General features: G+C 70.8%; 53 protein-coding genes and 3 pseudogenes (1 of these 56 running past the window's edge). 24 read left to right on the top strand and 32 right to left on the bottom strand.

The genetic code is table 11. The annotated features are described in order from the left end of the window. Together ACRDTB_RS09445 and ACRDTB_RS09440 are read right to left on the bottom strand one after the other, a co-directional pair. A protein-coding gene (locus ACRDTB_RS09445; protein WP_431429641.1) for an ABC-2 family transporter protein crosses the window boundary here: on the bottom strand, positions 1–102 show its 5' portion. 87 nt of this gene lie to the left of the window's left edge; the window shows 102 of its 189 coding nt (coding positions 1–102); the start codon lies at positions 100–102; the stop codon falls past the left edge of the window. A gap of 176 nt (positions 103–278) precedes the next feature. Next, on the bottom strand, positions 279–542 hold the full coding sequence (locus ACRDTB_RS09440) for a hypothetical protein (protein WP_431429640.1): 264 nt from the start codon (positions 540–542) through the stop codon (positions 279–281). A 215-nt stretch (positions 543–757) separates the two neighbouring features. On the opposite strand from ACRDTB_RS09440, the gene ACRDTB_RS09435 reads away from it, so the two are divergent. After that, the gene (locus ACRDTB_RS09435) at positions 758–1,108 is read left to right on the top strand and encodes a hypothetical protein (RefSeq protein ID WP_431429639.1); all 351 of its coding nucleotides are present in this window, start codon (positions 758–760) and stop codon (positions 1,106–1,108) included. Further along, entirely contained in the window at positions 1,108–1,992 is an 885-nt protein-coding gene (locus ACRDTB_RS09430) for a carbohydrate kinase family protein (RefSeq protein ID WP_431429638.1), read from the top strand. The genes ACRDTB_RS09435 and ACRDTB_RS09430 overlap by 1 nt, the downstream gene beginning before the upstream one ends. 31 nt (positions 1,993–2,023) lie before the next feature. Here the strand turns inward: ACRDTB_RS09430 and ACRDTB_RS09425 are convergent, their stop codons facing one another. Then, positions 2,024–2,335, bottom strand: coding sequence for a DUF3099 domain-containing protein (locus ACRDTB_RS09425; protein ID WP_431429637.1), 312 nt, complete (start codon positions 2,333–2,335; stop codon positions 2,024–2,026). 101 nt (positions 2,336–2,436) lie between these two features. On the opposite strand from ACRDTB_RS09425, the gene ACRDTB_RS09420 reads away from it, so the two are divergent. From ACRDTB_RS09420 to ACRDTB_RS09405, 4 genes are all read left to right on the top strand, one after another. Then, positions 2,437–3,156, top strand: a complete 720-nt coding sequence (locus ACRDTB_RS09420; protein WP_431429636.1) for a class I SAM-dependent methyltransferase — start codon at positions 2,437–2,439, stop codon at positions 3,154–3,156. A 24-nt stretch (positions 3,157–3,180) separates the two neighbouring features. Continuing rightward, positions 3,181–3,606 (top strand): D-aminoacyl-tRNA deacylase, encoded by a 426-nt coding sequence (gene dtd, locus ACRDTB_RS09415; RefSeq protein WP_431429635.1) that lies wholly within the window; start codon positions 3,181–3,183, stop codon positions 3,604–3,606. Positions 3,607–3,855: 249 nt separating this feature from the next. Further along, a complete protein-coding gene (locus ACRDTB_RS09410) occupies positions 3,856–4,821 on the top strand; it encodes a sigma-70 family RNA polymerase sigma factor (protein ID WP_431429634.1) in 966 nt (321 codons plus the stop codon). A gap of 311 nt (positions 4,822–5,132) precedes the next feature. Continuing rightward, positions 5,133–6,788 (top strand): fumarate hydratase, encoded by a 1,656-nt coding sequence (locus tag ACRDTB_RS09405; RefSeq protein WP_431429633.1) that lies wholly within the window; start codon positions 5,133–5,135, stop codon positions 6,786–6,788. 18 nt (positions 6,789–6,806) lie between these two features. On the opposite strand, the gene ACRDTB_RS09400 is transcribed toward ACRDTB_RS09405, so the two are convergent. The 5 genes from ACRDTB_RS09400 to ACRDTB_RS09380 form a co-directional block, all read right to left on the bottom strand. Continuing rightward, on the bottom strand, positions 6,807–7,376 hold the full coding sequence (locus ACRDTB_RS09400; protein WP_431429632.1) for a hypothetical protein: 570 nt from the start codon (positions 7,374–7,376) through the stop codon (positions 6,807–6,809). A 103-nt stretch (positions 7,377–7,479) separates the two neighbouring features. Next, complete coding sequence (locus tag ACRDTB_RS09395) at positions 7,480–7,968, bottom strand: hypothetical protein (protein WP_431429631.1); 489 nt, start codon at positions 7,966–7,968, stop codon at positions 7,480–7,482. Positions 7,969–8,021: 53 nt separating this feature from the next. Beyond that, the gene (locus ACRDTB_RS09390; RefSeq protein ID WP_431429630.1) at positions 8,022–10,691 is read right to left on the bottom strand and encodes a GNAT family N-acetyltransferase; all 2,670 of its coding nucleotides are present in this window, start codon (positions 10,689–10,691) and stop codon (positions 8,022–8,024) included. 2 nt (positions 10,692–10,693) lie between these two features. Then, positions 10,694–11,869: an acetoin utilization protein AcuC gene (locus tag ACRDTB_RS09385; protein WP_431429629.1), complete on the bottom strand. Its 1,176-nt coding sequence runs from the start codon at positions 11,867–11,869 to the stop codon at positions 10,694–10,696. A gap of 47 nt (positions 11,870–11,916) precedes the next feature. Then, complete coding sequence (locus tag ACRDTB_RS09380) at positions 11,917–12,771, bottom strand: sulfurtransferase (protein WP_431429666.1); 855 nt, start codon at positions 12,769–12,771, stop codon at positions 11,917–11,919. A gap of 254 nt (positions 12,772–13,025) precedes the next feature. Between ACRDTB_RS09380 and ACRDTB_RS09375 the strand changes: the two genes are divergently transcribed. From ACRDTB_RS09375 to galE, 3 genes are all read left to right on the top strand, one after another. After that, positions 13,026–13,721, top strand: coding sequence for a metal-dependent transcriptional regulator (locus ACRDTB_RS09375; protein ID WP_431429628.1), 696 nt, complete (start codon positions 13,026–13,028; stop codon positions 13,719–13,721). 88 nt (positions 13,722–13,809) lie between these two features. Next, on the top strand, positions 13,810–14,946 hold the full coding sequence (galK, locus tag ACRDTB_RS09370) for a galactokinase (protein WP_431429665.1): 1,137 nt from the start codon (positions 13,810–13,812) through the stop codon (positions 14,944–14,946). Between the two features lie 53 nt (positions 14,947–14,999). After that, a complete protein-coding gene (gene galE, locus ACRDTB_RS09365) occupies positions 15,000–15,962 on the top strand; it encodes a UDP-glucose 4-epimerase GalE (protein WP_431429627.1) in 963 nt (320 codons plus the stop codon). Between the two features lie 24 nt (positions 15,963–15,986). Here galE and ACRDTB_RS09360 read toward each other — a convergent pair whose 3' ends face one another. Together ACRDTB_RS09360 and ACRDTB_RS09355 are read right to left on the bottom strand one after the other, a co-directional pair. After that, positions 15,987–17,030, bottom strand: coding sequence for a DUF4192 domain-containing protein (locus ACRDTB_RS09360; protein ID WP_431429626.1), 1,044 nt, complete (start codon positions 17,028–17,030; stop codon positions 15,987–15,989). A 191-nt stretch (positions 17,031–17,221) separates the two neighbouring features. After that, the gene (locus ACRDTB_RS09355) at positions 17,222–18,070 is read right to left on the bottom strand and encodes a M23 family metallopeptidase (protein WP_431429625.1); all 849 of its coding nucleotides are present in this window, start codon (positions 18,068–18,070) and stop codon (positions 17,222–17,224) included. 191 nt (positions 18,071–18,261) lie between these two features. Between ACRDTB_RS09355 and add the strand changes: the two genes are divergently transcribed. Then, on the top strand, positions 18,262–19,287 hold the full coding sequence (gene add / locus ACRDTB_RS09350) for an adenosine deaminase (protein ID WP_431429624.1): 1,026 nt from the start codon (positions 18,262–18,264) through the stop codon (positions 19,285–19,287). Here add and ACRDTB_RS09345 read toward each other — a convergent pair. Then, the gene (locus tag ACRDTB_RS09345; protein ID WP_431429664.1) at positions 19,263–19,769 is read right to left on the bottom strand and encodes a TrmH family RNA methyltransferase; all 507 of its coding nucleotides are present in this window, start codon (positions 19,767–19,769) and stop codon (positions 19,263–19,265) included. The two genes, add and ACRDTB_RS09345, sit on opposite strands and share 25 nt — an antisense overlap. Before the next feature lie 318 nt (positions 19,770–20,087). Between ACRDTB_RS09345 and ACRDTB_RS09340 the strand changes: the two genes are divergently transcribed. Then, a complete protein-coding gene (locus tag ACRDTB_RS09340) occupies positions 20,088–22,112 on the top strand; it encodes a prolyl oligopeptidase family serine peptidase (protein WP_431429623.1) in 2,025 nt (674 codons plus the stop codon). On the opposite strand, the gene abc-f is transcribed toward ACRDTB_RS09340, so the two are convergent. From abc-f to ACRDTB_RS09315, 5 genes are all read right to left on the bottom strand, one after another. Continuing rightward, positions 22,109–23,710, bottom strand: coding sequence for a ribosomal protection-like ABC-F family protein (gene abc-f, locus ACRDTB_RS09335; protein ID WP_431429622.1), 1,602 nt, complete (start codon positions 23,708–23,710; stop codon positions 22,109–22,111). The two genes, ACRDTB_RS09340 and abc-f, sit on opposite strands and share 4 nt — an antisense overlap. A gap of 158 nt (positions 23,711–23,868) precedes the next feature. Beyond that, the gene (locus ACRDTB_RS09330; RefSeq protein WP_431429621.1) at positions 23,869–24,426 is read right to left on the bottom strand and encodes a TetR/AcrR family transcriptional regulator; all 558 of its coding nucleotides are present in this window, start codon (positions 24,424–24,426) and stop codon (positions 23,869–23,871) included. 305 nt (positions 24,427–24,731) lie between these two features. After that, positions 24,732–27,548, bottom strand: a complete 2,817-nt coding sequence (locus tag ACRDTB_RS09325; RefSeq protein WP_431429620.1) for a vitamin B12-dependent ribonucleotide reductase — start codon at positions 27,546–27,548, stop codon at positions 24,732–24,734. A 95-nt stretch (positions 27,549–27,643) separates the two neighbouring features. Next, on the bottom strand, positions 27,644–28,096 hold the full coding sequence (nrdR, locus tag ACRDTB_RS09320; RefSeq protein ID WP_431429619.1) for a transcriptional regulator NrdR: 453 nt from the start codon (positions 28,094–28,096) through the stop codon (positions 27,644–27,646). 385 nt (positions 28,097–28,481) lie between these two features. Next, positions 28,482–28,949, bottom strand: a complete 468-nt coding sequence (locus ACRDTB_RS09315; protein WP_431429618.1) for a LysM peptidoglycan-binding domain-containing protein — start codon at positions 28,947–28,949, stop codon at positions 28,482–28,484. A 336-nt stretch (positions 28,950–29,285) separates the two neighbouring features. On the opposite strand from ACRDTB_RS09315, the gene lexA reads away from it, so the two are divergent. Beyond that, the gene (gene lexA / locus ACRDTB_RS09310) at positions 29,286–29,951 is read left to right on the top strand and encodes a transcriptional repressor LexA (RefSeq protein WP_431429663.1); all 666 of its coding nucleotides are present in this window, start codon (positions 29,286–29,288) and stop codon (positions 29,949–29,951) included. After that, entirely contained in the window at positions 29,948–31,264 is a 1,317-nt protein-coding gene (locus tag ACRDTB_RS09305) for an amidase (protein WP_431429617.1), read from the top strand. The genes lexA and ACRDTB_RS09305 overlap by 4 nt, the downstream gene beginning before the upstream one ends. Here the strand turns inward: ACRDTB_RS09305 and ACRDTB_RS09300 are convergent. The 5 genes from ACRDTB_RS09300 to ACRDTB_RS09280 form a co-directional block, all read right to left on the bottom strand. After that, positions 31,261–32,346 carry a hypothetical protein gene (locus tag ACRDTB_RS09300; protein ID WP_431429616.1) on the bottom strand — a complete coding sequence of 362 codons (1,086 nt, stop codon included), beginning with the start codon at positions 32,344–32,346 and terminating at the stop codon, positions 31,261–31,263. The two genes, ACRDTB_RS09305 and ACRDTB_RS09300, sit on opposite strands and share 4 nt — an antisense overlap. Positions 32,347–32,410: 64 nt before the next feature. Next, positions 32,411–33,823 carry a GTPase HflX gene (gene hflX / locus ACRDTB_RS09295; RefSeq protein ID WP_431429662.1) on the bottom strand — a complete coding sequence of 471 codons (1,413 nt, stop codon included), beginning with the start codon at positions 33,821–33,823 and terminating at the stop codon, positions 32,411–32,413. Positions 33,824–33,949: 126 nt separating this feature from the next. Continuing rightward, entirely contained in the window at positions 33,950–34,780 is an 831-nt protein-coding gene (dapF, locus tag ACRDTB_RS09290) for a diaminopimelate epimerase (protein WP_431429615.1), read from the bottom strand. A 126-nt stretch (positions 34,781–34,906) separates the two neighbouring features. Further along, positions 34,907–35,794 (bottom strand): tRNA (adenosine(37)-N6)-dimethylallyltransferase MiaA, encoded by an 888-nt coding sequence (gene miaA / locus ACRDTB_RS09285; protein WP_431429614.1) that lies wholly within the window; start codon positions 35,792–35,794, stop codon positions 34,907–34,909. A 20-nt stretch (positions 35,795–35,814) separates the two neighbouring features. After that, positions 35,815–36,576, bottom strand: coding sequence for a hypothetical protein (locus tag ACRDTB_RS09280; protein ID WP_431429613.1), 762 nt, complete (start codon positions 36,574–36,576; stop codon positions 35,815–35,817). A 626-nt stretch (positions 36,577–37,202) separates the two neighbouring features. Here ACRDTB_RS09280 and ACRDTB_RS09275 point away from each other — a divergent pair. Beyond that, positions 37,203–38,489, top strand: a complete 1,287-nt coding sequence (locus ACRDTB_RS09275) for a DUF349 domain-containing protein (protein ID WP_431429661.1) — start codon at positions 37,203–37,205, stop codon at positions 38,487–38,489. A gap of 221 nt (positions 38,490–38,710) precedes the next feature. Here ACRDTB_RS09275 and ACRDTB_RS09270 read toward each other — a convergent pair whose 3' ends face one another. Further along, positions 38,711–39,238 (bottom strand): Rv2732c family membrane protein, encoded by a 528-nt coding sequence (locus ACRDTB_RS09270; protein ID WP_431429612.1) that lies wholly within the window; start codon positions 39,236–39,238, stop codon positions 38,711–38,713. Continuing rightward, positions 39,235–40,719, bottom strand: coding sequence for a tRNA (N6-isopentenyl adenosine(37)-C2)-methylthiotransferase MiaB (gene miaB / locus ACRDTB_RS09265; protein WP_431429611.1), 1,485 nt, complete (start codon positions 40,717–40,719; stop codon positions 39,235–39,237). The genes ACRDTB_RS09270 and miaB overlap by 4 nt, the downstream gene beginning before the upstream one ends. 178 nt (positions 40,720–40,897) lie before the next feature. Between miaB and ACRDTB_RS09260 the strand changes: the two genes are divergently transcribed. The 4 genes from ACRDTB_RS09260 (at position 40,898) to ACRDTB_RS09245 (ending at position 44,206) form a co-directional block, all read left to right on the top strand. Continuing rightward, complete coding sequence (locus ACRDTB_RS09260) at positions 40,898–41,626, top strand: amino acid ABC transporter ATP-binding protein (protein WP_431429660.1); 729 nt, start codon at positions 40,898–40,900, stop codon at positions 41,624–41,626. Positions 41,627–41,691: 65 nt separating this feature from the next. After that, the gene (locus ACRDTB_RS09255) at positions 41,692–42,534 is read left to right on the top strand and encodes a glutamate ABC transporter substrate-binding protein (RefSeq protein WP_431429610.1); all 843 of its coding nucleotides are present in this window, start codon (positions 41,692–41,694) and stop codon (positions 42,532–42,534) included. 89 nt (positions 42,535–42,623) lie between these two features. Further along, positions 42,624–43,295, top strand: a complete 672-nt coding sequence (locus ACRDTB_RS09250) for an amino acid ABC transporter permease (protein WP_431429609.1) — start codon at positions 42,624–42,626, stop codon at positions 43,293–43,295. Next, a complete protein-coding gene (locus ACRDTB_RS09245; RefSeq protein WP_431429608.1) occupies positions 43,292–44,206 on the top strand; it encodes an amino acid ABC transporter permease in 915 nt (304 codons plus the stop codon). Before ACRDTB_RS09250 ends, ACRDTB_RS09245 begins: the two co-directional genes overlap by 4 nt. 69 nt (positions 44,207–44,275) lie before the next feature. Here ACRDTB_RS09245 and ACRDTB_RS09240 read toward each other — a convergent pair whose 3' ends face one another. From ACRDTB_RS09240 to ACRDTB_RS09230, 3 genes are read right to left on the bottom strand one after another with little or no spacing between them, the layout of a single operon-like run. Further along, positions 44,276–45,037 carry a succinate dehydrogenase/fumarate reductase iron-sulfur subunit gene (locus ACRDTB_RS09240; RefSeq protein ID WP_431429607.1) on the bottom strand — a complete coding sequence of 254 codons (762 nt, stop codon included), beginning with the start codon at positions 45,035–45,037 and terminating at the stop codon, positions 44,276–44,278. After that, positions 45,034–46,947: a fumarate reductase/succinate dehydrogenase flavoprotein subunit gene (locus ACRDTB_RS09235; RefSeq protein WP_431429606.1), complete on the bottom strand. Its 1,914-nt coding sequence runs from the start codon at positions 46,945–46,947 to the stop codon at positions 45,034–45,036. The genes ACRDTB_RS09240 and ACRDTB_RS09235 overlap by 4 nt, the downstream gene beginning before the upstream one ends. A 9-nt stretch (positions 46,948–46,956) precedes the next feature. Then, positions 46,957–47,757 (bottom strand): hypothetical protein, encoded by an 801-nt coding sequence (locus ACRDTB_RS09230; RefSeq protein ID WP_431429605.1) that lies wholly within the window; start codon positions 47,755–47,757, stop codon positions 46,957–46,959. 499 nt (positions 47,758–48,256) lie between these two features. Here ACRDTB_RS09230 and ACRDTB_RS09225 point away from each other — a divergent pair. The 4 genes and pseudogenes from ACRDTB_RS09225 to ACRDTB_RS09210 all read left to right on the top strand — a co-directional run. Further along, a pseudogene (locus ACRDTB_RS09225) lies at positions 48,257–48,715 on the top strand (hypothetical protein); the annotation flags it as partial. Positions 48,716–49,032: 317 nt separating this feature from the next. After that, positions 49,033–49,668, top strand: coding sequence for an IS110 family transposase (locus tag ACRDTB_RS09220; protein WP_431429604.1), 636 nt, complete (start codon positions 49,033–49,035; stop codon positions 49,666–49,668). Between the two features lie 41 nt (positions 49,669–49,709). Next, positions 49,710–49,904: pseudogene (locus ACRDTB_RS09215) on the top strand (transposase); the annotation flags it as partial. A gap of 64 nt (positions 49,905–49,968) precedes the next feature. Beyond that, positions 49,969–50,130, top strand: coding sequence for a hypothetical protein (locus ACRDTB_RS09210; RefSeq protein ID WP_431429603.1), 162 nt, complete (start codon positions 49,969–49,971; stop codon positions 50,128–50,130). A 288-nt stretch (positions 50,131–50,418) separates the two neighbouring features. Here the strand turns inward: ACRDTB_RS09210 and ACRDTB_RS09205 are convergent, their stop codons facing one another. The 3 genes from ACRDTB_RS09205 to ACRDTB_RS09195 form a co-directional block, all read right to left on the bottom strand. Continuing rightward, positions 50,419–50,994: a regulatory protein RecX gene (locus tag ACRDTB_RS09205; protein WP_431429602.1), complete on the bottom strand. Its 576-nt coding sequence runs from the start codon at positions 50,992–50,994 to the stop codon at positions 50,419–50,421. A gap of 422 nt (positions 50,995–51,416) precedes the next feature. After that, positions 51,417–52,463: a recombinase RecA gene (gene recA / locus ACRDTB_RS09200; RefSeq protein WP_431429601.1), complete on the bottom strand. Its 1,047-nt coding sequence runs from the start codon at positions 52,461–52,463 to the stop codon at positions 51,417–51,419. 160 nt (positions 52,464–52,623) lie between these two features. Then, positions 52,624–52,818 carry a DUF3046 domain-containing protein gene (locus ACRDTB_RS09195; protein ID WP_431429600.1) on the bottom strand — a complete coding sequence of 65 codons (195 nt, stop codon included), beginning with the start codon at positions 52,816–52,818 and terminating at the stop codon, positions 52,624–52,626. Positions 52,819–52,853: 35 nt separating this feature from the next. Between ACRDTB_RS09195 and ACRDTB_RS09190 the strand changes: the two genes are divergently transcribed. Next, a complete protein-coding gene (locus ACRDTB_RS09190; RefSeq protein WP_431429599.1) occupies positions 52,854–52,976 on the top strand; it encodes a hypothetical protein in 123 nt (40 codons plus the stop codon). Here the strand turns inward: ACRDTB_RS09190 and ACRDTB_RS09185 are convergent. From ACRDTB_RS09185 to ACRDTB_RS09175, 3 genes are all read right to left on the bottom strand, one after another. Then, the gene (locus ACRDTB_RS09185) at positions 52,973–53,356 is read right to left on the bottom strand and encodes a VOC family protein (protein ID WP_431429598.1); all 384 of its coding nucleotides are present in this window, start codon (positions 53,354–53,356) and stop codon (positions 52,973–52,975) included. The two genes, ACRDTB_RS09190 and ACRDTB_RS09185, sit on opposite strands and share 4 nt — an antisense overlap. Next, positions 53,356–55,164 (bottom strand): Hsp70 family protein, encoded by a 1,809-nt coding sequence (locus ACRDTB_RS09180; protein ID WP_431429597.1) that lies wholly within the window; start codon positions 55,162–55,164, stop codon positions 53,356–53,358. The genes ACRDTB_RS09185 and ACRDTB_RS09180 overlap by 1 nt, the downstream gene beginning before the upstream one ends. Positions 55,165–55,407: 243 nt before the next feature. Further along, complete coding sequence (locus ACRDTB_RS09175; RefSeq protein ID WP_431429596.1) at positions 55,408–55,974, bottom strand: hypothetical protein; 567 nt, start codon at positions 55,972–55,974, stop codon at positions 55,408–55,410. Here ACRDTB_RS09175 and ACRDTB_RS09170 point away from each other — a divergent pair. After that, positions 55,949–56,234, top strand: a pseudogene (locus tag ACRDTB_RS09170) (hypothetical protein); the annotation flags it as partial. The gene ACRDTB_RS09175 and the pseudogene ACRDTB_RS09170 sit on opposite strands and share 26 nt — an antisense overlap.

Here is a 56,234-nt window from a genome sequence, read left to right as displayed (position 1 = left end):
CACCGCGTCGAACAACCCGGTGCGGACGTAGAACGGCAGCCGCTCCACGTTCCCCACGACGAGGTCGGCCAGCGGGAAGGCGAACGTCGAGATGCCCACCATCAACAGCACCTCGCGCCCCGAACCCGCCCAGGCTGCCGTTGACGGAGAACAGCACGAACACCGTGACCACGTCGATCAGCGTCAGCACGGTACTGCCGAACAGGTCCATCGCGAACGAGGCGCGGGACTGGGTCTGGCCGCGCACCTGGGCGGCCACGTGCCTTCTGTACGCACCGTCAGCCACCCTGGATCACCAGCCGTCGCAACGCACGTCGCTGCACCACCCGCCCCAGTGCGACCGTCGCCGCGAGCCTCGCGAGCTGGCCGGCGATCAGCAACCCCGCCTGCCCCGAGCCGCCGCGCTCCACGAGCACGTCCAGCGGCGCCTGCATGAGCGAGGGCATCGGCGTGCACAGCCACAACGCGGCGACGAGCCAGTCCGGCAGCGGGAACGACAGCCCGGAGCCCGCGCCGGAGGCGAACATCCAGACCTGCCGCATGCCCCGGACGTCCAGCAGCCAGAACGCGGGTGAGTCCGACGAGGTACCGACACGCCGAGCAGACCAGCACGGCCAGCAGCAGCGACACCGCGAACAGCGCGTAGGTGTACGCGTGGGCGGGCAGGTAGAAGTCGAACGCGAGCAACCCGACCACGACCGGCACCACGAAGCGGGTCAGCATCGCGAAGCCGGCCCGCCCCAGGGTCCGCGGCGACGTGGTTGACCATCAGGTCGAGCGGGCGCAGCAGGTCGGCCACGACGTCCCCGGTGCGCACTCGGTCGGCGAGGTCGACCGTGCCCCAGAAGTTGACGACCGCGAGAATGCCCTGCCCGGCGAACACGAACGTGACGAGCTGCGCGCGGTCGTAGCCGCCGACCCGGCCGGCGGCATCGGCGACGGAGCGCAGCACGTAGCAGCGCACGAAGCCGAACACCGTGTTCGTGAACGCGCCGGCCACGGTCGCCTGCCGGTAGGTGGCGAAGCGCCGGAAACCCGCACCCGTGAGCGCGACCAGGGTCCGCCCGCTGGCCAGCACGGTCGCCACGCCGTTAGCCTCCCACCCTGATGTCGAAGATCGTGGTGGTCGGTGACGTGGCCGTGGACGTGGTCGCCCAGCATGCCGGACCGATCGTGCACGGCGGTGACTCGCGGGCGCGGATCTCGCTCACGACCGGTGGGGCCGGGGCGAACACGGCCGCGTGGCTGGCGTTCTGCGGCGCTTCGGCCGTCCTGGTGGCGCGGGTGGGCGACGACTTGGCAGGGCGTCAGGCACTCGAGGAGCTAACCACCGCCGGGGTCGGCTGCGCATTCGCATTCGACACGGAGGCGAACACCGCGTGTGTGGTAGTGCTCGTCGACGGCGACGGGCAGCGCAGCATGCTGCCGGACCGCGGTGCGGGCAAGCGGCTCTCGCCCGATGACCTGGACCCCGCGTCGCTCGCCGACGCCACGCACCTGCACGTCTCCGGCTACGTGCTGCTGGACGCCTCCTCGCGGGACGCGGGCCTGTCGATGCTCGCCGCGGCCCGGGAGGCGGGGCTGACCACGTCGGTCGACCCGCAGTCGGCCGGGCTGATCACCGACCCGGCGGAGTTCGTCGCCGCACTGGCCGGGGTGGACCTGCTGCTGCCGAACGCCGACGAGCTGGCCGTGCTGACCGGCTCGCGCGACCCCGCGTCGGCCGTGGGGCTGCTGGACGTGTTCGGCGCGGTCGTGGTCACCACCGGGCCGTCGGGGGCGAGCTGGGTCGACCGGTCCGGAACGGTCTCGGTACCGGCCGCGCCGGGCTCGTGCGTGGACTCCACGGGCGCCGGCGACGCGTTCGACGCCGGCCTGCTCAGCGCCTGGCTCGGTGGCTGGGCGGCCGCGGACAGCCTGCGCGCCGGGGTCCGGCTCGGTGCGCTGGCGGTCGGGCGGGTGGGCGCGCAGCCGCCGGTCAGCGCACGATGACACAGCGCACGATCACTCAGCGCACGATCACTCAGCCGTCGATGACCCTGTGCTCGCCGCCTTCGATCGCCGTGGCCGACCGTTGGTAGCGGTTGACACTCTCCGCCTTGCGGGGTGGCCGGTCGTTGGCGATGAGCACCGCGATCCACGGCAGCGGGATCGACAGCAGAACGAAGCCCAGCGCCAGCCACCAGGTCTCGTGGAAGATGCCGGCGAGCACCAGGCACGGCAAGCGCATCAGCATCATGATCAGGTACTTGCGCTTACGCGCGGCGTACTCCTCGTCGTACGACGGCGCCGCCTCGGTGATGAGAACCGGGGTGTCGTCCTGATCGCCCTTCACGACACCACCTCCCGTAGCCCATGCTCCCACCTCGCCGCGCGGATTGCGCCATCCGGGTGGACCTATCTCGAAGGCCGCTGGAAAGCCGGTATGAAGGTCACATGACGTTGAGCGGGCTCGACACCCGACTGGACCTGTTCGGGCAGCGCCCGCTGGAACGTCTTCGGTACACGGTGACCGAGGCCAACCTCTTACGGCACGTCGGCCCGGGCCCGCAGCGGGTGCTCGACGTCGCGGGCGGCAACGGGGTCGAGGCGGTCCGGCTGGCCGCGCTGGGCCACGAGGTCACCGTGCTGGACCCGGCCGGCGCGATGCTGAGCACGGCGATGGAGACGGCCGAGTCGCTCGACCTCGCCGACCGGCTGCACGTGGTTCAGGCGGGCGCGCTCGACGCTCCCGAGGTCTTCGCCGGGCACGAGTTCGACGTCGTGCTGTGCCACAACCTGCTCCACTTCGTGGACGAGCGGCGCGAGGTGCTGGGCGCGGTGCTCGCGCCGCTGCGGGTCGGCGGGCTGCTCTCCCTACTCGGGCCCAACGCCGACTTCGACCCGCTGCACGCGGCCGTGCGTTCGCTCGACCCGGGCGAGGCGGTACGCGCGCTGTCCCAGGAGGCGACGGTCGGCGAGCTCGTGGCGATGCTCGCGGAGCTCGGCGTCGAGGAGGTCGTGCGGTACGGGGTGCGGTGCGTGAGCGACCTGCTGCCGGCCATGGACGACGACCCGGCCTTCCTGGCCGAGCTGGAGCGGCTCGAGGTCGCGATGGCGGACCGGATGCCGCAGCTGCTGACCGCGCGGTTCTTCCACCTGGTGGCACGCCGCTGAGCCGTTGCTGCCACCATGATCGCCGTGCGGGCGGTGGTGGCGCGGGTGACGCGGGCGAGAGTGACGGTGTCCGGCGAGGACGTCGGATCCTTCGACGAGCCGGGCCTGCTCGTGCTGCTGGGAGTATCCACATCGGACACCGTGGCGCAGGCCGAGACCATGGCCCGCAAGCTCCACGAGCTGCGCATCCTGCGTGACGAGGAGTCCTGCGCCACGACGGGCGCCCCGCTGCTCGTCGTCAGCCAGTTCACGCTGTACGGCGAGACGCGCAAGGGCCGCCGCCCGTCCTGGACCGCCGCCGCCCGACCGGAGGACGCCGAGCCGCTGGTGGACGCCGTCGTGGCCACCTTGCGCTCGCGCGGCGCCCGGGTCGAGACCGGCCGGTTCGGCGCGATGATGTCGGTCGAGAGCGTCAACGACGGACCGTTCACCGTCCTCGTGGAAATCTGAGCGCACGGGGTATCCCCGTCACGTTCCGGAAAGCCACGCCGTCCCTCTCAGCAAAACCTCAGGCTTGGTCGAGCAACCGGTGTGGCGCGAATGACGTCATCCAGTTGAGGAGTCGGGAACGAATCGAGCGTCGAGCGCGTTTTGCAGGGTGTCCAGCTATCGACGAGTGACCCTGGTCGAGGGCTCACCGGACGAGGTGCCGGTGTGTGACGGAGAGCACACCAGCCCGCGAACAGGGGGAGGGAGAGCATGACGGTCCCACAGCAGCGCGAGCCGGAGCCCGCCGAGATCGATCTGGATGCCCAGGGCCCCGCGGCCGACCTGGTCCGCGTCTACCTCAACGGCATCGGCCGCACCGCGCTGCTCACGGCGGCGCAGGAGGTCGAGCTGGCCAAGCGCATCGAGGCCGGGGTGTTCGCCCAGCACATGATCGAGACCGAGACCCGCGGCCCCGCCAAGCACAGCGAACTCGAGGCACTCGTACGGGACGGCCACCGGGCCAAGAACCACCTGCTCGAGGCCAACCTGCGGCTCGTGGTGTCGCTCGCCAAGCGGTACACCGGGCGCGGGATGCCGCTGCTCGACCTGATCCAGGAGGGCAACCTCGGCCTCATCCGGGCGGTCGAGAAGTTCGACTACACCAAGGGTTTCAAGTTCTCGACCTACGCCACGTGGTGGATCCGTCAGGCGATCACCCGCGGCATGGCGGACCAGGGCCGGACCATCCGGCTGCCGGTCCACCTCGTGGAGCAGGTGAACAAGCTCGCCCGCATCAAGCGCGACCTGCACCAGCAGCTCGGCCGCGAGGCCACCAACGAGGAGCTGGCGGCCGAGATCGGGCTCACCCCGGCGAAGGTCGCCGACCTGCTCGACCACGCACGCGACCCGGTCAGCCTCGACATGCCGGTCGGCTCCGAGGAGGACGCCCCGCTGGGCGACTTCATCGAGGACGGCGAGGCCACGGACGCCGAGAGTGCCGTCATCTCCGGCCTCCTGCACGACGACATGCGCCGCGTGCTGGCGACGCTCGACGAGCGGGAGCAGTCGGTGATCCGGCTGCGGTACGGCCTCGACGACGGACAGCCGCACACGCTCGACCAGATCGGCAAGCGCTTCAGCCTCTCCCGCGAACGAGTCCGCCAGATCGAACGTGAGGTCATGTCGAAGCTCCGCCAGGGCGAACGAGCCGAGCGGCTGCGCGCGTACGCCAGCTGACCAGCGCCGAAGCGATTCTCCAACTCGAGCAACCTTTTCCGGCACCGCAACGTCCTTGGTGCAGATGCATCATTGGCCATTGACAAGTGCCCGCTGGCGCGGCACGGTCGAGGCACGGGACTACGCGGTGCGGATGTTTCGTCACAATCCGTATCCGCTTCTACGGGAGGTCGGGACAGCCGGGGGCTGCCCCGGCCTTCCGGCTATCGGGCCTGTTCGCGTTGTCTCGTTGGGTCACACCAGCGCCCGTTTCGGCTGCGCCTCGCGGTAGGTTTCGGGAATCCCACCACGCGACAAGGGAGTTCCCTCCGGTGACCACCGCCTTCGAGTACACCGACGCCTTGCCGATCGGGTCGGACGACCACACCGAGTACCGGCTGGTCACTCCGGACGGCGCGACCCTGGTCGAGGCGGCGGGGCGGGCGTTTCTCCAGGTCGAGCCCGAGGCGTTGACGCTGCTCGCCAAGGAGGCCATCCGCGACATCCAGCACCTGCTGCGCCCCACCCACCTCGCGCAGCTGCGTGCCATCGTCGACGACCCCGAGGCCAGCGGCAACGACCGCTTCGTCGCCATGGACCTGTTGCGCAACGCCTGCATCTCCGCCGGCGGCGTGCTGCCCATGTGCCAGGACACCGGGACCGCTGTCGTCATCGGAAAGCGGACCGAGAACGTCCTCACCGGCGGACGCGACGAGGAAGCCCTGTCGAAAGGGATCTTCGAGGCATACCAGGAGCTGAACCTGCGCTACTCCCAGCTCGCCCCGCTCAACTTCTGGGAGGAGCGCAACACCGGCACGAACCTCCCCGCGCAGCTCGAGCTGTACCACAAGGACGGCAGCAAGCCCTCCTACGAGTTCCTCTTCCTCGCCAAGGGCGGCGGCAGCGCCAACAAGACCTTCCTCTACCAGGAGACCAAGGCACTGCTGAACCCCAAGCGCCTCGCGACCTTCCTCGACGAGAAGCTCCGCGGCCTCGGCACCGCCGCGTGCCCGCCGTACCACCTCGCGATCGTGGTCGGCGGCACCTCCGCCGAGTACAACCTCAAGATCGCCAAGCTCGCCTCCGCGCGCTACCTCGACACCCTCCCGCTCGAGGGCAGCGCGGCCGGCCACGCGTTCCGCGACGTCGACCTCGAGCGGCAGGTGCTCGACATGACCCGCCAGTTCGGCATCGGCGCGCAGTTCGGCGGAAAGTACTTCTGCCACGACGTCCGCGTCATCCGGCTCCCGCGGCACGGCGCCTCCTGCCCCGTCGGGCTCGCCGTGTCGTGCTCGGCCGACCGCCAGGCGAAGGCGAAGATCACCGCGGACGGCGTGTTCATCGAGCAGCTCGAGCGCGACCCCGCCCGCTACCTGCCCGACGTATCCGACGACGAGCTGACCGACGAGGTCGTGCGCATCGACCTCACCCGGCCCATGGACGACATCCGCGCCACGCTCACCGCGCTGCCCGTCAAGACCCGGCTCTCGCTCACCGGCCCGCTCGTCGTGGCCCGCGACATCGCGCACGCCAAGATCAAGGAGCGGCTCGACGCCGGTGAGCCGATGCCGCGGTACCTGCGTGATCACCCCGTGTACTACGCCGGTCCCGCCAAGACGCCCGACGGCTACGCGTCCGGCTCCTTCGGCCCGACGACGGCCGGCCGGATGGACTCCTATGTCGAGCGGTTCCAGGCCGCCGGCGGCTCGCTCGTCATGCTCGCCAAGGGCAACCGCTCGCGGCAGGTCACCGACGCCTGCCAGGCGCACGGCGGCTTCTACCTCGGCTCGATCGGCGGCCCGGCCGCGCGCCTCGCGCAGGACTGCATCAAGAAGGTCGACGTGCTCGAGTACGCCGAGCTCGGCATGGAGGCGGTGTGGAAGATCGAGGTCGAGAACTTCCCCGCGTTCATCGTGGTGGACGACAAGGGCAACGACTTCTTCGCCGGCACCTCGCAGCCCGTCCTGCAGATCGCGTTCAAGCGCTGACCTGGTGCGGTGGCCGCGTCAGCGGCCGCTCGCCAGGAGGATCTTCCGGTCGCCGAGCGGTTCGGCGAGCGCGACGGTCACCGGTCGCGGCGTCATCACGGCCGTGCACGCGCCACCGCCGGGCCGGCCGCCCGGCGGCTGCGGCAGCGGGCGCAGCATGATGCGGATGTCGCTGTCCGACTGGTCGACCACGACCGCCTCCGCGTCCGAGCAGCCGCTGCTCGCCGCGGCGAACATCTGCAGCGAGTAGCCGTCGTCGAACACCCAGACCTGGCCGCGGTGCTCGTAGTAGGCCGGCAGCGCGCTGGCGTCGACCTGGTCGGCGGGCACCTGCGTCACGCCCTCCGGCACGACCGGGCCGGACGGTGACACGGAGACCGGCGCGGACGGCGGCGGGCCCGGTGGCCTGGAGTCGGCCGGTGGCTTGGGTTCCGGCGGCGTGCTGACCGGCGGCTCGCCGGTCGTCTCGGTCGGCGTGGCGGTGGAGCTCGCGGACGTGTCACCGGCCGGTGCGGCGGAGTCCTGCCCACAGCCGGCGAGCCCGACCACGGCGGCCGCGGCCAGGGTGGCGAACAGCAGTGCCCTCATGGTGTGAGGACGTTAGCCCCGGGCTGGGCGGTTGCACACAGGGTGGTGCCCGGCCGCGCAGGGGCGTGCACGGCCGGGCACCCGGTGGGGAGAGGCGAGAGGTCTAGCCCTTCCGCTGCTCGCTCTCGAGGACGATCTTGCGATCGCCGAGCGGTTCCTTCAGCTCGGTGGTGAGCTTCGGGTAGCGCAGATCCATCGTGCAGGCCTTCGGCTCCGTCGGCGTGGTCTCGATCATCGTGATCGTGACCTGCTTGTCCGTCTCGGCGTTCTCGACACTCGCCTTGCCGCAGCCGCCTTCCTGGGCGACCACGCCGACGGTCACGCCGTCGTCCTCGGTCCACACCATGACCGGGTAGTTGCGTGGCAGCGCCTTCGAGTCGATCTGACCGGCGCTCACCTTCTCGCCACCGGACGGCGGTGTCCGGGCCGGCTGCCGGTCGGGCTGCGTCTCCGTCGGCGCCGGCGCCGACGTCTGAGTCGGGCGGGTGTCACCCGCGCTGTCCTGGCTCTCTTGCGTCGGGTTGGCGCAAGCGCTCGCGCTCGCGAGCAGGAGCAGAACGCCGGCGCCAACGACGGTTCCTAGGCGTTTCATGTGCAGAGGACGAGCCCCGGCGCGCACGACGTTGCACCCGGGTCGGCGAAATCCTACTTTCGTATGACCGGCTCGGTGAGCGACCGCAGCCTGCGTGGTCCGCTGTCCTGGAGGGATGGCGGCGGCCCGACTTTCACGCGCGCGCGCACGACCCGCACTCCGTCCGCCGAGGCCAGGATCGGGTCGAGCGCGAGCCGGCGGACCCGCGGCACGTCCTCGGCCAGCGCGGCGACCCGGATGACCAGGTCGGCGAGCGCGTCCAGGTCGACCGGCTCGCTCCCCCGGTACCCGGTGAGCAGCGGCGCGGCCTTGGGGGCGCGGACCAGCGCGGCGGCGTCCGTGTCGGTCAGCGGGAGCGCCCGGTAGGCCCGGTCCCCCAGCAGGTCACTGACCACTCCGGACAGTCCAAAAGAGACGATTGTGCCGAACGACGGATCGTCCTGGACACCGATCGCGCAACCGGTACCGTTGGGCGCCATGCGCTGGACGTAGACCTCCGGACCGTCGGACAGCTCGGTCATCCTCGCGTACGCCTCCCGTACCGAGTCCGGAGTGGACAGGTCGAGCCGGACACCGGCGAGGTCGGCGCGGCGCCAGAAGCGCTCCCCGGTCGCCTTCACCGCCACCGGGAAGCCGAGCTCCTCGGCCGCCGCGACCGCGTCGTCGGCGCTCACCGCCACGCGGTAGGGCACGACGCCGATCCCGTAGCAGGCGAGCAGCCGTACGGCGGCGTCGTGGGGCAGCTCCACGAGCCCGTCCACATCGGACTGCGCGATCCCACGCGCGGTGTCGACGTCCATACCCGGCGGGCGCACCAGCTCTCCCTGGGGCGCCGCACGCCAGGCGGCGTAGCGGGTGGCACGGGCGAGCGCGAGCACCGCGCGCTCCGGGCTCGGGTAGGACGGGATCGAGCCGCGGGCCGGCGCGCCGTCCGGGCCGGGCACCAGGAGCTCGGCCGGAATTCCTTCCGTGGCAAGGAAGGTCGACACGATCGGCTTGCGCTCCTCGAGGCCGGCGACGGTGTCGCGGATGGCCCGGGCGTAGGCGGTGCCCGGGACGGACAGCGGCGGCACGAACACGACGACGAGCGAGTCGACGCGCGGGTCGCGCAGGACGTCCCGGACCGCGTCGGCGAACACCTCCGGCCCGGCGGCGGTGCCGACGTCCACGGGTGCGCCGGCGAGCTCGAGGTCCAGGGCGAGCGCGGCGTCCGCGGCGAGCACGCCGATCGCCGAGGAGTTGCCGACGATCGCGACCCGGCCGCCCTTCGGCAGCGGCTGGTGGGCGAGCAGCAGCGCGGTGTCGAAGAGCTGGGCGATGGACTCGACGCGGATGACGCCGGCCTGCTCGAACAGCGCCGCCACGCTCGCCTCGTCGATCTCGACCGAGGTGGCGGCGAGCGCGGGCAGTACGGCGTGGCGCCCGGACTTCACCGCGACGACGGGCTTGACGCGGCCGACGCGCCGGGCGAGCCGGGCGAACTTGCGGGGGTTGCCAAAAGATTCGAGGTAGAGCAGGACGACGTCGGTGGCGGGATCGGTCTCCCAGTACTGCAGCAGGTCGTTGCCGGACACGTCGGCGCGGTTGCCGGCGGAGACGAACGTGGACAGGCCGAGCCCGCGGGTGGAGGCGTCGGCGAGGATCGCGGTGCCGAGCGCACCGGACTGGCAGAAGAAGCCGGTGCGGCCACGGCCGGGGATCCGGGGCGCGAGCGTGGCGTTGAGCCGGATCCGCGGATCCGTGTTGATCACGCCGAGCGCGTTGGGGCCGATGACGCGCATGCCGTGCGCGCGGGCCTCGCCGACCAGGCGGCGTTCCGCGCTCTCGCCGTGCGGCCCGGTCTCGCCGAACCCGGACGAGATCACGACGAGCGCCTTGACGCCCTTGGCGAGGCAGGCGTCCATCACCTCGTCGATGCTCGCGGCCGGCACCGCGACGACGGCGAGGTCGACCGGATCGGGGATGTCCAGCACGCTCGGGTAGGCACGGACGCCGCGGACCGACTCGCGCTCGGCGTTGACGGGGAAGACCGGCCCGGCGAAGTCCGCGCGCAGGAGGTTGCCGAGGACGGCGTAGCCGATCTTGTCCGGGTCGGCGGAGGCGCCGATGAGCGCGACCGAGCGCGGGTGCAGGAGGTTGTGCACGCTGCGGGCCTCGGCGGCCTGCTCGCGGGAGCGCGCGACGGCGACGGACTTCTCGGTGGGGTCGATGGCGAACTCGAGGTGGACGACGCCCTCCTCCATGGCCCGTGCCACCTGGTAGCCGGCGGCGCGGAAGACGCCGAGCATGGCGGAGTTCTCGGCGAGGACCTCGGCGACAAAGGTGCGGATGTCGCTCTCCCGCGCGGCGGCGGCCAGGTGCTCGAGCAGGATGGGCCCGAGCCCGCGGTGCTGGTGCGCGTCCTCGACCACGAACGCGACCTCGGCGGAGTCGGTGCCCAAGCTGTGCTCGTAGCGGGCGACCGCGACGATGTCGTCGCCGAGCTTCGCGATGAAGGCGACCCGGTCGTGGTGGTCGACCATGGTGAACCGCTCCAGGTCGCGCGGCGGGATTCGGGGGTAGGCGCCGAAGTAGCGCAGATAGCGCGTGCGCTGGGACAGCCGGCCGTGGAAGGCGACCAGCGCGTCGGCATCCGTCGGCACGATGGGTCTCACGTGGACGGTGCCGCCGTCCGACAGCACCACGTCCGCCTCCCAGTGCCTGGGATAGTCGAACGCGTCCATCGCTAGTCTCTCGGATCGTCCGGGTCGAGGCCGTGCAGGGGGAACACCGCGTGCCGGGTGTCGCGGATGGTGCTGTCGACCCGCTCGTCGACGGTGCCGTCCCAGGGGTCGAAGTCGGTGTTCTTCTTGTCGGTCATGGCTTCGGGAAGCTCGGCGCCGGGCGCGATCGTGTCCACGGCGGCCGTCCACTCGCGAGGCAGTGTCGTGGCGGGGTCGACATCGCGGTCGAGCATGGTGGCGATCAGGTGCGTCCACGACCGGGGCACGACGCGGAGGAGCTGGTAGCCGCCCCCGCCGCAGGCGAGCCAGCGGCCGCCGGCGTACTGCTCGGCGAGCTCGCGGACGGTGCGGTAGATCTGCCGGTGCCCGTCGACGGAGAGGGACAGGGCGGCGAGGGGGTCCTCGTCGTGGGTGTCGACGCCGCACTGGCTGACGAGCAGCTGAGGCCGGAAGGCTTGGAGGAGCGAGGGAACGATGGCGTGGAAGGCCCGGAGCCAGGCGCGGTCGTCGGTGTAGGGCGGCAGCGCGACGTTGACGGCGGTGCCCTGGGCGTCGTCGCCACCGGTCTCGTCGGCGAAACCGGTGCCGGGGAACAGCGTCAGCGGGTTCTGGTGCAGGGAGATCGTGAGGACGCGGGGGTCGTCGTAGAAGGCGGCCTGCACGCCGTCGCCGTGGTGGACGTCGGTGTCGAGGTAGGCGATGCGGTCGAACCCGTTGTCCAGCAACCAGGAGATGGCGACCGCGGCGTCGTTGTACACGCAGAACCCGGCGGCGCGGTCGCGCATCGCGTGGTGCAGCCCACCGGCGATGCTCACCGCACGCTTGGTCGCCCCCGACGCGATCTGCCTGGCCGCGAGCAGTGAGCTGCCGACGACCATGGCGGACGCCTCGTGCATCCGGTCGAAGATCGGGTTGTCCGACGTGCCGAGCCCGTGCCCGAGGTCCCATCCGACCATGGGCGCCTCCCGTACGGCCGCGATGTAGCCCGCGTCGTGGATGCGCTCGATCTCCGACTCGGGTGCCTCCTCGGGCACGAACAGCTCGATCCCGTCCAACACCCCGAGCGCCGTGGCCAGCCGAATGGTCAGGTCCAGGCGGATCGGGTGCAGCGGATGCTCACCGCCGAGGTCGTACCCGAGCAGAGCTGAATCCCAGACGATCGCGGCCGGCAGATCCATGAGGTCACCCTAGTCGCGCACCACCACACCAGCCCGCGAACCGCCCGTCAGCTTGGCTCGGAGCCGGTGGCGATCGGACGGTCCGGGTCGCCGCTCCATTCCGACCACGAGCCGACGTACAGCCGCGCGGGTGCCACCGCGCTCGTCACGCCCGCCACCTCCAGCGCGAGCACGACCGACGCGGCCGTCACCCCCGACCCGCAGTAGGCACCCACCGCTTGCCCCGCCACCACGCCGAGGTCCGCGAACCGCTCGGCCAGCCGCGCGGGCGACCGCCAGCGGCCGTCCTCGCCGACGTGGCCGGCGAACGGCGCGTTCACCGCGCCCGGGATGTGCCCGGCCCGCTGGTCGACCGGCTCCAGGTCGCCGCGGTAGCGCTCCGGCGCCCGCGCGTCGAGCAGCACGCCGGCCCGCGCGACGTCCACGGCCCCGACCGCATCGAGCACCGGCATGCCCCCTGGCCGCACGGTGAACCCGCCCGGCGCCGGCACGGACGCGACCGTGCTGACGGGCCGTCCTTCGGCTGCCCACGCCGCGAACCCACCGTCCAGCACGCAGACCTGCCCGTGCCCGGCCCACCGCAGCAACCACCACGCCCGCGCGGCGATCGACCCGTTGTCCGCGTCGCAGACGACCACCGGCCGGTCCTCGCGTACTCCGGCCGACCGCAGCGTGTGCTGCAGCGCCTCCGGGTCGGGCAGCGGGTGCCGGCCGGCCGCGCCCGGCAAACCGGCCAACTCGGCGTCCAGGTCGACGTAGACGGCGTCCGGCAGGTGACCGCGGTCGTACTCCTCGCGCCCGGACGGGCCACCCAGCCGCCACCGCACGTCCAGCACGACGGGTGGGTTCGGGCCGGCCGACGACGCGGCGAGCTCGGCGCACGACACCAGTGGAGAGGTCACCGCCCCATTCTTGCCGACGCCCCGCTCACCATCGCGCAGGCCGATCAGGTGCGGCGTGTTCACCCTCTGCGACCACCACAATGCTCCAGCCGGGCGAGCGACTAGCATGGATGTCGACGAGTCCGCGTGACGACGTGGTGTGGCTGCACTCGACGTAACACTGAGCGCCCACCTCCAGTCCGGCGATCCGCTGACCGTGGTGGTGACCCAGACCGGACCCGACGCGACCTTGTCCTGGCACGAAGGGGAATGGCGTGAACGAGCTCATCGACACCACCGAGATGTACCTCAAGACGATCTACGAGCTCGAGGAGGAGGGCGTCGTTCCCCTGCGCGCCAGGATCGCCGAACGGCTCGGGCAGAGTGGCCCCACGGTGAGCCAGACGGTCGGCCGAATGGAGCGCGACGGGCTGGTCATCGTCGCCGGCGACCGGCACCTGGAGCTCACCGACCACGGCCGCGCCCTCGCCGTCACCGTCATGCGCAAGCACCGCCTGGCCGAGCGCCTCCTGGTCGACGTGATCGGCCTGGAATGGGAGCACGTTCACAGCGAGGCCTGCCGGTGGGAGCACGTGATGAGCGAAGCCGTCGAGCGCAAGCTCGTCAAGCTGCTCGGTCACCCCACCACGTCGCCCTACGGCAACCCGATCCCCGGCCTGGACAAGCTCGGTGAGGGCGAGCCCGCCCCACCGGTCGAGGCCGACCTCGTGCGGGTCGACGACGTGGCCCGCCGCGGTGGCGGCAAGGTCGAGATCCGCCGCATCGCCGAGCATGTCCAGCTCGACCCGGACCTGATGGCCGAGCTCAAGGACGTCGGTGTCGTACCCGGCCAGACCGTGCACGTCGGCCCGTCCAAGGGCGACGGCAACACCATCGAGGTCAGCGGCGAGCGCAGCTCGGCCCAGGTGGCGCCGACCGTGCTGCACGCGGTGCTCGCCCGGGCCAAGTGACCGCCCGCGACGAGACGGTGCCGACGACGTGACCCACGTCGCCAGACGCGCCGGCGTCCCGACGCGCGCCGCGAACGAGTTCGCCCGCCTGTACGGCCACGTTCCGACCGGCGTCTGGTCCGCCCCGGGCCGGGTGAACCTGATCGGCGAGCACACCGACTACAACGACGGCTTCGTGCTGCCCTTCGCGCTGCCGTTCCGGATCGCGGTCGCCGCGCGGGCCCGCTCGGACGGGCTGCTCGCGGTCACCACCGTCGGCGACGACGGTCGCCCGCAGCGTGCCGAGCCGGTGCCGGTGGACGCGTTGGCGCCTGGCGGCGTGACCGGGTGGGCCGCGTACCCCTCCGGCGTGAGCTGGGTGTTGCGTCATGAGGGTTTCACCTCCGGGGCCGATCTGGTCCTCGCCGGCGACGTGCCGGCCGGTGCTGGGCTGTCCTCCTCTCATGCGTTGCAGTGCGCGACAGCGCTCGCGCTGTTGGGGCTGGCCGGCACCGAGCTGGACGAGCCGGGTGCGCCCAGCCGGGCCGAGGTGGCCGCCTGGGTGCAGCGGTCGGAGAACGAGTTCGTCGGCGTTCCGACCGGCCTGCTGGACCAGACCGCCTCGCTGTGCTGCGTCAAGGCGCACGTGCTGTTCCTCGACGTCCGCTCCGGCGAGATGGAGCAGGTCCCGTTCGACCCCGCGGCAGCGGGTCTGGACGTCCTGGTGATCGACACCAGGGCGCGGCACTCGCACGGCGGGTCCGGCTACCGCGAACGGCGCGCCGGCTGCGAGCGTGCCGCCGAGTCGCTGGGAGTCCCGGCTCTGCGCGACGTCGACCCGGGAGGTCTCGACGACGCGCTGTCCCGGCTGCCCGACGAGCTGGGCCCGCTGGTCCGCCACGTCGTCACCGAGAACGCGAGGGTGCGGCGAACCGTCGAGCTCCTGCGTGCAGGACGCATCGCCGAGACCGGCGAGCTCCTCAGTGCGTCGCACGAGAGCCTGCGCGACGACTACCGGGTGTCCTGCCTCGAGCTCGACCTCGCGGTGGACGCGGCGCGCGCCGCCGGAGCGCTCGGTGCCAGGATGACAGGCGGTGGCTTCGGTGGATCCGCGATCGCGCTGGTCCCGCGCAACGAGCGGAACGCCATCGGGGACAAGGTGCTCGCGACGTTCGCCGAACGTTCGCTGCCGGCACCGGGCCTGTTCACGGCGGTGCCCGCCCGGGGTGCCCGCCGCGACATCTGACCGACCAGAACGTGCGGGCGACGTCCCGCGAACCTGAGGAAGCGAGGACCGCGGTGAAGCTGCTCGTGACGGGCGGGGCCGGATATGTCGGGAGCGTGTGCGCGGCCCGGCTCCTGGAGTCCGGCCACGAGGTCGTGGTGGTCGACGACCTGAGCACCGGACACGCCGACGCCGTACCGGCCGGATGCCGGTTCGTCGAGGGCGACGTGGGCGACGCCGCCGGCTCGCTGCTCGCGGAGGGCTTCGACGGTGTCCTGCACTTCGCCGCCAGATCACTGGTCGGCGAGTCGATGGCGGAACCGGCGACGTACTGGTGGGGCAACGTGCTCACCTCAATGCGGTTGCTGGACGCGATCCGGGATGCCGGCACGCCTCGGCTCGTCTTCTCCTCCACCGCCGCGGTGTATGGCCAGCCGGAGCGGGTGCCGATCCCCGAGAGCGCGGCCACCCGGCCGACCAACACCTACGGCGCCACCAAACTGGCCATCGATCATGCGATCACCTCCTATGCCACCGCGTACGGCCTGTCCGCGGTGAGCCTGCGGTACTTCAACGTCGCGGGCGCGTACCACCCCTTCGGCGAGCGGCACGCCACCGAGACGCACCTGATCCCGTTGGTTCTGCGGGTCGCGCTCGGGCAGCGGGAGAGCATCCACGTCTTCGGCGAGGACTACCCGACCGACGACGGCACCTGCGTTCGCGACTACATCCACGTGAACGACCTCGCCGACGCGCACCTGCTGGCGCTCGAGAACGCGACGGCGGGCGAGCACCGGATCTACAACCTGGGCAACGGCATCGGGTTCTCGGTGCGTCAGGTCATCGAGGCCTGCCGGGCGGTGACCGGACACCCGATCCCCGCCGAGTCGAAGGACCGGCGTGCGGGTGACCCCGCGACATTGGTCGCGTCCAGCGAGTTGGCACAGGTGGAACTCGGGTGGAAGCCGCGACACGTCGACCTCGAGGGCATCGTGCGTGACGCGTGGGAGTTCGCCCGCGCTCGCGCCGGCACCTGACGAACCAACCGGTGGACCCGCGGCTCATCGGTCCTCCACGTCGACGTTGACCTGTTCCGCCCACGCCACGCTCTCCTCGAGCATGTCGCGCAGCCGGCCGGGCGGAGTGCCGCGGTCGATCGACTCCCGCAGGAGCAGGGCGAGCTGGTGGTCGGGGTTGGCACCGAGCGCCACCTCCAACGCCATGTTGGCGAGCACGCCCTCGCCGCGCAGGTAGGCGTGCATGGCCAGCAGGCTGGCCGGCTCGGCCCGCTCCGGAGCGGGAACGGCGCGGGTGAGCACGGTCCACAGGCGTTCCGCGGCCTCCGCCTGCTCGGTGAGCAGCAACGGCAGGCAGTTGTCGCGGACGAGCGGGTCGCCCAGCGCTTCCGCCAGCAGCACGACTCGCTCGTCGTCCAGCTCCGGCGAGCCCTCGCCGGCACTGTCGTCGACGGCTTCCCGCACCGCGGCCCACTTCTCGGCCGCCGCGACACCGGCGACGCCGCCCGCCCGCGTGGCGAGCAACTGCGCGCGGTGTGCCACCCTGTCCTCCCGGTCCGGCGCCAGGTGCTGAGCCATCTCCGCACGGCTGCCGTAGCGGACCACGCCCGCGAACGTGTGCAGTGCGGCGAGCGCGGAGCTGGCCGGGTCGCGCACCTGCCCGGTGCACTCCTCGTCCTCGTAGCACCACCAGGTCTCGCCGAACTCGACGGCCGGCACCCAGAGCGCGTGCACGATCGGGATGCCGACCGCGCCCAGCTCGCGCTCCACCAGCTCGATCAGCCGGCGATGCGGGAGATCCGGTGGACCGGCCGAGCCGCCGACGACCACCGGGATGGCGACATCCGGTTCATGGGCGACCGTCGCCAGGCACAGCTGACCGACCATGTCGGGTCCGTGCCGCGGTTCGGGCAGATCCATGCGCACGGTCGCGCCGAGTTGGAGACGGTCGGTGACGTGGAAGGTGATCAGTACGAGCGAGTCGACCGGTGGAAAGCCGATCATGCTCGGGATTCCGGCGACCAGCTCGCCGAGATCCTCGAGGTGCAGACCGATGGTCGGGGACGGAGAGGCGGGTGGCGATGTCATGCCTCCACATTGCGCGAGGCAGGGACGTCGCGACGGCGACCGGCCGATTCTGGGGACAACTTCCGAAGCTGTGTACAACTCGCCGTCCGCGGCCCCGTGAGAAGCGGAGATGTCGGAGGATGCGGCTATTCTGCCGCGCCCTCGCCCGCTGCTCGGGAGTGCCGGCCGGGCGCCGGCACTCCCGAATCAGCTCAGCCGCAGTGCTCGAACGGGCTGGTGTAGCTGTTGGAACCGACCGAACCGCCCCACTTGACACACTGTGAGGGGGCCGACTTGATCACCGGTCCGGCGTAGTAGCCGAACGATCCGGAGTCGGTCGTTCGCGTCCCTCCTTGCACTTCGAGGAACGCCGATGTGGCCGACCCGGTCCCGATCGACGTCGCCTTGATCGTCACGACGCAGTTGGAGCCGTTCCGGTACAGCAGGTACACCGTTCCGGCCGAGCCCAGCGAGGCGTGGTCGATCACTCGGAACCCGCTGCCGCATGCGGCCTGCGGCGTGTACGGGTTGTTGGCCTCACAGCTGTTGCGGCTGGTGTAGGTCCGGGTTCCCCAGTAGAAGATCTGCGAGCCGTTGAAGACGATCCTCGCCGCGCTGCCGCCCGAGCGCTCCTCGAAGTGCAGGTGCGGGCCGGTGGACCCGCCCGTGCTGCCGACGTTGCCGATGAGCTGGCCACGGGCGACCCGGTCGCCAACCGCTACCCGCTGCGCCGAGAGGTGCGCGTAGCGGGTCGTGTAGCCACTGCCGTGGTCGATCTCGATCCACCGGCCGTAGCTTGTGGAGCCCTCGTTCGCGACCCTGGACACCCGGCCGGCGGCCGACGCGGCGACCGGGTCGCCATTGTCGTTCGTACGGTTGAAGTCGACCGCGTTGGCTGGGCTGTGATTGGTCCTGGTCTGCCCGGACCATGCCTGCCCGCAGGGGAAGGGCATCTGGTACGCGGGTGCGGCGCTGGCCTCCTGTGCCGGACCGAGGACCAGCACGGCGGTCGAGGTGAGCACCGCGCCGGCTAACGCGACGAGGAAACGGGATCTGCGCATTGCTACCTCCACGAAGAGAGCAACGGGACGTAACCATCCGACCACGTCACGCACGTCTTGTGGAAGTCATACCGGTCAATTCGGCAGTAAACATATCACCAACCAAAATCAGTATGAGTGAGGAGTCCACGCATCTCAGTCACCCGAACGTGGCTTGCCTTCCCAAGGGCACACTCGGGCAATATGGTCATGTGTTCGAATTCATCTCCGCGCTCCCCAAGGTCGAACTGCACGTCCATCTGGTGGGCTCCGCGTCCGCCGACACGGTCCTGGCGCTGGCCCGGCGACATCCCGACCTGGACGTGCCCACCGACCGGTATGCCCTCGTCGCGTTCTACGAGTTCACCGACTTCGCTCACTTCATCGAGGTCTACGTCAAGGTCACCAGGCTGGTGAAGACCAGCGCGGACGTCACGGCGCTGGTCGACGGGCTCGCCGCGGACCTGGCGCGGAACGCGGTCCGGTATGCGGAGGTCACCGTCACTCCGGTGGCGCACCTGATGATGGGCATCGAACCGGACGAACTGGCGGAGGCGTTGACCGTCGGCCGGGGACTCGCCCGCGAGCGGCACGGTGTCGAGCTGGCGTGGGTGTTCGACATCGCGGGCTCGCTGGGCTACGACCACGGCATCGCGACGGCGGACTGGGTGCTGCGGCACCGTCCGGACGGGACCGTCGGCTTCGGGTTGGGCGGCAACGAGGTCGGCGTGCCGAGGGACCTGTACCGGGACCCGTTCGACATGGCTCGCGAGGGCGGTCTGCACCTGGTGCCGCACGCGGGTGAGACCACGGGTCCGGAGACGATCTGGTCCGCGCTGCGCGACCTGCACGCCGAGCGGATCGGGCATGGCACGAGCGCGGTCGCCGACCCGGAGCTGCTCGCACACCTCGCCGGCGAAGGCGTTCCGGTCGAGGTGTGCCCGAGCTCCAACATCCGGACCAGGTCCGTGCGCTCGCTCGCGGAGCACCCGTTACCCAGGCTGCTCGACGCCGGCGTCCCGGTCACGCTGGCGACCGACGATCCGGGCATGTTCCACACCGACCTCAACAGGGAGTACCTGCAGTGCCACGAACACTTCGGTCTTGGCCGGTCCGAGCTCGCGGACCTGGCCAGGGCCGGCGTGCGGGCGGCCTTCTGCCCCGCGGCGCAGAAGACCCGTCTGCTGGCCGACATCGACGCGGCCGAACACGGTCAGACGAGGCCGGCGAGCTTGTAGGCCACCAGCGAGCCGGCCACCGCGACATTGAGGCTGAGCCCGGTGCCGAGCATCGGGATCTCCACCGCGCGATCGAGCAACGCCGTCGCCTCGGCCGGGATGCCCTCGCTCTCATGGCCGAGCACCACGACCGTGCGCCGCCGGGCGGCGGGCAGATCGGCAAGCCGGATGGCCTCGTCGGCCAGCTCCACGCCGACGATGTCGCTGCCGGCGCGGCGCTGAGCGGCGAGCCAGCCAAGTGGCTCGTTCACCCAATGCACACACGACGGGCGGCGCAGCGTGTTGCCCTTGCCGAGCGCCTCGCGAATCCATGGACGGTGCGGTACGGCGAGACAGGCACCGACCGCGTCACAGGTGCGGAGCAGGGTGCCCAGATTGACGCCGTGCTTCGGCCACAACGGAGCGATGAGGAGGTGATCCCAACAGGAGTGCGCTCGGCTACGACGCCGGCCGCGTAGCTCGGCCCTGGTGCGCACCCACATCGGCGCGGCGCTCATCGGGCGCCCGGCATGGTCCCTTCGAACATGGTGAGAGGCGTTTCGCGGCACGCCCGAGCCATCGACGACATGACGTGGTCCGGATCTGATGATACCGGTGACCGCACAACGCCACGTCTGATTCCCGCCAACCCGCCCAGCTGGTGCGGACGAGGATCGGGACCTGTTGATCCGGCGAGTCGGCGATCGTGTCGGAGACCGCGGTGCTGCGGGCGACCGCGGTGACCGATATGGACACTCCGGTGTCCGTCGCGGCGGCGGCGTGGCAGAGGGCACTCACCCGAACCAGGCAGACTGGGAGTCATGAGTGATGACGACCCGTACCTCTGGCTCGAGGACGTCACGGGTGACACCGCGCTGGGATGGGTACGCGAACGCAACGCCGAGACCGACGACGAGCTGACCGGTACGCCGCGATTCGGCGGACTTCGCGACCAGATCCGTGAGGTGCTCGATGCCGACGACCGGATCCCGTATGTACGAAGGCGAGGTGAGTACCTCTACAACTTCTGGCAGGACGCCGTGAACCCGCGCGGACTGTGGCGGCGCACCACGCTCGAGTCCTACCGCCGGGCAGAGCCCGAGTGGGAGCTCATACTCGACGTCGACGCGCTCGCCGAGGCGGAGGGCGAGAGCTGGGTGTGGCAGGGCGCGTCCGTGCTACGCCCGGGCTACCGGCGTGCGCTCGTCGAGCTGTCCCGGGGCGGCGCGGACGCGGCCGTGGTCCGCGAGTTCGACCTGAAGTCCCTGACGTTCGTCGAGGACGGGTTCGTGTTGCCGGAGGCGAAGAGCCGGGTCGGCTGGATCGACGAGGACCGCATCTACGTCGGCACGGACTTCGGGGACGGGTCGCTGACCAACTCGGGCTACCCGCGGATCGCGAAGGAGTGGCGCCGTGGCACGCCGCTCGACGAGGCGACCGTGGTGTTCGAGGGCAAGCCGGACGACGTGTCGGCGGGCGCGTACCACGACCCGACGGAAGGCTTCGAGCGCGACTTCGTCTACCGCAACCTCGACTTCTACCGGACCGAGAAGCACCTGCGCACCCCCGGTGGCCTGGTACGCATCGAGGTGCCGGAGGACGCCGAGACCTCGTCGCACCGCGAGTGGCTGCTAATCGGCACCCGGTCCGAGTGGACGGTCGGCGACCGCACGTACCCGGCGGGTGCGCTGCTCGCCGCGCGGTTCGACGACTACCTCGCCGGTGGGCGGGACCTCGACGTGCTGTTCGAGCCGGACGAGCACACCTCGCTCGCCTACCACGCGTGGACGCGCAACCACCTGATCCTCGCCACGCTCGAAGACGTGAAGAGCCGATTCGCGGTGCTCACGCCGCGCCAGGACGGCTGGGCTCGCAACGCCCTCGACGGGGTGCCGGAGGTCGGGTCGGCCGACATCCTCGACACCGACCCGGATGTCAGCGACGAGTACTTCCTCAACGCGAGCGGCTACACCCAGCCGGCCACGCTGTACCGCGGCGAGCTCGGCGGCGAGGTCGAGGTGCTCAAGCGGGCGCCCGCGTTCTTCGACGCCGACGGCATGAACGTCGAGCAGCACTTCGCCACCTCCGACGACGGCACGAAGATCCCTTACTTCGTCGTCGGCCGGGGCGGCGGGCCGACGCTGCTCACCGGGTACGGCGGCTTCGAGGTGTCGCTCACGCCGGGCTACAGCGGCACGACCGGCCGCGGCTGGCTCGCGCGCGGCGGCACGTACGTGGTGGCGAACATCCGCGGCGGCGGCGAGTACGGCCCGGTCTGGCACCAGTCGGTCCAGCGCGCGAACCGCCTGCGCGTGTACGAGGACTTCGCCGCCGTGGCGAAGGACCTGGTCACCCGCCGGATCACGACACCGGACCGGCTCGGGATCCAGGGCGGCTCCAACGGCGGCCTGCTCACCGGCGTGATGCTGACCCGGTACCCGGAGCTGTTCGGCGCGGTCGTGATCCAGGTGCCGCTGCTGGACATGCGGCGCTACCACAAGCTGCTCGCCGGGGCGTCCTGGATGGCGGAGTACGGCGACCCGGACGACCCGGCGGACTGGACCTTCCTGAAGGAGTACTCGCCGTACCAGAACGTCCACTCCGGACGGACGTACCCGCCGACGCTCGTCATCACGTCCACACGGGACGATCGGGTGCACCCGGGGCACGCGCGCAAGATGGTGGCACGCCTCAAGGAGCTCGGCCACGATGTGCGCTACCACGAGAACATCGAGGGCGGGCACGGCGCGGCCGCCGACAACGAGCAGCTGGCCTTCAAGTGGGCGCTCGTGTTCGAGTTCCTGTGGGAGCGGTTGGGACGGGCAGGCGTCACTCCGACCGGCTAGGACACGAGCCGGCCGGCGGACAGCTCCAACTGTGTGCCGGTGAACCGCCGACGCAGCGCCCGGTCGTGCGACACCACGACCAGCGCGCCGGCGAAGGCCTCGATGGCCTCCTCAAGCTCCTCGACCAGCGCGAGCGACAGGTGGTTGGACGGCTCGTCGAGTAGCAGCAGGTCCGCCTGCCCGGTCAGCAGGCGGGCCAGGCTGAGCCGGCGGCGCTGCCCCGCGGACAGTGCACCCTCCGGCACCCGCAGGTCGGCCGGCCGGAACAGGCCGAGTGCGAGCAGCCGGTCGGCATGCTCCTCCGGGAGCCCCGCTCGGCCCGCCGCGAAAGCGGCGAGCAGCGAGCGTTTCGGTTGGTGTGCCGGAATCTCCTGGGCGAGGTAACCGATCCGGCCGCGCCGTCGCACGCTACCCACGTCCGGTTCGACCGCGCCGGCGAGCACCCGCAGCAGCATGGTCTTGCCGGCGCCGTTCGGACCGTGGACGAGCAGCCGCTGCCGGCCGCCGACGGTCAGCGAGTCGATCCGCAGCCGGTCGCCGACGCGGAGGTTCTCGACGGCGACGACGGTCTGCGGAGCGTCCCCGGCGACGAGCCGGCCGGTGAACCGCAGCGGGTCGGGCGGCCGGGGCACGGGGTCGTCCCGCAGCCGGCGCAGCCGCTCCCGGGCGTTGCGCACCCGGCTGGACACCGAGCTCTGCACGCGACCCCTGTCCCGGTCGTAGGCCAGCTTGTTGCCGTCCTTCATCGCCCGGCCGGGCGCCACCCGGTGCGCCGTGGTCGCGGCGAACTCGGTCAGCTGGTCGAGCTCCGCGCACCACCGCTGGTGGGCCAGCTCCCACCGCCTCCGCGCGGCCGCCTTCTCCGCGAGGTAGCCGGCGTAACCGTCGCCGTAGCGGGCCACCGTGCGGCGGTCCGCGTCGACCTCGACGATCGCGGTGGCCACGCGTTCCAGGAACACCCGGTCGTGCGACACGGCGACGACGGTGCCGCGATGGGCACGCAGGTGGTCCTCGAGCCAGGCGAGCGCGGCGGCGTCGAGGTGGTTGGTCGGCTCGTCGAGCAGCATGACCTCGGGTGCGGCGGCCAGCAGGCAGGCGAGCCCGAGCCGCGCCTGCTCGCCGCCGGACAGGCTGCCGAGCCGCCGGTCGCGGTCGATGTTCGCGAGGCCGAGCGCGTGGGTCGCCTTGTCGACGCGCGCGTCGGCCTGGTAGCCGTCGCGCAGCTCGAACGCGGTGAGCAGGTCGCCGTACTCCGCCAGGGCCGCCGGTTCGTCCAATATGGACTCCAAGGCGCGCAGTCGCCGTTCCATGGCACGGAGATCGGCCAGCGCGGCGTCGACCGCGTCGGCCACGGTCCGATCCGGTGGCAGCTCCGGCGTCTGACCGAGATAGCCGACGCTGGACGCGGCGACCGTGACCTCGCCGTCGTCCGGCCGCTCCCGCCCGGCGAGCAGGCGCAGCAGCGTGGACTTGCCGGCGCCGTTCTCGCCGACGATGCCGACGCGCTCGCCGGGACGGACGGCCAGCGAGACTCCGTCGAGCAGCAACCGCTCGCCGAAGGACTTGCGGACGTCGCGCAGGGACAACTGGGTAGGCACAACAGCCTCCGAGGCATGCCGAAAGGGTTCGGGAAAACCGAGTTCGCGATGCCTCAGAAGATCATCGGGCCGGCGCCTCCAGGTTCGACGACGTAGCGCGGCCACGCTGCCACGCGCCGCGCGAGCGCCGCAACCGAATTACCACCACACGGCACGGGTCACGGGCGGATGAGGGCGACGATCGTCGCGAGGCGGTCCTTGTGGTTGCCCTCGCTCAGCCGGCCGTCGCGGGTCAGGGTGACCAGTCCGTGCAGGGCGCTCCACAGGACCTCGGCGAGGACGTCCGGGTCCGTGCCGCGGGCGTACGGCTCGACGGTGGCCCGCAGCTCGGCGAACGCCTCCCACAGCGGGGCCGGCGCGTCGGGCGTGGCGAACCGCAGGCCGGCGGCGCGGCTGAACATCCCGTCGTAGACCGCCGGGTTGGCATCGGCGAACGCGACGTACGCCGAGGCGACCGCACGCACGGCATCGTCCGGCCACTCCGCCCGTGCGCGGGCCAGCTCCTCCGCGAGCTGCGCGAAACCCCGCTCCGCCACCACCGCGATGATCGCGTCCTTGCCGGCGAAGTGGGTGTACAGCACGGGCTGGCTGAACTCGATGAGCTCGGCGAGCCGGCGCGTGGTGACCGCCGCCCAGCCTTCGGCCTCCGCGAGGTCGCGCGCGGTCTGCACGATGAGCTCGTGCCGCTGCGCCCGTTCGCGCTCCCGTCTGCCCATGCCAACGAGTCTGGCACCGCCACCGCACTAGCAACGCTAGGAGTTCGGCCGGCGACGCACGGGTCACGCCGAGCGGCACGTGGCGCCGTCGGCGAGCCGAAGTCCGAGCGCGCGGCGGACTCGCCGACCGGGACCGCCGGATGCCGCGGACGGTAGCCGGGTGCGGTCGGGCGCCGGGGCTCCAGTCGGGGTCACCGGTCCGCCGACGGCGGTCGACTCGGTCTCGATGTCGCGGTCCCAGCTGTTGAAGGTCGCCCACGAATCTCCCCTCATCCGTCCCGTGAGGACGGATGAGGGGAGGACGTTCAGCTGCAGCCGGACGTCGAGCCGCAGCCCTCGCAGACGTAGCACGAGCCGGCCGGTCGCATCTTCGTGCCGCAGGTCATGCACAGGGGTGCGTCGGCCGCCTTACCCAGGTGCAGCTCCAGCAGTTCCGTCGAGCTGTGCGCCTCGACGACCTCCGGCTCCTCCCGAGCCGGCTCGACGGCCGGGCGGGAGGGCGTGGCGTCGACCGACGTGCGGAGGCCTTCCAGGTCCACATCGGACGGTGCGGCGTAGTCGTTGCTGACCTGGGCGGCGCGCTCGTCCGCGGTGTAGATCCCAAGCTGGGCCCGCTTGTCGTAGGGCAGGTGGTCCAGGGCCAGCCGGCGGAAGATGTAGTCGAGCACGCTGGTGGCGATGCGCAGGTCCGGATCATCCGTCATGCCGGCCGGCTCGAATCGCAGGTTCTGGAACTTCGAGACGTAGAACTCCAGCGGGATTCCGTACTGCAGGCCCACCGAGATCGACGTGGCGAACGCGTCCATCACGCCGGCGAGCGTCGAGCCCTGCTTGCCCAGCTTGATGAAGATCTCACCCAGCCCGTCGTCCGGGTACGAGCCCGCGTGCAGGTAGCCCTCCGCGCCACCGACCGTGAAGGACACCGTCTGCGACGGACGCTTCTTCGGCAGGCGCTTGCGCACCGGGCGGTACTCGACGACCTTCTCGGGCACTCCGCCCTTGTTGGCGCCCTTGCCGGCCGACAGCGGCTGGCCGACCTTGCAGTTGTCGCGGTAGATCGCCAGCGCCTTGAGGCCCAGCTTCCAGCCCTCGAAGTAGATCTGTTCGATGTCCTCGACGGTCGCCGCCTCGGGCATGTTCACCGTCTTGGAGATCGCGCCCGAGATGAACGGCTGCACCGCGGCCATCATCCGGACGTGGCCCATCGGCGCGATGGAGCGCTCGCCCATCGCGCAGTCGAACACCTCGTAGTGCTCCCGGCGCAGGCCCGGCGCGTCGACGATGTGGCCGTGCTCGGCGATGTACTCGACGATCGCCTCGATCTGCTCTTCCTGGTAGTTCAGGGCCTTCAGCGCACGAGGCACGGTCTGGTTGACGATCTGCATCGAACCGCCGCCGACCAGCTTCTTGAACTTCACCAGCGCGAGGTCGGGCTCGACCCCGGTGGTGTCGCAGTCCATCATCAGGCCGATGGTGCCGGTCGGCGCGATCACCGCCGCCTGCGCGTTGCGCCACCCGTTCGACGCGCCGATCTGCAGGCCGCGCTGCCACTCGCGGGTCGCCAGCCGCTGGATCGCGATGTCGTTGCGGTGATGGGTGCGGATGAGGTCGTTGGCCGCCGCGTGCTTGCGCATGACGCGCTGATGCGGCTCGGCGTTGCGAACGTAGCCGTCGTACGGTCCGACGACACCGGCGAGCTCGGCGGAGCGCCGGTAGGCGGTGCCGGTCATCAGCGATGAGATGCTCGCCGCGAGCGAGCGGCCGCCCTCGGAGTCGTACGCGTGGCCGGTGGCCATCAGCAGCGCGCCGAGGTTGGCGTAGCCGATGCCCAGCTGCCGGTACTTGCGCGTGGTGTCGCCGATCGGCTCGGTCGGGAAGTCCGCGAAGCAGATCGAGATGTCCATCGCGGTGATCACGAGCTCGACCGAGCGCGTGAACAGCTCGCCGTCGAACGTGCAGTCCTCGCGCAGGAACTTCATCAGGTTCAGCGATGCGAGGTTGCAGCTGGAGTTGTCGAGGTGCAGGTACTCGCTGCACGGGTTCGACGCGGTGATCCGGCCCGACTCGGGGCAGGTGTGCCAGTCGTTGATCGTGTCGTCGTACTGGATGCCCGGGTCGGCGCACTCCCACGCGGCCTGGGCCATCTTGCGGAACAGCGTCTTCGCGTCGACGCGCTCGAGGATCTCGCCGGTGGTGCGGGCGCGCAGGCCGAAGTCGTTGGCCCCCTCGACGGCGTGCATGAACTCGTCGGACACCCGGATCGAGTTGTTGGCGTTCTGGTACTGCACCGAGGTGATGTCGGTACCGCCGAGATCCATGTCGAAGCCGGCGTCGCGCAGGACGCGGATCTTCTGCTCCTCCTTGGCCTTGGTCTCGATGAACTCCTCGACGTCCGGGTGGTCGACGTCGAGCACGACCATCTTCGCGGCACGGCGGGTGGCGCCGCCGGACTTGATCGTGCCGGCGGAGGCGTCGGCGCCGCGCATGAAGGAGACCGGGCCGGACGCGGTGCCCCCGGAGGACAGCAGCTCCTTTGACGAGCGGATGCGGGAGAGGTTCAGCCCGGCGCCGGAGCCGCCCTTGAAGATCAGGCCCTCCTCGCGGTACCAGTTCAGGATCGAGTCCATCGTGTCGTCGACGGAGAGGATGAAGCAGGCGGACACCTGCTGGGGCGACGAGGTACCGACGTTGAACCAGACCGGCGAGTTGAAGCTGAACACCTGGTGGAGCAGCATCCAGGTCAGCTCGTGGGAGAAGACCTCGGCATCGGCCGGTGTGGCGAAGTAGCCGTGCTTGGTGCCGGCGTCCACATAGGTCTTGACGACGCGGTCGATCAGCTGGCGCAGCGAGTGCTCACGGACCGGGGTGCCCACCGCGCCCCGGAAGTACTTGCTGGTCACGATGTTCGTCGCGTTGACCGACCAGAACTCGGGGAACTCCACGCCCCGCTGCTCGAAGTTCACCGAGCCGTCGCGCCAGTTGGTCATCACCACGTCGCGCTGCTCCCAGGTGACCTCGTCGTACGGGTGCACACCATCGGTGGTGTGCACACGCCGCACGGTGAGCCCCCGGCTCACCTCCTGGGCGCCCCGCGCCGCCGAAGCGCCGACAGTCTCCGTCATGACCAGTCCCTCTCCCTCGTTACTCGCTACCCCTGACACCGACGTCCCCGCTGACGTCACCGTCCGATCCGACCTGTTCCTGATTCGTTGCCGCCTCATGCCTCTGGTGTTCCCCGCAACCCCGCGATCTCCTTCTCGAAGTCCTCGATCGACGAGAAGGAGCGGTACACGCTGGCGAACCGGAGATAGGCGACCTCGTCGAGCTCGCGCAGCGGGCCGAGGATGGCGAGCCCGACCTCGTGGCTCGGCACCTCGGCCGGTCCGGTCGACCGGATCGTCTCCTCGACCAGCTGGGCCAGTTGTTGCAGTGCGTCCTCGTCGACGGGGCGTCCCTGACACGCACGCCGCACCCCGGTGACGACCTTCTCGCGGCTGAACGGCTCGGTGACGCCGGAGCGCTTTACCACCGCGAGGACCGCCTCCTCGACCGTGGTGAACCGCCGGCTGCACTTCGCGCACGACCGCCGCCGCCGGATGGCCTGGCCTTCGTCCACCTCCCGGGAGTCGACGACCCTGGAGTCCGCATGGCGGCAGAACGGACACTTCATCCAGGATCACCCCTCGTCGTCTCGCCCGCTCGCAGCCAAGCCCACGTGGTGATCACCTTGTGGATGGCCGGTGGACAACCTGCCCCAGCCTGTGGACTAACTACAAGTCTGTAACTACTAGATGTTGGGGTCGACGGTATGCCTAGACGCCACATGATGCAAGTCGCCCAAGTGCGGACATGCGGAAGGGGGATGTTGTCCGGGTCACTCGGGGAACGTGATCGCCCGTGCCGGGAACGGCATCCGGCGTCAACCAGGCAGGCGACACTCGTACGCGGCAGCGGACGCTCGTCGAGTAGCTCGCGTCGGTTCATCAGTCGCCGGAGTCGGGGTGGCTCCGGGCATCGCCGAACGAGGGTCGCGTGGCAGCGCGATCGGCCGTGGTTCAGCCGGCGGTCGGGACGGTTAACGGCTGGCCGGGCGTGACTCCGTCCGCCAGGCCGCCGTTCAGCTCGCGAATCCGGTCGACCACCGCGCTCTCGTCGCTGCCCGGCGCGACCCGGCCGGCCAGCTCCCACAGACTCTCCCCGGGCTCCACCCGGACCACCGTGGTCCGCTCCGGCACCGAGGCCTGCCCCGAGCTCGCCAACATCCCCAGGCCGACCACGGCCAGGCACACGACGGCCGCGACCGCGAGCAGCCACGACACGGGCAGGTGCGGCCGCCTCGGCGCGCAGTCCGTCCGCGGGACCACCCGGGGCGCACCCACGACGCGACGCCGGGTCGGCGGGGCGACCGGGCGCGTCCGGCGGCGCAGCGGGGGAACGACCTGCTCGACAGCCTCGCGCTGGGCCGGAACACGCGCCCGCGTCCGCTCGGCCTGCTCCTTCGCCCGGTGCGCCACCACGCTCATGACTGCCTCCCGTCGCGTTCGAACACCTGCCCGAAGCTCGAACAGTCGTTCGATCGAACCCTCGTGCGAATTTGTACCACGGGCCACCGACAAAAACGAGAACCGTCCGGCGTGTCGTCGAACAGGTGTTTGATCTCGTCGTGGCGGACGGTTAACGTCGAAGTCGCAGTTGAAACAGACAGTCACATCCGGGCGTTCGAACAGACGACCGGCGCGCAGGGAGGCAGGGCAGTGCCACGCAAACCCGGAGGAATACCCAAGGGTGTCCCCAAGCGGAAGCCCCTCAAAGGGAACCTACGCAGCTTCCCGGACCTCGACCGGGGCGAAGACACCGAGCTGCCCGTCCGGCAGCGCGAGGTGCTCGAGGTGATCCGCACCTGGGTGGAGCGGTTCGGCTACCCGCCGAGCGTCCGGGAGATCGGCGAGGCCGTGGGGCTCACCTCCACCTCGTCCGTCGCCTACCAGCTGCGCGCCCTCGAACAGAAGGGCTACCTGCGCCGCGACCCGAACCGGCCGCGGGCCATCGGGGTGCTGCCGCCCGACGCCGTGCCGGAGCCGGCCGACGGGGTCGGCGCCGCCACGCTGGTCGGCGAGGACACGGTCGACGAGAGCGCCGAGAGCATGCCGGCTCCGGCGTACGTCCCGGTCCTCGGTCGTATCGCCGCCGGTGGGCCGATCCTCGCCGAGGAGGCCGTCGAGGACGTCTTCCCGCTGCCGAAGGAGATCGTCGGCGAGGGAGCGCTGTTCCTGCTGCGCGTCGCCGGTGACTCGATGATCGACGCGGCTATCGCCGACCAGGACTGGGTCGTGGTGCGCCAGCAGCCGACCGCCGACAACGGGGAGATCGTCGCCGCCATGATCGAGGGCGAGGCGACCGTCAAGACGTTCAAGCGCAAGGACGGCCACGTCTGGCTGTTGCCGCACAACGAGGCCTACGAGCCGATCCCCGGCGACGACGCGACGATCCTCGGCAAGGTCGTGGCGGTCCTGCGGCGGTTGTGACGCGGCCACCGGGTGCGGGCTTCTTCACCGAGCACACCGTCGCCGAGCTCGCCGATGAGCTGCGGGGCGGCCGGCGCTCGCCCACCGACCTGGTGGAGCACGCGCTGGCGGCCGCCGCCCGGCTCGACCCGTCGCTCAACGCGTTCGTGACGCTCGACGAGGCCGGTGCCCGCGGGGCCGCCCGCCGTGCTGCCGACGAACTCGCCGCCGGCCGGGATCGCGGGCCCCTGCACGGGATACCGGTCGCGGTGAAGGACCTCGTCGACACGGCGGGCCTGCGCACGACCATGGGCTCGCGGCACTTCGCCGACAACGTGCCCGAGCGGGACGCGGAGTGCGTGCGCCGGCTGCGGGAGGCCGGCGCGGTCGTGGTCGGCAAGACCGTGACGCACGAGTTCGCCTACGGGCCGACCGGCGACCGCTCGGCGACCGGGCCGGCCCGCAACCCGTACCGCCCGGCGGCCATGTCCGGCGGGTCCAGCGCGGGGTCCGCCGTCGCCGTGGCCGCGGGCATTGTCCCGCTGGCCGTCGGCACGGACACCGGTGGCTCGGTACGTATCCCGGCCGCGTGCTGCGGCATCGTCGGGCTGCGGCCGACCTTCGGTGCGATCCCGGGCGACGGCGTCTTCCCGCTGTCCCCGACCCTGGACGCGGTCGGCCCGCTCACCCGGACGGTCGCCGACTGCCGGCTGCTGTGGCGCGTACTGGCCGACACCGGACCGGAGCCTGACGAGCCGCCGCGGCCGCGGATCGGCTGGGTGGCCCCGGAGACGTTCCACCCGGCCGACGACGCCGTGACACGTGCGGCGCGTGCGCTGGTGCCGCACGCCGAGGACGTGGCCGTGCCGAACGCCGGGACGCTGCTGTCGATCTACGGCGCCATCCACGGCAGCGACGCCTACGCGATCCACGCCGAGCGCGTGGCGAGGGCCCCCGAGCTGTTCGACGAGGAGGTGCTGGCCCGGCTGCGGGCGGCCGAGGAGGTGCGCGGCTGGGAGTACGTGCGGGCACTCGAGGACCGGCGCCGGGCCCTCGACACGATCGGCTCGCTGTTCGCCGACCACGACCTGCTGGCGCTGCCCACGGTTCCGCTCCCGGCCCCACCGGTCGGCGCGCGGACCGGACGGATCGGTGACACGGAGATCGACGTCCGCACCGCGCTGCTGTCGCTGACCAGCCCGTGGAGCGTGCTAGGCCTGCCCGCGCTGTCCGTGCCCGCCGGAATGGTCGACGGCCTGCCGGTGGGACTCCAGCTCGTCGCACCGCCCGGCGGCGAGGAACTGCTGCTGAGCGCGGCCGAACACCTCGGCTAACCGCGGTAGAAGCGGCGGCGGGACCGCGCGGTGCGCCAGCGCAGCGACGCGAGCACGCCCATCATGAGCAGGATGGCCACACCGGCCGCGGGCACGATCGGCAGCCCCTGCTTCTCCACGTTGTTGCTGGCCAGGTCGCCCGCCGGCGCGGGGGCGACCGACTCCGGCGTCTTCTCCGCCTCGGACTCCTCCTCCGCCGGCGCGGCCGCCGGTGCGACCAGCTCGAGGGCCTCGTTCACGAAGCGGATCGGCTCGCCGGACCTCTCCGACGCCGAGACCAGCGAGCCGTCCGGCTCGAACGCGATCGCCTCGCCCTGCGCCTCGTTCGGCAGCGGCACCCGCACCGGCTCGCTGTTCAGCGCCTTGACGATGTCCTTGTCCGGCGCGGCGTAGAGGTAGGCGTCGGTGTAGGTGCGCACCGCCACGACGGTCCCGTCCGAGCTCACCGCGCCGCCGGTGATGGTCCGCGAGCCGACCGGGCCCGGCACCGGGCCGCCCGGGGTGTCGGTCGCCTCCAGCTTGATGGTGGCGACCTTCTTCATCGGGGTCGGGCCGGGGCTCTGCAACTGGCGGACCGGCGAGTAGACGCCGGCGTTGCCCACGTCCTTGGTCACGAAGTACGGCGCGCCGTTGGCACCGACCAGCAGCGCCTCCGCGTCGTGCTTGCCGTCCGGGTAGGTCAGCCGATACAGCGTCGACTTGCCGGCCGGCGTGAGCGCGATCAGCGCCGCGGTATCCCGCTCGAGGTTGTTGTCGCCGCCGTCGGCCAGGAGGAACGTGCCGTCCGGCGCGCGGCCGAGATCCTCGACGTCGAACGGGTCGGTCTGGCCGACGATCTGCCGCTCGACCGTGCAGTCCTTGCGGACCACGAGCACCGTCGCCTTCTCACCGCCGTCGTTGACCATGTACCAGCGGTCCTTGTCGGCGAGCACGCCGGACAGCTCGGCCAGGCGCGGGTCCTTCATCGCGCACTTGTTCACCGGTGCCTCAGGTTTAGGGGGATCAGCAGGCTGGGCGGCTGCCGCCTGGGCCGGGATCACCAGCCCGAACAGCAGCGACACTGCTAGGACAGCTCGCCGCACACCACACCTCCGTGACCCGAACGTCACCGATCTGGAGCCCCACCGTATCGCTACTAGTTACGGATCAGGCGGATGTGCCGTTCACGGAAAAACGTTCCAACATGCCGGCCAGATCGGCTTTCACCTTGGCATGCAGCACGGTTCCTTGCTCGGTGTGCCGCTCGGCGAGCACATCGCCGTCCCGGTGCACCCGCGCGACCAGCTCGCCCCGCGTGTACGGGACCAGCACCTCCACCTCGACCGACGGCCGCGGCAGCAGCTCGGTGATCCGCTCGCGCAGCTGCTCGGCCCCCGCGCCGGAGTGGGCGGAGACGAACACCGCGCCGGGCAGCAGGTGCCGCAGCCGGGCCAGCGCCACCTGGTCGGTGGCGTCGATCTTGTTGACCACGACGAGCTCGGTGGGCAGGCCCTGGTCCCGGCGGTCGGCGATCTCACCGAGCACCTCGCGGACCGCCTCGACCTGCCACTCCGGGTTCGGGTCGGAGCCGTCAACCACGTGCAGGATGAGGTCCGCGTCCGCGACCTCGTCCAAAGTGGACCGGAATGCCTCGACCAGCTGGTGCGGAAGGTGCCGCACGAAGCCGACCGTGTCGGTGAGCGTGTACGGCAGCCCGTCCGGCGTGGTGGTGCGCCGCACGGTGGCATCCAGGGTGGCGAACAGCGAGTCCTCCACCAGCACCCCGGCGCCGGTCAGCGCGTTGAGCAGGCTCGACTTGCCGGCGTTGGTGTATCCGGCGATGGCGACGCTGGGGATCTCGTTGGCGATCCGGCGCCCTCGCTTGGTGTCGCGCACCGTGCTGATCGCGGCGATCTCCTTGCGGAGCTTGGAGATCTTGGCCCGGATGCGCCGGCGGTCGGTCTCCAGCTTGGTCTCACCGGGTCCGCGCAGGCCCACGCCCGCGGAACCGCCGCCGGCCCGGCCACCGGCCTGCCGGGACAGCGCCTCGCCCCAACCACGCAGACGCGGCAGGAAGTACTGCAGCTGTGCCAGCTCGACCTGTGCCTTGCCCTCCTTGGACCGCGCGTGCTGGGCGAAGATGTCGAGGATCAGCGCCGTCCGGTCGATGACCTTGACCTTGAGCTTCGCCTCCAGCTGGCGCAGCTGGCTCGGCGAGAGCTCGCCGTCGCAGATGACGGTGTCCGCGCCCACGGCCGCGACCACGTCGGACAGCTCCCGCACCTTGCCGGAGCCGACGTAGGTGGCCGGGTCGGGTCGGTCGCGGCGCTGTACGAGCCCATCGAGGACCTGGGAGCCGGCGGTCTCGGCCAGCCGGGCGAGCTCGGCGAGCGACGCCTCGGACTGCGCGGCCGTGCCGTCGGTCCACACGCCGACCAGGACGACCCGCTCCAGGCGCAGTCGGCGGTACTCGACCTCGGTGATGTCGGCTAGCTCGGTCGAAAGACCCGCCACCCGCCGCAACGCGACTCGGTCGGAGAGCTCGAGTTCACCCGCAGAGAGCTCAGCCAGGTCGGTCAACCCCGAGTCGACGTGATCGTCGGTGAAACCCTGATTGAGATTCTCTGTCACGTGGTGAAACCCTCCGTTTGATCCGTTGTGCCGGTATTCAATGGTCGCACGGTTCAGCGAGGGCATCGACCGGATTTATTCCGGAATGCCATCCCACCAGGCACGATCGAGTTCCCCACGAGCCACGAAAACGGCCGGCCCGGTCAGCACGGACGTGCTCTCGCCGACCTCGACACGCACCCGGCCACCGGGAATCTCGACCGTCGCCGCGCCGGTTCGCGTGCCGCCGCCGTGCAGCACGCCGGCCACCGCGGCCACCGTGCCGGTACCGCAGGAGCGGGTCTCGCCCACGCCGCGCTCGTGCACCCGCATGCGGACCCGGTCGGGCGCCTCGACCACGACGAACTCGACGTTCACGCCGTCCGGGAACACCGCGTGGTCGTAGGCCGGCGGGACGGTCAGGTCGAGGTCGTCGAGCCGGTCCACGGCGCACACGAGGTGCGGGTTGCCGACGTCCACGGCGATCCCGGCCAGCGTGCGGCCGCCGACGGTCGCGGTGGACTCGCCGGTCACCCTCGCGGGCCCCATGTCGACCGCGACGTCGCCGTCCGGCCCGACCACGACCGGGCGGGCGCCGGCACGGCTGCCGACCAGGAACTCGTTGTGCGCCACCAGTCCCGCGTCGACCAGGTAGCGAGCGAACACGCGCACGCCGTTGCCGCACATCTCCGCGATCGAGCCGTCGGCGTTGCGGTAGTCCATGAACCACGCGTCGTCATCCACATCGGACGGGCGGGGATCGATCGCCTTGGCGCGCACGACCCGCAGCACCCCGTCCGCGCCGAGCCCCGCGTGCCGGTCGCAGAGCGCGCGGACGCGGGCCGCGGTCAGGTCCAGCGCGGCGTCGAGGTCGGGCAGCAGCACGAAGTCGTTCTCCGTGCCGTGACCTTTGACGAAGGGAATCACTGTCCGCCTCCCCGGATTGTTATGCGCTGGTTGCGTCCCAGCGAACGCGGCGGATGTCGGTTGATTGTGGCTGGTTCACGTCACGTTACCCCTGAGGTTCCGTTGGGTCGGCGCGAGACTTCCTACTCAGGACGCGAGCGCGCGGGTGGCGTCGACCAGGTCGGTGCGCCCGGCGTCGAGCCAGGTGATGCGGGTGTCCCGGCGGAACCACGAGCGCTGCCGGCGGACGAAGCGGCGGGTGGCCCGCGCGGCCGCGGCGGCCGCCCGGGTCATGTCCTCGTCCGCGTCGAGCTCGTCGAGCACCTGCTGGTAGCCCAGCGCGCGGGAGGCGGTACGCCCCAGCCGCAGACCCCGCGCCTCGAGCGCGCGCACCTCGTCGACGAGACCCTCGGCGAACATCCTGGTCACCCGGGCATCGACGCGGACGTCGAGCTCCTCGACGGGCAGGTCCAGGCCGACCTGGACGGTGTCGTACCGGGCCGGACCGGGCTCGGGCATGGTCGCGGAGAACGGGCGGCCGGTCAGCTCGATGACCTCCAGCGCCCGGACCACGCGGCGGCCGTTGCTCGGCAGGATCGCGGTCGCGGCGAGCGGGTCCGCGGCGGCGAGCCGGGCGTGCAGGGCGGCCGCGCCGACGCGCTCGACCTCCTCCTCCAGGCGGGTGCGGATGTCCGGGTCGGTGCCGGGAAAGTCCAGGTCGTCCAGCACGGCGCGGACGTACAGCCCCGAGCCGCCGACGAGGATCGGCACCCGGCCGGCCGCGAGCAGCTCCTCGACGCACGCGCGGGCGTCGCGCTGGTAGGCGGCGACCGACGCGGTCTCGGTGACGTCGAGGACGTCGAGCAGGTGGTGCGGGACGCCACGGCGTTCTTCGATCGTGACCTTCGCGGTGCCGATGTCCATGCCGCGGTAGAGCTGCATGGCGTCGGCGTTGACGACCTCGCCGCCGAGCGCCTCGGCGAGCGCGATGCCGAGCTGGGACTTGCCTGCCGCGGTCGGGCCGACGATCGCCATGGGTCTGATCCGGCCGGGCCTCATCTGACCGGCTCCCAGACCGCGACGTGGTAGGCGACGCCGAACGGCACGAGCTGGCGGGCGTCGACGCTCTTCCAGCGCCGCCCGTCCGCGGCCACGACGCCGGCGAGCACCTGCCACGGCGCGCGTCCGGCGGCACCCAGCTCGCCGGCGACGGCGGGATCGAGGGCACGCAGGGCGTCGGTGTCGGCGGCGGCGAGCGCGGCGTGCACGGTGTCGTCGAACGCCGCCGCGCGCGGGTCGGGCCGGCCGACGGCGCGCTCGCCGTGCCGGTGCGAGCCGTCGCCGAGGACCAGCAGGCCGACGGGCTCGTCGGGGTCACCGAGGTCGCCGGCCAGCCGCTGGGCGAACACCCGGCACTCGGCGGGGGGCAGGTCGGGCGGCAGGAGGTGGACCGGGACCTCGTCGGCACCCACCTGGCCACGCAGCCAGCCGGCGACGAGCGCGGGCAGCGGCATGGCCGGGTCGGGCTCGGTGTCGTTGGCCGTGTCGTTCGCGGTGTCGTTGGCCGTGGCGTTGCCGGAGAGCCGGGCCACGACGTCGACGCCGTAGCCGCGGAACGTGCCGGCGGCGTCCGCACCGAGGTACCGCGGGCCGGTCGGGTCCGCGCCGACAGCGACCCAGCGGGATGCCGCCGCGGCCAGCTCGGCGGCGACTGTCAGGCACGTGTCGCGCACGAGCCGCACGTCCGGGTCGTCCGCGACCACGAGCTCGGGAACCAGCAGCGGGGGGTGCGGGACGACGGCGACACGCTCGATCACGGTGTCCGAGGCTACCCATCCGGGGTGCGGGATGAACTCTCCGGGCTCGCGGCGTCACCCAGCGCAGCCAGCGTCAACCGTGGAGTACCGGGGCGCGCCATGACCTGTTTGAATGCGCGCGGGTACCGCGCGATTTCGACGGCCCCTGGCGGGCCGGGTACCGACGTTGCCAGGCCCCGCGGAAGCGGGGCGCCCGTGGATGCGGGCAACGCAGGCGGGAGGAGCCGGCCATGACGGACAGGGACACGAGCCAGGACACGAGCCAGGACACGGACGCGCCCCCGGTCGAGAACTCGACCAACGGCACCGGAACGGTGGGTGCCACTGCGGAGCTGGCGAGCGCGGAGCCCGCTGCGGCCGCCGCCTCCGAAGCCCCAGCTGCCGAAGCCCCGGCAGACGCGTCGGCAGAAACGGCGGTGGAAGCGTCCACAGAAGCGTCAGAAGCGGCGACCGCCGAGCCGGACACGGCCGAGTCTCCCCCGGCCGAAACTCCCCCGGCCGAGTCTCCCCCGGTCGAAATTCCCCCGGCCGAGACTCCCTCAGCCGCCGCCCCGGAGGCGCCGGCGCCGGCGGAACCCGCGCCGGCCGCCGAGCACCACGAGCCCGTGCCGCCGCCGACCGCCGCCATGCCGCACACCCAGCCGGCGACCGCCGTGCCCGCCGCTCCGGTGGCCGCCGCCCCGGTGCCCGAGGCGTCCGCGAACCCCGGCAGGTGGGGCCGGGTCGACACCGACGGCACCGTCTACGTGAAGACCGCCGACGGCGAGCGCGCGGTCGGCTCGTGGCACGCGGGTGAGCCGGCCGAGGGCCTCGCGCACTACGCCCGCCGGTTCGACGACGTGCGGACCGAGGTGGAGCTGCTCGCCGCGCGGCTGACCGCCGGATCCGGCGACCCGAAGCACACGCTGACGAACGCCAAGCACATCAAGGAGAGCCTGGCGGAGGCGGCACTGGTCGGCGACCTCGCCGGGCTTGCCGCACGGGTCGACCACGTGCTGGAGCGGGCGCAGCAGGCCGTCGAGTCGGTCAAGCACGCGCGCGAGGAGGCACGCGGGCACGCCGTGGCGCGCAAGCAGGACCTGGTCGCCGAGATCGAGAAGATCGCCGAGTCCTCCACGCAGTGGAAGGCCGCCGGCGACCGGCTGCGCGCGATCCTCGAGGAGTGGAAGACGATCAAGGGCGTCGACCGCAAGACCGACGACCAGCTGTGGAAGCGCTTCTCCAAGGCGCGCGACACGTTCAACCGCCGGCGTGGCTCGCACTTCGCGGACCTGGACCGGCAGCGGGCGGCGGCCAAGGAGCGCAAGCAGGAGCTGGTCAAGCTGGCCGAGGAGATCTCCGACTCCGAGGACTGGGGCCCGACCGCGGCGCGCTACCGCGAGCTGATGGCGGAGTGGAAGGCGGCCGGCCGCGCACCGAAGGAGGCCGACGACTCGCTGTGGCAGCAGTTCCGGGCGGCGCAGGACAAGTTCTTCAGCCGGCGCTCGGCCGTGTTCAACGAGCGGGACGCGGAGCTGGTGGAGAACGCCAAGCGCAAGGAGGCGCTGCTCGCCGAGGCGGAGAAGATCAACCCGCAGGCCGACCTGGACGCGGCGCGGGCGCAGCTGCACCGGATCCAGGAGAAGTGGGACGGGATAGGCAAGGTCCCCCGCGAGCGGATCCGTGACCTGGAGGGCAAGCTCCGCGCGGTCGAGGAGAAGGTCCGCAACGCCGCCGACGCGCAGTGGCGCCGGACCGACCCGGAGGCCGAGGCACGGGCGGCGCAGTTCCGCGAGCGGGTGGAGCAGTTCGAGGCCCAGGCCGCGAAGGCCCGTGCCGCGGGCGACAAGCGCCGCGCGGAGCAGGCCGAGGCCCAGGCCGCCCAGTGGCGCGAGTGGCTGGCCGCCGCCGAAAACGCCGTAGCCAGCCGCTAACCCCAACCTCGCGAGTCCAACGCCCGAGACCCGCGAGTCCAACGCTCTGGTCCGCCGAGTTCAACATTCACGACGCTGAACTCGCGGGTTCCGAACGTTGGACTCGCGGGTTCCGAACGTTGGACTCGCGGGTTCCGAACGTTGGACTCGCGGGTTCGGGGTGTTGGACTCGCGGGTTCGGGGCGTTGGACTCGCGGGTTCGGGGCGTTGGACTCGCGGGGTTATGGGGCGGTGGGGTCGGGGCGGGACCAGGCGGTGCGGAACCACTGGGTCGCGATCACGAGCATCGCCACCCACGCGATCACCATGCCCACGCCGATGTCGCCCTGCGAGGACTGGCGGGACCAGATCGCCAGCACGCCGTCCACCGACGTGAACCAGCCGCCCAGCGCGCACACCCAGGTGAGCACCCACCGCCGCGTCATGAGGGCCAGCGCCGATGCCAGCACGCCGAACGCCACCGACGTCGCCGCGAACAGGCGGGGAACCATGCTCGCCTTGCCGACCGCGTCACCCGAACCGGTGCCCAGCAGCACCTCGTAGCCCGTCGCTCCGGACATCCACGGCAGGATCAGCCCGACGATCAGCACGAACACCGCGACCGAGATGACCAACGCTCGCCCGCCGAAGTCCACCGACCGGGCCGCACGCCGCTCGGCGTCCCGCTCGACGCGGTCGATCTCCTCGGCCAGGCCGGCGATGTCGGGCTCGTCGGGCGGGCCCGGCTCTCCACCGGTCGTCCCCGTCATCGGACCGCGCATCCACCCACCGGTTCGGCCGGAGCCGCGGGCGGCCCGAACGACGGCAGCCCGAGCCCGACCCCGGACGTCTCCGGTCGCACGCCCTCGTCGAAGTTGTCCCCGGCGCGCGTCCGCCGGTGCGCGACCAGCGGCCCGTCCGCGACGAGGTGGTGCGGCGCCGCGTAGGTGACGGTCGCGTGGACGACGTCACCGGGCCGGACCGAGCCGTCGACCTCGGCTCCCGACGGGGTGAAGTGCACCAGCCGGCCGTCCCGTCCGCGGCCGGACATCCGCGCGGTGTCGGCGTCCTTGCGGCCCTCGCCGGTCGACACCAGCACCTCGACCGTCGAGCCGACCAAAGCACGGTTGCACTCCCAGGAGACCTCCTCCTGCACCGCGATCAGCCGGTCGAAGCGCTCCTGGACGACCTCCTTCGGCAGCTGGTCGGGCAACACGGCCGCCGGCGTACCGGGCCGCTTGGAGTACTGGAACGTGAACGCCGAGGAGAACCGGGCCGCCCGGACCACGTCCAGGGTCTGCTGGAAGTCCTCCTCCGTCTCGCCCGGGAAGCCGACGATGATGTCGGTCGTGATCGCCGCGTCCGGCATCGCCGCGCGCACCTCGTCGATGATCGACAGGTACCGCGTGGACCGGTAGGACCGGCGCATCGCCTTGAGCACCCGGTCCGAGCCGGACTGCAGCGGCATGTGCAGCTGGTGGCAGACGTTCGGCGTCTCGGCCATCGCCGCGATGACGTCGTCGGTGAAGTCCTTCGGGTGCGGCGAGGTGAAGCGAACCCGCTCCAGACCGTCGACCTCGCCGCACGCGCGCAGCAGCTTGCCGAACGCCAGCCGGTCGCCGAACTCCACGCCGTACGAGTTCACGTTCTGACCGAGCAGCGTGACCTCCAGGACACCCTCCGCGACGATTGCCTGGACCTCGGCCAGCACGTCACCCGGCCGGCGGTCCTTCTCCTTGCCACGCAGGGACGGCACGATGCAGAACGTGCACGTGTTGTTGCAGCCCACCGAGATCGACACCCAGCCGGAGTGCGCCGAGTCGCGCCGCGCGGGCAGCGTCGAGGGGAACACCTCGAGCGACTCCAGGATCTCGACCTGCGCCCGCTCGTTGTGCCGGGCGCGGTCGAGCAGCACCGGCAGCGAGCCGATGTTGTGCGTGCCGAACACGACGTCGACCCACGGCGCCCGCTTGACGATCTCACCCCGGTCCTTCTGCGCGAGGCAGCCGCCGACCGCGATCTGCATCCCGGGGTTCGCGAGCTTCTTCGGCCGCAGATGGCCGAGGTTGCCGTAGAGCTTGTTGTCGGCGTTCTCCCGGACCGCGCAGGTGTTGAGCACGACGACGTCGGGCACGCCGCTCTCGGCGGCCGGCGTGTATCCCGCGTCCTCGAGCAGGCCGGCCAGCCGCTCCGAATCGTGCACGTTCATCTGGCAACCGAACGTGCGGACCTGGTAGGTGCGTGTGCTCATCTCAGCCCCCGAGCGTACGCGTGACCGAGTTGAAACCTTGGGTGTGGTCCAACCGGCATGAACCGGGCACGGAGGAGCGGTAGGTTTCGCCCAATAACCGGCCGCTAGAGTCTCGATGGCCTGCAGCCGATCACGCTCGCGTGGAGGATTGATGACCGAAGCGAACACCGCACCACCGATGATCCGGATGGTCGAGGTGGACAAGTACTTCGGGCCGCTCCACGTACTGAAGAACATCACGATCGAGGTACCTAGCGGCCAGGTCGTCATCGTGCTGGGCCCGTCTGGCTCCGGAAAGTCCACGCTGTGCCGGGCGATCAACCGCCTGGAGCCGATCGACTCCGGCGACATCGAGATCGACGGCAAGCCGCTGCCCGCCGAGGGCCGCGAGCTCGCCAGCCTGCGCGCGGACGTCGGCATGGTGTTCCAGTCGTTCAACCTGTTCGCGCACAAGACGATCGTCGACAACGTGATGCTCGCCCCGGTCAAGGTGCGCAAGACGCAGAGGGCCGATGCCCGTCGCACCGCGATGGAGCTGCTCGAGCGGGTCGGCATCGCCAACCAGGCGGACAAGTACCCGGCCCAGCTCTCCGGTGGCCAGCAGCAGCGCGCGGCGATCGCCCGCGCCCTGGCCATGCGGCCCAAGGTCATGCTGTTCGACGAGCCGACCTCGGCGCTCGACCCCGAGATGATCAACGAGGTGCTCGACGTGATGAGCACACTCGCCAAGGACGGTATGACAATGCTCGTGGTGACCCACGAGATGGGCTTCGCCCGCAACGCCGCGAACCGGGTGCTTTTCATGTCCGACGGCGAGATCGTGGAGGACGCCACACCGAACGAGTTCTTCTCCGCGCCGAAGTCGGCGCGGGCCAAGGACTTCCTCAGCAAGATCCTGACTCACTGAGTACACACGAAAGTCGGGGCCCGTGTCACGGACGTGGCGCGGGTGGACAGATCGGAAGGGACGACATGCGGTTCAGCCGAGTACTGCGTGCGAGTGCGATCGCCGCAGCGGCCGGCCTCGCGCTCGCGGCCTGCGGCAGCGGCAACGAAGACGGAGGCGGCGGCAGCGGTGGCGACGGTGGCGGCGGCGCCGAGTCGTTGACCATCGGCATCAAGTTCGACCAGCCGGGCCTTGGACAGAAGACACCGGACGGCTACGAAGGCTTCGACGTGGACGTGGCGACCTACATCGCCAAGGAGCTCGGCGTCGAGGCGAACAACATCGAATGGGTGGAGGCCCCGTCCGCCGAGCGCGAGAACCTGATCAAGCGTGGTGACGTCGACATCGTCGTCGCCACGTACTCGATCACCGACGAGCGCAAGCAGGAGGTCGACTTCGCCGGCCCGTACTTCATCGCCCACCAGGACCTGCTGGTCCGCGCGGACGACAGCTCGATCACCGGGCCGGACGCGATGAACGGCAAGAAGCTGTGCTCGGTCACCGGCTCCACCTCCGCCCAGCGGGTGAAGGACGAGTACTCCGCGCAGACCGACCTGCAGGAGTACGGCGGCTACTCGGAGTGCATCTCCGGCCTGGAGAGCGGCGCGGTCGACGCCATCACCACCGACGACACGATCCTCGCCGGCCTCGCGGCCGCGAACGAGGGCAAGTTCAAGCTCGTTGGTGAGGGTTTCAGCGACGAGAACTACGGTGTCGGCCTGGAGAAGGGCAACACCGAGTTGCGCGACGACGTCAACGCCGCAATCCAGAAGATGTTCGACGACGGCGCGTGGGCCGACGCGGTCGAGACGCACCTGGGTCCGGCCGGCTTCGAGGTGCCGGAACCGCCGGAGATCACCGAGAAGTAAACCGGCTCGGTCTGCCGGTCGAGACACGCGGTGGCGCGTCGTGCGAAGCGGCGCGCCACCGCCTCACATGGGCGAGGGTGCGATAGACCGTGTTCGACTTCTTCAGCCAGGACTACGACGTCCTCGGGGCGTTCTGGATAACCTTGCAGCTGACGGTGCTCTCGGCCATCGGCTCGCTGATCTGGGGCACGATCCTCGTCGGGATGCGGGTCAGCCCGGTACCGATCATGCGCGCGTTCGGCACGGCGTACATCAACATCGTCCGGAACACGCCGCTGACAGTGATCATCGTGGCCTGCTCGCTCGGACTCAACCAGACGCTGGGCATGACGCTCGCCGGTGAGGACTTCGAGCAGATCAACTTCCGGCTCGCGGTGCTCGGCTTCATCGCCTACACCTCGACCTTCGTCTGCGAGTCGCTGCGCGCGGGCATCAACACCGTGCCGGTCGGCCAGGCCGAGGCCGCCCGGGCATTGGGCCTGAGCTTCAGCCAGGTGCTGCGGATCATCGTGCTGCCGCAGGCGTTCCGCTCGGTCATCGCCCCACTGGCCAGCGTGCTGATCGCGCTCACCAAGAACACCACGGTGGCCGCCGCGATCGGCGTGGCCGAGGCGGCGCTGCTGATGAAGGAGATGATCGAGAACGAGAGCGACGCGATCTTCCTGGTCGCGGCGATCTTCGCGCTCGGCTTCGTGATCCTGACCCTGCCGACCGGGCTACTGCTCGGTTGGGTGGCCAAGAAGGCGGCGGTGAAACGGTGAGCGCGCCCTCGGTTCTCTTCGACGCGCCGGGCCCCAGGACCAGGAAGCGCAACGCGGCCTACGCGGTCCTGTTCGTCGTCGTGCTCGCCGCCGTGGTGTGGTGGGTGCTCGACACGATGAACGACAACAACCAGCTCGACTGGGAGAAGTGGAGCCCGTATCTCGCCGGTACCGAGTCCTGGACCACGTACCTGCTGCCAGGGCTGCTCAACACCCTCAAGGCGGCCGGCCTCGCGGTGCTGATCGCACTGCCGGTCGGCGCACTATTCGGCATCGCGCGGCTGTCCGTCCACCCGTGGGTCGCCAAGACCGCCGGCGCGATCGTGGAGTTCTTCCGCGCCATCCCGGTGCTGCTGCTGATGTTCTTCGCCAACGAGGCGTACGCGCTGTTCACCGACATCGACCGGGACATCCGCCCGCTGTACGCGGTGGTCACCGGCCTGGTGATCTACAACGCGTCGGTGCTCGCCGAGGTGGTCCGGGCCGGCATCCTGTCGCTGCCCAAGGGTCAGACGGAGGCCGCGCTCGCGGTCGGCATGCGCAAGGGCCAGCTGATGACCAACGTGCTGCTGCCACAGGCGGTCACCGCGATGCTGCCGGCGATCGTGAGCCAGCTGGTGGTCATCGTGAAGGACACCGCGCTCGGCGGCGCGCTGCTGGGCTTCGGCGAGCTGATCAACCAGGCGCGCCCGGCGGCGTCCTTCTACGGCGCCAACACGATCGCCACGCTGGTCGTCATCGCCGTGCTCTTCATCATCGTCAACTCGCTGCTGAGCTTGTTCGCCAACTGGCTGGAGAAGCGGATGCGGCGGCGCAAGAAGGGCACCGGCGCGGTGCTCGGCGCCGAGATGATCGAGGAGCAGGCGCCCGGGATGGCCATGACCGACCAGCAGACGGGCCGGGCCACCTGAGCAGAACCATCCGAAACACGAACGAGGGCGCCCCTGCCGGGGGCGCCCTCGTCGTTCGTCCGGTGTGGACTAGCGTTTCTTGCTGCCGCGGCGGAACAACTGGTTGCCGAGCCACACGATCGGGTCGTACTTGCGGTCGGCGACGCGTTCCTTCATCGGGATCAGCGCGTTGTCGGTGATCTTGATGTGCTCGGGGCACACCTCGGTGCAGCACTTGGTGATGTTGCAGTAGCCGAGGCCGTGCTCCTCCTGCGCGTCGCGGACCCGGTCCGCGGAGTCCAGCGGGTGCATCTCCAGCTCGGCCACACGCATGAGGTAGCGCGGCCCGGCGAAGTGCTCCTTGTTCTCCTCGTGGTCACGGATGACGTGGCAGGTGTTCTGGCACAGGAAGCACTCGATGCACTTGCGGAACTCCTGCGAGCGCTCGACGTCCTGCTGCATCATCCGGTACTCGCCGAGCCCGACGCCCTCCGGCGGGGCGAACGAGGGGATCTCGCGTGCCTTCTCGTAGTTGTACGACACGTCGGTCACGAGGTCGCGGACGACGGGGAAGGTGCGCAGCGGCGTGACCGTGATGATCTCGTCCTCGCTGAACACCGACATCCGGGTCATGCAGAGCAGCCTCGGCGTGCCGTTGATCTCCGCGGAGCAGGAGCCGCACTTGCCGGCCTTGCAGTTCCAGCGGACGGCGAGGTCGGGTGTCTGGGTGGCCTGCAGCCGGTGGATGATGTCGAGGACGACCTCGCCCTCGTTCACCTCGACGATGTAGTCCCGCAGCTCGCCGGACTCGTCGTCACCCCGCCAGACCTTGAAGTTGGCCTTGTAACTCACTTTCCGGCCCTCCCCGAGTGCGCTGCCAGCTCCTCGTCGGTGTAGTACTTCTCGAGCTCGGTGAGCTCGAAGAGCTCCAGCAGGTCCTCCCGCATCGGCTCCTGCGCCTTCGGCGTCACCGCCGCCTCCTTGCCGTCCGGTGTGGACGAACAGACCAGCAGCTTGTTGCGCCACTGGGCGTCCATGCCGGGGTAGTCGTCGCGGGTGTGCCCACCGCGGCTCTCGGTCCGCAGCAGGGCAGCACGCGCGACGCACTCGCTGACCAGCAGCATGTTGCGCAGGTCGAGCGCGAGGTGCCAGCCGGGGTTGAACTCGCGGCGGCCCTCGATGGCCACGCTGCGGACCCGCTCCTTGAGCTCGACGAGCTTGTTGAGCGCCTGCTGGATCTCCTCCTCCTTGCGGATGATGCCGACGAGGTCGTTCATCGACTGCTGGAGCTCGGAGTGGATGGTGTACGGGTTCTCCGCCTGGCCGTGGGCCGGCCAGTCGAACGGCGCGACCGCACGGCTGGCCGCGGCGTCCACATCGGACTGCGACAGCCCGGGCCGCTGCTCGAGGGAGTCCACGTACTCGGCTGCGCCGAGGCCCGCGCGACGGCCGAACACGATCAGGTCGGACAGCGAGTTGCCGCCCAGCCGGTTGGAGCCGTGCATGCCGCCGGCGACCTCACCGGCCGCGAACAGCCCCGGCACGACCGAGGACGCGGTGTCCGGGTCGACCTCGACGCCGCCCATGACGTAGTGGCAGGTCGGGCCGACCTCCATGGGCTCCGTGGTGATGTCCACATCGGCCAGTTCCTTGAACTGATGGTACATCGACGGCAGCAGGCGCCGGATCTCTTCCGCTGTTCGCCGGCTCGCGATGTCGAGGAACACGCCGCCGTGCGGTGAGCCGCGGCCGGCCTTGACCTCGGAGTTGATCGCGCGCGCCACCTCGTCGCGAGGCAGCAGATCGGGCGTGCGGCGGTTGTTCTCCTGGTCGGCGTACCAGCCGTCGGCCTCCTGCTCGGTCTCGGCGTACTGCCCCTTGAACACGTCCGGGACGTAGCCGAACATGAAGCGCTCGCCCGTGGAGTTCTTGAGCACCCCGCCGTCGCCCCGCACGCCTTCGGTGACCAGGATGCCCTTCACGCTGGGCGGCCAGACCATGCCGGTCGGGTGGAACTGGACGAACTCCATGTTGATCAGGGTGGCGCCGGCCCGCAGCGCGAGCGCGTGACCGTCCCCCGTGTACTCCCACGAGTTCGAGGTGACCTTGAACGACTTGCCGATGCCACCGGTGGCGAGCACGATCGCGGGCGCCTCGAAGAGGACGAACCGGCCGGTGTCGCGCCAGTAGCCGAACGCGCCGGCGATCCGATCGCCGTCCTTGAACAGCTCGGTGATCGTGCACTCGGCGAAGACCTTGAGCATGGCCTCGTAGTCGCCGTGCTCGCGCTTGTCCTCCTGCTGCAGCGACACGATCTTCTGCTGCATCGTGCGGATCATCTCGAGGCCGGTGCGGTCACCGACGTGCGCGAGCCTCGGGTAGGTGTGGCCGCCGAAGTTGCGCTGGCTGATCTTGCCGTCCTTGGTGCGGTCGAACAGCGCGCCGTAGGTCTCGAGCTCCCAGACCCGCTCCGGGGCCTCCTTGGCGTGCAGCTCGGCCATGCGCCAGTTGTTGAGGAACTTGCCGCCGCGCATGGTGTCGCGGTAGTGGACCTGCCAGCTGTCCTTCGAGTTGACGTTGCCCATCGATGCGGCGCAGCCGCCCTCGGCCATCACCGTGTGTGCCTTGCCGAACAACGACTTGCTGATGATCGCGGTGCGCTTCCCCTGCTGCCGAGCCTCGATGGCGGCCCGCAGACCGGCGCCCCCGGCGCCGATGACCACAACGTCGTAGGAGAACCGCTCGACCTGAACCTGAACCATGAGTCCTCTTTAGTTGAAGATGCGCAGATCGGTGATCCACCCGGCGGAGACGGCCATGATGTAGGCATCGGTGAAGATCACCGTGAACAGCGAGATCATGGCGTACAGGCCGTGCCGGGGGTTGAGCTTCGACACGAGCAGCCAGTAGCGGTACCGCAGCGGGTGTTTGGAGAAGTTCTTCAGCTTGCCACCCATGACGTGCCGGCACGCGTGGCAGGAGAGCGTGTAGGCCCACAGCATCGCCAGGTTGACGACGATGATGACAGTGCCGAGCCCCATCCCGATGCCGCCGTCCTTGCCGTAGAAGGCCAACACCGCGTCGTAGGTGTTGATCGCGGCGAAGAGCAGTGCGGCGTAGAAGAAGTAGCGGTGCCCGTTGGTCAGCACGAACGGGAACTTGCGCTCACCGGAGTACTTCTTGGCCGGCTCCGGCACCGCGCAGGCCGCCGGCGAGAACATCAGCGACCGGTAGGCGGCCTTGCGGTAGTAGTAGCAGGTGGCGCGGAAGCCGAGCAGCACGAGGAACGTGAAGATCCCGATCGGGATCCATGCCGGGTAGCTCGGGATGAACTCACCGAAGTGGCTGGACCCCGGCACGCACGCCTCGTTGACACAGGGCGAGTACATCGGCGTGAGGTAGTGCTCGGCCGGCGCCCAGTAGTAGTCGTTCATGAAGTAGCGGACCAGGGCGTACACGGTGAAGAACACCAGGATGGCGCCCGTGCTCAGTGGGTAGGCCCACCAGCGGTCGGTTCGAAACGTACGCTCCGGTATTTGCGCCCGGGTTGGGGCACCGACGCCTGCCTTCATGTTTCCTCGACTCCAGAACGAAGAGTATCGATTGTCAGAGCCTAACGGGGATCTGCGCTGGTGGCGGCGTTCCGCGTATCACACCCGACAGGACGGCGCCGTGCCGCCAACTGGGCCGTCGGTGGCAAGTGGAGAAGTACCACACCGTGAGAACCCACCGTTCAGTGCCCTGTGCCGAAGGTGTTCCGCAGCACGTTGAGCCTGCCTCGGTCGACACCTGAGCGCAGTCATTCGCAGACCGTACTCCCCGTGGTCACGGCTCGCCTGAGGGCCTCGACGTCGGGCGACCGCCGGCGGCGGCAGGCCGGCAACAGCGGCAGGAGTGGCGGGCGCCCTGCGATGACGATGACCCGTGCCACGCTGGAACGTGTGCCGGGCGGCGAAAGCCAACCCGACCGCGCCCGCGAGTCCACAGTGGCCCAGCCACCGCCAACCACTCACCGTTCGCCAACCTTCGACTCGTGAAGTCGACGCTGGGCCAACGAGTTAGGTGTGATGCCCAGGCACGTTGTGCGGTCGGGGCACCGCTCCACCCGCGCGGAAGATCATCCATCTGCGATGGAAGCAGCGGCTGGGACCGGTCCAGATCGGCGCCCGGCTGGGGATGCCTGCCTCGACCGTGCACGCGGTACTGACCCGCTGCCGGCTCCCCATATCGACCGGGTCACCGGCCAACCCGCACGCCGCTAAGAACGGTCCCAGCCCGGGGAGCTGATCCACGTGGATGTCACCAAATTCGGCAACGTCCCCGACGGTGGCGGCTGGCGCTTCGAACGCGTGCGGACCGACAACGTATCCGCCTACCGCTCGCACCTGTGGCACGACCCATCCGAAACCACACGCCGAACCACACCGGCAGGATGGCTCCACCAGTCCAACCAGCACCGGCCCCACTCAGCCCTGGGCGGCCTCCCCACCCATCAGCCGATTGAACAACCTGGCTGGACATCACAATTAGGCGACGAACTTCCGGCGGGGACACTAGACGGTATGGGGTGACCCACTGAGTGGTGAGGTGCCGCGCAATCGGCTTTGTTGTGGGGAGTGTCTGCCGGCGCTGGTCGGTGTCAACGTCGTTCATGCTTGCTGCGCTGCGCGCGCTCCACGTTGACACTCTCCGGCGCGCCGAGCAGCGCAGCAAGCGATCGAGGCGGGTGTGGCGGTGTGTCGTGGCCAGTTGGGGTTGCGGGCCGGGGCCTCACTCACAGAGAGATTCGTGGGTTGCCTGGCAGGAACGGGCCTGCTTGACCTATCCGACAGTTGTGGGAGGCCCCGGTGTTCATTGAGCGTACGAGCGTTGGTCTTGACGTGCACGCCCGGTCGGTCGCTGCCGCGGCGATCGATGGCGTTACCGGCGAGTTGCTCCAGACCCGGCTGACGCCGGCCCATGACCACATCCGGGAGTGGTGCCAGGGCCTGGCCGGTCCGGTCGCGGTGGCCTATGAGGCGGGTCAGACTGGCTTCGGGCTCTCTCGGTCGCTGACCGCGGCCGGGATCCGGTGCGAGGTGGTGGCGCCCAGCAAGCTGCAGAGGCCGGCTGGTGACCGGGTCAAGACCGACGCCAAGGACGCGGTCCACCTGGCGCGTCTGCTGCGTTTGGACGAGGTCACGTCGGTGGCTCGAGCAGGAAGCCGCCCGGGACCTGGTGCGGGCCCGGGAGGACTGTCGCGGGGACCTGGTGCGGACCCGGCATCGGCTGTCGAAGCTGTTGCTGCGGCACGGGATCGTCTACTTCGGCGGGCATGCCTGGACCGGCATGCACGACGTCTGGCTACGGCACGAAGCACTGCCGCGGCTCACCAACCGGTCGACCCGGCTGACGTTCGACTCCAACTACGAGACCGTGTGGGCGGTCAAGACCCGCCGAGACCGGCTGGACGCCGCGATCGAGGACAGGGCCGCAGCGAGTGAGTTCACCCCGGTGGTACGCCCATTAGGCTGCCTGCCGGGCGATCAGCACGCTGACCGGGTTTGCCCTGGCGGTCGAGACCGGCGATTGGCACCGCTTCACCGACAACACCATCGGCTCCTTCGTCGGGCTCGTCCCCTCGGAGTACTCCTCGGGTTCGACACGAACGCTCGGCCCGATCACCAAAACCGGCAACGGACACGTGCGCCGACTGCTCGTCGAGGCCGCCTGGCACCACCATCCCCGCTACCGGATCGGTGCGACCATACGCGCCCGCTGGCAACTCGCACCCGTAGCAACTCGTGTCCGCAGCAACTCGTGTCCGCGGCGACCTGGGCAACCACCGCATGCACGACCGATGGGTCCGGTTCACCGAACACCGGAAACGGCACACCGTCGCCAACGTCGCCATCGCCCGCGAACTGGCCGGCTGGTGCTGGTCACTGGCCGTCATGGACGACTGACCCACACAGTCTGCTTCGTCGAGCCCCGCAGCTGGTGGCAGCGCCAGGAGCCAACCCGCGACCGTTCGACGAGCAGCCCCCGGGCCACGCTCGACCCTAGACACACGAACCCGCTCCAGCCGACAGCACCGTCCCGCGGTAACCAACCCGCGCATATCAGTCCGACCGCGCGTCGCCAACACACCCTCACCAGCACACCAACCGACCAAGCAGCAAGCGCCCACCCTCCCCACATCCACAAGGAGAGCGGACGCCTCGCCACACCCCATGACAACAAGCCACTACATATCAGAACGGCCCGTCCAACAAGTCGGACTCCTCACCGGCTGCCCGCAGCTCGTCACGAACGACCCGGAACGCCAGCCCCTCCGAGTAGCCGCGGCGAGCCAGCATCCCCACCAGCTTCCGGACCCGCGCCGCCTCGTCCGCGCCGCTCAGTGAGCGCAGGCGCTTGCGTACCAGGAGCCGCGCCCGCTCCTCCTCGGCGTCGGCGTCCACTGTGGCCACCGCCTCGGCGGCCACGTCGTCCGCGACGCCCTTACGGCGTAGTTCGGTGGCGAGGGCACGGCGGCCGAGCCCCTGGTAGGTATGCCGCGAGCGCACCCAGAGCTCGGCGAACGCCGCGTCGTCGATCAGGCCCACCTCATCGAGCCGACCGAGAACCTGGTCGGCGACGTCCTCCTCGATCTGCTTGCGCAGCAAGGCCTGACGCAGCTCCGCCCGCGTCCGGGGTCGAGCGGCAAGCAGGCGCAGGCAGACGTCCCGCGCCCGCTGGACCGGGTCCGTCTCCTCGGCGGGTGCACGACGCCGAGAGCCGGTGGACGAGTCGCCCGCGGACCGACGCCCATTCCGTTGCCCGGTCATAAGCCCGCTCCAGGGCCGGGCCGCCATCCCGCGGACGACACCGCTCGCGCGCGAGGTGCCGCCAGGCGGGCGGCCGGTGCTGTCGACGCGTGTGCCGGACCGGACCTGCCCGAACCGGACCAGGCCGGACCGGACCGGACCGGTGGCCGCGATATGGCCTCGACCATCAGCCCACCCTCACCGAGACGCCCGATGCGACCCGTGACGACCAGCACGCGGATCCGATCAAGAGCCGTGCGGACCGGTGCTGCGTCAAGAAAGGTTGGTGCGTTTATCGGTGGATCCAGTTGGCCGCTGGCAAGGCGGAGGATGGCCCTCATACCGGGTCCCATTCGGGCCGTCCGACAACGCGGCCCTGCGGTCAACTGGGCCGCCGAGAAACGTGCCGAACCTTGCTTGACGGAGCACCAGCACATCGTGGGTCAGAAGTCGACCGGGGCGGGGGCCGGCTCGGTCCCGTCCGCGTCCAGCTTGGCGCCGATGCCGAGCTTGTCCTTGATGCGCTTCTCGATCTCGTTGGCCACGTCCGGGTTGTCGCGCAGGAACTTGCGGGCGTTCTCCTTGCCCTGGCCGAGCTGGTCGCCCTCGTAGGTGTACCAGGCACCGGACTTGCGCAGGATGCCCTGCTCGACGCCCATGTCGATGAGCGAACCCTCGCGGCTGACGCCCTTGCCGTACAGGATGTCGAACTCGGCCTGCTTGAACGGCGGGGCCACCTTGTTCTTGACCACCTTGACGCGCGTCCGGTTGCCGACCGGCTCGCCACCGTCCTTGAGGGTCTCGATCCGGCGCACGTCCAGGCGCACCGACGCGTAGAACTTCAGCGCCTTGCCACCCGTGGTGGTCTCCGGCGAACCGAACATCACGCCGATCTTCTCGCGCAGCTGGTTGATGAAGATCGCCGTGGTGCCGGAGTTGCTCAGCGCGCCGGCGAGCTTGCGCAGCGCCTGGCTCATCAGCCGGGCCTGCAGGCCGACGTGGTTGTCGCCCATCTCGCCCTCGATCTCGGCACGCGGCACGAGCGCCGCCACCGAGTCGATGACGAGGATGTCGAGCGCACCGGAGCGGATCAGCATGTCCGCGATCTCCAGTGCCTGCTCACCGGTGTCGGGCTGGGACACCAGCAGCGCGTCGGTGTCGACGCCGAGCGCCTTGGCGTACTCCGGGTCGAGCGCGTGCTCGGCGTCGATGAACGCCGCGATGCCGCCCGCCTTCTGAGCGTTGGCCACCGCGTGCAGGGCCAGCGAGGTCTTACCGGACGACTCCGGGCCGTAGATCTCGACGACCCGGCCGCGCGGCAGGCCGCCGATGCCGAGGGCGACGTCGAGCGCGATGGAGCCGGTCGGGATGATCTCGATCGGTGCGCGGCTCTCGTCGCCGAGACGCATCACCGATCCCTTGCCGAAGTTCTTGTCGATCTGGGCGAGGGCCAGGTCGAGCGCCTTCTCACGATCGGGTGCTGCTGCCATCTGAGATCCACCTTGATTCTGTCGAGACCGTTTCGAACTCACGCTGTCGACGCTATCGGGAGGGTCTGACGATTTCGGGACGCCGATGCGACCTGTGGATCGTTGACCCGGTTGTGGACAATAGCCGAACGCTTGTTCGATCCGGCGGCGACACGCCGCGTCACCGACGTTCTGACGGCACCTCGAACGCGTCGCACACCGCCCGCCAGATCTCCTTGGTGGACACCCCGGCGTCGAGCGCCTGGTCCACCGTTCGGTTGTCCAGCGCGCTGAACACGTGGTCGCGCGCCAGCATGTCGGCGCGGATCTCGCCGAACTCCTCGACCATCATCTTGCGGAAGGCGGTGATACGCATCGACACCACCCTACGAGACCGGGAGAATGGCCGGCATGTCGCTCGCCATCGACCTAGAGCCCACGAGCTTGGAGTCGATCCTGCTCGAGATCGGGATCATCGCCGCGCTGGTCGCGGCGATCGTGCTGGGCATCCGGGCGCTGCGCAACCGACGCTAACCCGGCTGGACGAGATCCCAGCGGTTGCCGTACGGGTCACGGAACACGGCGACCGTGCCGTACGGCTCGTGCCGTGGCGGCTCGTCGAACCGGACACCGGCGGCCAGCATCCGCGCGTGATCGCGGGCGAAGTCGTCGCTGTTCAGGAAGAACGCCACCCGCCCGCCGGTCTGGTCACCGACGCGGGCCTCCTGCTCGGCGTCGTCGGCCCTGGCCAACAGCAACCCGGTCGTCGCGCCCGGCGGGCCGACGACCACCCAGCGCTTGCCGTTCTCCAGCGCGGTGTCCGCCCGCAGCTCGAAGCCCAGCGCGCCGGTGTAGAACGCGATCGCCGTGTCGTAGTCCCGCACGACGAGCGTGACCAGGCCGAGGTGCCGCATCAGGTGCCCGGCTGGACGTTCTCGGCGAAGAAGTCGGCCAGCGTGTCCGGGGTGAACTCGTCGGACGCACGCAGGTCGGTCTTGCTGAGCCAGCCGACCAGCGGGCGGTCGGAGACCGTGAACACGAGCATCCCGGTCCCGCCGCTGACACCGGCCCGATATCGCCCGTCCAGCCCGTTGCCGCGCCAGTCGGCCTCCACGTGGGTGCCCTCGTTCATGTTGCCCAGCTGGGTGTTCGCGACCTTCGTGGCGTCGTCCACGGACGCCACGTGGGCATAGCTGACCTGGTAGTCCTCCGGCAGCGCACAGGAGACGTCCGCGCCGGAGGCCTCCTCGGCCGGGCGGCACTCGTCGGAGTCGGCCACCGTGCCGGCGAGCTGGCGCAGGCACTCGGTGAACCCCCGGCCGTCGGTGTCGCCCTTCTGCTGGCAGTCCTCCGCGGTCGGCAGGCCGTTCGACGGCCGAAGCAGGAACACCGCGCCCGCCGCGACGACCGCGAGCACGACGACGCCGGCGACGGCCAGCCACGCCTTGCGCCGGCCAGTGGACCGGGCGGGCCGGTAGGCCGGCTGCGGGAACGGCGTGGGGCCCGGCACCGGACTCGACGGCGGACCGGCCGGAACTCCCGGGGGTGGCCCCGCCGGTGGCCCGGCCGGTGGGCCCGGTGCCAGACGTTGTCCGGTCCGCAACCCGGGCGGGCCCGGGATCCCGGCGACGTCGCGCGTGCGCATGCTGACGCCTTCGCGTGACACGTGGTGTGCGCCCAGGGCGACGGCGGTCTCCGGCTGGTCGAGGCTCGTCGGGACCACGCGCAGCTGCTCGGCGATCAGCGTGGCGACGAGCGGGATGCGGCTGGATCCGCCCACCAGGTAGATGCCGGCGAGGCGGTCCGGGGCCAGGCCGGCCGCGCCGATCGTGCCGGCCAGGAGCTCCACGCTGCGCAGCAGGCTCGGCCGGATCAGCGCCTCCAGCTCGACGCGGGTGACCAGGACGTCCGGGAACGGCTCGGGCAGCGGGACCTCGGTCTGCGGGTGGCGGGACAGCGACTCCTTGGCGGCCTTGACGTCCTCCGCCATCGCGCGCCGGGCGCGGCGGTCGGCGGTGGACTCCGGGCGGAGCAGGCGCTGCCAGCGGCCCGGATCCCGGACGGACACCTCGCGGCCGACGTGCTCCAGCAGCGCCTGGTCGACGTCCAGCCCGCCCAGGTCTGGCAGGCCCGCCTCGGCGAGCACGGTGAACCCGTGCTGGGTGGCGCCGACGACGGCCACGTCGAAGGTGCCGGCACCGAGGTCGTACACCGCGAGCGCCTGGCCCGGGCCGAGCTGCTGGCCGGGGAAGGACGCGAAGTGCGCGGCCGCGGCGACCGGCTCCGGCACGAGGACGATGTTCGGCCCCATGCCCGCGAGGCGGGCGGCGGCGAGCAGGACGTTGCGGCGGGCGGGTCCCCACTGCGCGGGGTGGGTCAGCCGGAGCTCATCGGGCTGGGCGCCGCCGAGCTGGCGGGAGGTCTCCTCGGCGACCCGGCCCAGCACGGCGGACAGCGCGTCGGTGACCGGTACGACGACGTCGCCGAGCAGCAGCGTGCCCTCGTCGACGCGGCGCTTGGGGTTCGGCTCGAACCGGGCGGGGTCCAGCCGGGCACGGCGGTCGGCGTCGCGCCCGACGACGAGCCCACCATCGTCGGCGGCGAAGAGCGCGGACGGCATGGTGGCGGCCCCGTCCACCTCCACGACCCGTGGCGGCAGCCCGTGCGCGGCGAGCACGGCGACCGTGTTGGAGGTCCCGAGATCCACCGAAAGGACGGTCACGGTTCTCCCTCACGTCGTTCGCGGCCCCACATACCGACCGAGATCGTGCCACTGCCCCCTGACAGTGGCCGGGCCGGTGCTAGTGCGGTGGCCGGAAACGTTCGCCGGGTCTCTCGACGGCCCAGCTTCCCGCTGGCGGCGTTGCCGATCCGACCGAGTACGCCCGGTACGAGGCCGAATCGGCGCCTTGCCAGCGGAAACCTGGATCCGCCGATAAACCCACCAACGTTCCCGGCCACCGCACTACGCGCCGCCGTCGCTGCCGGGCTTCACGTGCTGCTCGAAGAAGTCGGTCAGGCCGCTCGACGAGGCCGAGGGATCCGTGCTGATGTGCATCAACACGCCCGCCACCGGCGAGTCGTCGACCTGGAAGACCAGCACGCCGTTGCCGTAGCCGAGATCGATCGAGAAGTAGCGGCCGGCCTGTCCGTCACCGTTCCAGTCGCCTTCCTCGGGCGCGGAGCCGCCCGTGGAGCCACCCAGGCTCTCGAACTGCTGCTTGATCGTGTCGATGTACTGCGTCGAGTCGCCGGTCTTGTCGAAGTGCGAGTACATCACCGTGTAGTCGTCGTCCATCGTGCACGACGCCGTGGTGGCGCCCGGCGTCTCGATGGCCGGGCCGCCGAGCGGGTTGGCGGCGCCCTTCTCGCACTCGTTGTGCTCCACGACCGCCCCGGCGAGCACGCGCATGCACTCGGTGAAGCCCTTGTCGTCGACCTCGCGGTTCTCGCAGTCCGCGCCCTCGGCGGTGCCGCCGCCCCCGCCGCCCGAGGTGGCGACGAGGATGCTGACCGTCGCGATCACCAGCACGGCGACCACGGCGGTGGCGATGTACCAGCCGCGGTTGGACGGGCGGGTCGAGGCCGGCGGGGACGGGGTGAACGCCGGCGCGGCGGAGGCCATCGCCGGCACCGGGGTCGGCGTGCCCGACGGACCCTGCGGCGGTGCGGACTGTGGCCCCGACTGTGGCCCCGAGAGTGGGCCCGAAGGCGGGCCCGGTGGCAGGCGCTGCGGGCCGCTGTTCGGGAACGCGGTCGGCGTCGGCGTGGCGGCGGTCGGCGGTGCGGCCG

Origin of the sequence: Actinophytocola sp., assembly GCF_050699935.1 — a bacterium.
Lineage (GTDB): Bacteria > Actinomycetota > Actinomycetes > Mycobacteriales > Pseudonocardiaceae > Actinophytocola.
This window is presented reverse-complemented; position numbering and strand designations above follow the sequence as displayed.

What these genes read in the sequence shown, in the direction of transcription:
- ACRDTB_RS09440 (WP_431429640.1), bottom strand. Translation starts at nt 542, where the DNA reads ATGCGGCAGGTCTGGATGTTCGCCTCCGGCGCGGGCTCCGGGCTGTCG.
- ACRDTB_RS09430 (WP_431429638.1), top strand. Translation starts at nt 1,108, where the DNA reads ATGTCGAAGATCGTGGTGGTCGGTGACGTGGCCGTGGACGTGGTCGCC.
- ACRDTB_RS09420 (WP_431429636.1), top strand. Translation starts at nt 2,437, where the DNA reads ATGACGTTGAGCGGGCTCGACACCCGACTGGACCTGTTCGGGCAGCGC.
- ACRDTB_RS09410 (WP_431429634.1), top strand. Translation starts at nt 3,856, where the DNA reads ATGACGGTCCCACAGCAGCGCGAGCCGGAGCCCGCCGAGATCGATCTG.
- ACRDTB_RS09400 (WP_431429632.1), bottom strand. Translation starts at nt 7,376, where the DNA reads ATGAGGGCACTGCTGTTCGCCACCCTGGCCGCGGCCGCCGTGGTCGGG.
- ACRDTB_RS09395 (WP_431429631.1), bottom strand. Translation starts at nt 7,968, where the DNA reads ATGAAACGCCTAGGAACCGTCGTTGGCGCCGGCGTTCTGCTCCTGCTC.
- ACRDTB_RS09390 (WP_431429630.1), bottom strand. Translation starts at nt 10,691, where the DNA reads ATGGACGCGTTCGACTATCCCAGGCACTGGGAGGCGGACGTGGTGCTG.
- ACRDTB_RS09385 (WP_431429629.1), bottom strand. Translation starts at nt 11,869, where the DNA reads ATGGATCTGCCGGCCGCGATCGTCTGGGATTCAGCTCTGCTCGGGTAC.
- ACRDTB_RS09360 (WP_431429626.1), bottom strand. Translation starts at nt 17,030, where the DNA reads ATGACATCGCCACCCGCCTCTCCGTCCCCGACCATCGGTCTGCACCTC.
- ACRDTB_RS09355 (WP_431429625.1), bottom strand. Translation starts at nt 18,070, where the DNA reads ATGCGCAGATCCCGTTTCCTCGTCGCGTTAGCCGGCGCGGTGCTCACC.
- ACRDTB_RS09345 (WP_431429664.1), bottom strand. Translation starts at nt 19,769, where the DNA reads ATGTGGGTGCGCACCAGGGCCGAGCTACGCGGCCGGCGTCGTAGCCGA.
- ACRDTB_RS09340 (WP_431429623.1), top strand. Translation starts at nt 20,088, where the DNA reads ATGAGTGATGACGACCCGTACCTCTGGCTCGAGGACGTCACGGGTGAC.
- ACRDTB_RS09330 (WP_431429621.1), bottom strand. Translation starts at nt 24,426, where the DNA reads ATGGGCAGACGGGAGCGCGAACGGGCGCAGCGGCACGAGCTCATCGTG.
- ACRDTB_RS09325 (WP_431429620.1), bottom strand. Translation starts at nt 27,548, where the DNA reads ATGACGGAGACTGTCGGCGCTTCGGCGGCGCGGGGCGCCCAGGAGGTG.
- nrdR (WP_431429619.1), bottom strand. Translation starts at nt 28,096, where the DNA reads ATGAAGTGTCCGTTCTGCCGCCATGCGGACTCCAGGGTCGTCGACTCC.
- ACRDTB_RS09315 (WP_431429618.1), bottom strand. Translation starts at nt 28,949, where the DNA reads ATGAGCGTGGTGGCGCACCGGGCGAAGGAGCAGGCCGAGCGGACGCGG.
- miaA (WP_431429614.1), bottom strand. Translation starts at nt 35,794, where the DNA reads ATGGCGATCGTCGGCCCGACCGCGGCAGGCAAGTCCCAGCTCGGCATC.
- ACRDTB_RS09275 (WP_431429661.1), top strand. Translation starts at nt 37,203, where the DNA reads ATGCCGCACACCCAGCCGGCGACCGCCGTGCCCGCCGCTCCGGTGGCC.
- ACRDTB_RS09270 (WP_431429612.1), bottom strand. Translation starts at nt 39,238, where the DNA reads ATGACGGGGACGACCGGTGGAGAGCCGGGCCCGCCCGACGAGCCCGAC.
- miaB (WP_431429611.1), bottom strand. Translation starts at nt 40,719, where the DNA reads ATGAGCACACGCACCTACCAGGTCCGCACGTTCGGTTGCCAGATGAAC.
- ACRDTB_RS09260 (WP_431429660.1), top strand. Translation starts at nt 40,898, where the DNA reads ATGATCCGGATGGTCGAGGTGGACAAGTACTTCGGGCCGCTCCACGTA.
- ACRDTB_RS09255 (WP_431429610.1), top strand. Translation starts at nt 41,692, where the DNA reads ATGCGGTTCAGCCGAGTACTGCGTGCGAGTGCGATCGCCGCAGCGGCC.
- ACRDTB_RS09235 (WP_431429606.1), bottom strand. Translation starts at nt 46,947, where the DNA reads ATGGTTCAGGTTCAGGTCGAGCGGTTCTCCTACGACGTTGTGGTCATC.
- ACRDTB_RS09230 (WP_431429605.1), bottom strand. Translation starts at nt 47,757, where the DNA reads ATGAAGGCAGGCGTCGGTGCCCCAACCCGGGCGCAAATACCGGAGCGT.
- ACRDTB_RS09205 (WP_431429602.1), bottom strand. Translation starts at nt 50,994, where the DNA reads ATGACCGGGCAACGGAATGGGCGTCGGTCCGCGGGCGACTCGTCCACC.
- recA (WP_431429601.1), bottom strand. Translation starts at nt 52,463, where the DNA reads ATGGCAGCAGCACCCGATCGTGAGAAGGCGCTCGACCTGGCCCTCGCC.
- ACRDTB_RS09195 (WP_431429600.1), bottom strand. Translation starts at nt 52,818, where the DNA reads ATGCGTATCACCGCCTTCCGCAAGATGATGGTCGAGGAGTTCGGCGAG.
- ACRDTB_RS09190 (WP_431429599.1), top strand. Translation starts at nt 52,854, where the DNA reads ATGTCGCTCGCCATCGACCTAGAGCCCACGAGCTTGGAGTCGATCCTG.
- ACRDTB_RS09185 (WP_431429598.1), bottom strand. Translation starts at nt 53,356, where the DNA reads ATGCGGCACCTCGGCCTGGTCACGCTCGTCGTGCGGGACTACGACACG.